Raw genomic sequence first — 56,923 nt, forward strand, 5'->3', positions numbered from 1 at the left:
AAGCGCACGAATTCTTCCTTCGTCTTGCCGCCGCCCACGTGGATGTTGTGCGCCTTTTCCTCGGCCACCGTGGTCTCCCACCGGATATCGCGGCCATTCGGGCCATAGTCGTGGCACATGAAGAGGCGCATGGTGTCGGGCAGCGACAAGACCTTCTGGATGCTGTCATAGAGCGTGGCCGCGTCCCCGCCGGGGAAATCGGCCCGCGCCGAGCCGCCGTCGGGCATGAACAGCGTATCGCCGACAAAGGCGGCATCGCCCATCACATGGGTCATGCAGGCGGGCGTGTGGCCGGGCGTGTGCATCGCGAAACAGGTCATGCCGCCCACGCTGTAGGTGTCACCTTCCCCGAACAGCCGGTCAAACTGGCTGCCGTCGCGCTGAAACTCGGTGCCCTCGTTGAATATCTTGCCGAACGTGTCCTGCACCACGAGGATCTTCTCGCCGATGCCGATCTTGCCGCCGAGTTTCTCCTGGATATAGGGCGCAGCAGACAGGTGGTCGGCATGGACATGGGTCTCGATGATCCATTCGAGGCTTAGCCCCTCGCGCTCGATATGGGCGATCATCGCGTCGGCATGCTCATGGGTGATGCGCCCCGCCGCATAGTCGATATCCATCACCGAATCGACGATCGCGCAGGCGTTGGACCCGGGGTCTTTCACCACGTAGCTGATCGTGTTCGTGTCTTCGTCGAAGAACGCCTCGATCTGCGGCGTCACGTCCGTGTTCACAGGATAGTTTGCCATGATGGCACCCCTTCTCATTTGTCCAGAACTCAGCGCTGGCAGGTGCGGATGCCAAAAATTCGGTACAGCGGACAGAATCGCACCCCCGCTGTCCCAAGCATCACGACACCAACCGCCACCGCGATCCATTTCGGCGCACCCACGGCCAGTGCAGGCACGAACCCGCCGAACGCCATCGCCAGAAGCGCAAGACCGATGAGGGCGCGCAACACCCTGTCAACAGTTCCGATATTCGCAGTCATCAAGTCTCTCCGATTTGATTGAAATCACTAACCGAGTATATCTTTTGGTATTTCTTGTCCGTGACTTGGTCACATAAGCATTCTGTAATATGAATATGTTTGGCAAATATTCAATCTCCCATGAAAAAGATCCTTCTCGCCGCAGCCGCCGCGCGACATGAGTCCGCAGGGCCTGATGCAGAAGATCATGGAGGCCGGAGCTAACGTCGAGGTCTGCGCAATCTACCTGCCGGGCGCGAACGCAGGCCCCGAGGCGCTGATCAGCCTTTATCGCACGGCCCTTGATGGCGGCAAAAGCCTGTGCCTTTGCGTATCCTTTTCGACCAGCAAGGAAAGCCTGCCTGCGGATGCTATCACACGGATCAGCCGGTTTCGCGCCATGATGATCAACTGGCTTGCCGGGGTCTTCGAACTGGGCAAGACGGACGGATCGATCAAGGCCGTGCTTGGCACTGACGCGGAGGCGGCTGCCGCGCTACCGCTTCTTGAAGGTGCCCAACTCGCGGCGCGCGCGGAAGAAAATCCCGCCCCTTACGACGCCGCCGTCCGGTTGCTTTTGGACCGTTGCGCTTGATCGAACGCAACAGTGGTGGTCGGCACCGTCTCTCCCGTGCTTTGACGTGACATATCCGGGAGCGCCCGGGGTGTGCCATGCGACCAACACCCATTTGCTCCGTGTTGCGATCCGGGGAGCCATATTTAATCGAGTTGCGCTCCATCACGGAACCCTCTATGCCGCGCCGCAGCGAACCTGGACCCGGGAGGAATCCCGGGTGGCTTTTCCGGCCGCCGATCCGCCGGACAACGACAATCAACTGTGCCCTTGCACTCCGGCTTTGCCCCTCATGCCTTGCCGGTATCGGATACCATGACATGATTTCACTCGACGCCTATCGCAGCCAGTGGCTGGGACACATTCGCGGCGATCTTCTGGCCGGTCTGGTCGTGGCGCTGGCGCTTATTCCCGAGGCTATTGCCTTTTCGATTATCGCCGGTGTCGACCCCAAGGTCGGGCTTTACGCCAGCTTCTCGATCGCCGTGATCGTCGCGATCACCGGCGGCAGGCCCGGCATGATTTCAGCCGCGACCGCGGCAACCGCCGTTCTGATGATCACCCTCGTGAAAGACCACGGCTTGCAATACCTCCTGGCGGCAACGGTCCTGGCGGGCCTGCTGCAGATTGCAGCCGGGGTCTTCAAGCTGGGTTTCATCATGCGGTATGTTTCGAAATCCGTCATGACGGGTTTCGTCAACGCCCTCGCCATCCTGATCTTCATGGCGCAACTGCCCGAACTCGACCCGCGCGACGTGACCTGGCTGACCTATGTGCTGGTCGCAGCCGGTCTCGCGATCCTCTACCTGTTTCCACTTCTGACAACGGCGATCCCGTCGCCGCTGGTCACCATCGTCGTCCTCACCGTGCTGGCATTCGCGCTCGGGCTCGACGTGCGCACGGTGGGCGACATGGGTGAATTGCCCGACACGCTGCCGATCTTTCTCATCCCCCAGATCCCGCTCACCTTCGAGACGCTGATGATCATCCTGCCCTACTCGGTGGCGGTGGCCGTCGTGGGCCTGCTCGAAAGCCTGATGACACAGAACATCGTCGATGACCTGACCGACACGAAATCGAACCGCAGCCAGGAGATGGTCGGGCAGGGCATTGCCAATACCGCGACCGGCTTTATCGGCGGCATGGCGGGCTGCGCCATGATCGGACAGTCGATCATCAACGTCAAATCCGGCGGGCGCGGGCGGCTGTCGACCTTCACGGCGGGCGTCTGCCTGCTGTTCATGGTGGTCGTTCTGGGCGATCTGGTCAGCATCATTCCGATGGCCGCGCTGGTGGCGATCATGATCATGGTCTCGATCGGGACGTTCTCCTGGTCGTCGATCAAGGCACTGCGCACCCATCCGCAGTCGTCCTCTGTCGTGATGATCGCCACGGTCGTGACCGTGGTCTACACGCATAACCTTGCCATTGGCGTTCTGGTGGGGGTGCTGCTGTCCGGGATTTTCTTTGCAGGCAAGATCGCGCAACTGTTTCGTGTTCACTCCGAGATCAGCGATGACGGGCGTGTGCGCACCTACCACGTCGAGGGCCAGCTTTTTTACGGATCGGTCGAGGATTTCATGGATGCCTTCGATTTCAAGGAAGCCCCGGAGCACGTCGTGATCGACGTGAGCCGCGCACATATCTGGGACATCAGCTCTGTTCAGGCGCTTGACCTGGCGATACTCAAGTTCCGTCGTGACGGGGCCGAGGTCGAGGTCGTCGGCATGAATGACGCGACCGAAACCCTCGTCGATCGGCTGGCCATTCACGACAAGCCCGGCGCGATGAAGACGTTGATGGACCATTGAGGGAGGCGACAACCATGAACAACAAGATCATCGCATTGGTGGACGGGTCGATTTATTCGGAAAGCGTCTGTCATCACGCGGCCTGGATCGCGAAGAGAACCGACGCGCCGGTGGAATTGATTCACGTTCTCGGGCGCCGTGGCGGCCCCGAGAAGCAGGATCTCTCGGGCTCGATCCGTCTCGGGGCGCGGACGAAACTGATGGAAGAGCTGGCCGAACTGGACGCGCAGCGCGCTAAATTGATCAGCCACCGCGGCCGCGCGGTCCTGGAGGATGCGCGCGCGATTGTCGATCAGGACGGCGTTACAGAGATCACCACGCGCCTGCGCCACGGTGACATCGTCGAGACGATCACCGAGATCGAAGAGAATGCCCGGGTCATCCTGATCGGCAAACGCGGCGAAGCGGCGGATTTTGCCAAGGGGCACCTGGGCTCGAACCTCGAGCGCATCGTGCGCGCAGCCCATCGACCGGTCTTTGTCGCATCGCGCGCGTTTCAACCCATCCAGTCGGTGCTTGTCGCCTATGACGGCGGCAGCTCGTCGATGAAGGCGGTGGATCACATCGCGCGCAGCCCGCTCTTCGCCGATCTCAAGGTCACCGTCGTCACGGTCGGCAGCGAAACCACCGAGATCAACAAGGGGCTGGAAGATGCCAAGGCGCTGCTCAAGGCGGCAGGCATCGAGGCGGAGACACGCGTCATCGAAGGGCAACCGGAAACCGAGCTTGGCACGCTTGTCGAGGAAGAGAGCTTCGGCATGGTCGTGATGGGCGCCTATGGCCACAGCCGCATCCGCAGCCTGGTGATCGGCTCCACCACGACCGAGATGGTGCGTAGCTGCAAGGTGCCTGTCGTTCTCATGCGGTGATCGCCATGACAGGGCCGTCTTCCTGGCCCCCCACCGGCTTTCCACGGCCCGCACCGATCGACAATTTCGGCCGTGTCAGTCCTGCCGGTGGCCAAGCCACGGCCCCGGTGGAGGCTATTCCGAGATAAACCGGCTTTTCATCTCGACCTCCTGTTGGCGCATCAGGGACCACGCGGTTTCCATGTGGTCGGACATGATGGCGCGGGCCCGATCGGCGTCGCCCTCGCGAAGCGCCACGACAAGCCGTTGCTGGTGGTCGCGCCCCTGTTTCCAAAGCTCGATATTGGGCGGCGAATAGAGGCGCCGATAGACGGTGAGATCCGTCAGCAGGTTGACCATGAAGTCGATGATGAATCCAAGCAGCGGGTTCTTCGCCTGTTCCGCGAGGATGGCATGAAAGCGGAGCGAGGCAACATGCTGTTCGCGTTCCTCGTCGAGCGTCGTGGCCGGCTCGGAATATTCGGCAATGTTCTCTTCGAGAAGCTGCAGCACCTCCTCTGGCAATTGGCCCGCGAGCGTTGCGGCCAGTTCCGGCTCCAGCGTCAGGCGAAGCTGGTAGAGATTGCCAATGGTCAGGTCCTTGAAATAGAAATAATTTCCGAGAAGCGCCTTGGCGCGTTGGCGGCTGACCTCGTGGACAAAACTGCCGCCCCCGGGGCCGGTGCGCGTCTTGATCAGACCTTGCGCCTCGAGAATGCGCATCGCTTCGCGGATCGTGCCCTTGGCCATGCCGAACCGCTCGATCAGCTCTGCCTCGCCGGGCAAGCGGTCACCGGCCTGCAATCCCTGCTCGACCACCCAATCCTTGATCGCCTCGGCAACCTGGACCGGTCTGCTGAGCTTCGGTTCAGTCTTCGATCGGGTGGTGGCAGGCGGCAAGCTGGTCCTCTCCCATTTCTCTGAGCTCCGGCACGTGGGTGCGGCACAGGTCGGTCGCGCGCGGGCACCGCCCGGCAAATGCACAGCCCGGGGGCGGGTTTAGCGGATCGGGCAGTTCAGACCCCTTCTGCTCGGGCGCGGTCAGCGGCCGGCCCACGACCGGTGCACTGTCCGCCAGCAGTTTTGTATAGGGGTGCCGGGGGTTTGCAAAGATGCTCTCGGCCTTGCCGATTTCGACCACTGAGCCAAAGTAGAGCACGACAATCCGGTCGCTGACCGCCTCGACCACCGCCAGGTCGTGGGTGATGAACAGATAGGTCAGGCCGAATTTTTCCTTCAGATCAGCCAGCAGGTTCAGCACTTGCGCCTGCACCGAGACATCCAGCGCTGAAACCGGTTCGTCCAGGATCATGATCCGCGGGTTGGCCGCCAGCGCCCGGGCGATGCCGATCCGCTGCGCCTGTCCGCCCGAAAATTCGTGCGGATAGCGGTCGAGGAATTCCTCGCGCAGGTTGACCGAGGCAAAAATCTCCGAAATCCGCGCATCGCGCTCGGGCCGGGGCATGCGGTGCAGCCGTTTCAGCGGCGCCTCCATCACCTGCCGGATGGTCTTGCGCGGGTTGAGCGAGCTGTTGGGGTCCTGGAACACGTACTGGATCAGCTTGCCGAACGCCGCCGGGTCGGCGGTGTCAAGCGCACGCCCTTCGATCTCGATATGCCCTTCGGTCGGCTCCAGCAGCCCCACCAGCATCCGCGCCAGCGTCGATTTTCCGCAACCGGATTCGCCCACGACACCCAGCGTCTCGCCGGTCTCGACGTCAAAACTCACCGGCCTGACGGCACGCACCCCGGGCGCGGCAGCACCGAAAAGCGGTTTCTTCAGCGGAAAGGTCTTGGCGAGGTTCTCGATCCTGAGCGCGGGCATCTAGACGGCCTCCTCGGGATAGAGGCAGCGCACGGCACGCGGGTGCGTACCCGCCAGCGGAATGTCACCGGCCCGGCAGCTTTCCCGCGCCTTGTCGCAACGCGGCGCAAAGGCACATCCCGACGGCAGATCGTCCACTGCCGGTGGCAGGCCGGGGATAGCGGCCAGTGCGCGCCGCCCACCCCCCAGTTCCGGCACGCAGGCGATCAGCCGCCGGGTATAGGGATGGGCGGGGGCATCCAGCACAGCCCGGGTCGGCCCCTCTTCGACGATCCGGCCGGCATACATCACCGCCACCCGGTCACAGAGCTGCGCCACCACGCCGAAATCATGGGTGATGAAGATGATCGCCAACCCGCGCTCGCGTCGCAGATCATCGAGCAGCGACAATATCTGTGCCTGGACGGTCACATCCAGCGCCGTTGTCGGCTCGTCGGCGATGATCACGTCCGGCTCATTGGCCAGCGCCATGGCGATACCGACCCGCTGCCGCATCCCGCCAGACATCTCGTGCGGATAGTCATCGATGCGGCTTTCGGCATTGGGAATCCGCACGTCCTTGAGCAGTTGAACGGCACGCGCACGCCCCTCGGCCTTGCCGAGCTTGTGATGCGACCGGATCGCCTCGGCCAGTTGCTCGCCTACGCGATAGAGCGGATGCAGCGTCGAGAGCGGATCCTGAAAGATATACGCCACCCTGTCGCCGCGCTTCCGGCGCAGGCTTTCATAAGGGGCACCGATCAGGTCCTCGCCCTGGAACCGCACCGCCCCGCCGGTGATCACGCCCGGCGGCGAGGCGACGAGGCCCATGACACTGAGCGCGGTGACGGATTTGCCCGAGCCGGATTCGCCAATCACGCCGAGGCATTCGCCGGGCTTCACGGCCAGCGACACGCCCCCCACGGCGCGGTAGATGCGTTTGCCAACATGGAACTGGGTCTCCAGGTTCTGGATGGCAAGCAGGTCGTCGGTGGCAGCGGGGATATCGCCGGCACGTTCGACCAGCGTGGTGGCGCGCGGCCGGCTGAGCGCACCGGACCGCAGCCGCGGGTCAAGCGCATCACGCACCCCGTCGCCCAGCAGGTTGATCGACATCACGATCAGGAAGATCATGATCCCCGGCACGATCGAGGTGTGCGGGTGCGAAATGAGCGCCGAGCGCGCCTCGCCCAGCATCGAGCCGAGATCGGCCTGCGGCGGCTGGCTGCCGAGCCCTAGGAAGCTGAGCCCGGCGGTTTCGAGGATCATCCAGCCTACCGTGGTGGACATCGCGATGATGATCACCGGCAGCACATTGGGCAGCAACTCGGTCAGGATGATACGGGTATGGCCCATCCCCGCCAGCCGCGCCGCGTCGATGAACTCGCGGCCCGCGAGGCCGACGGTGATGCCGCGGATATTCCGGGCAAAGAACGGCACGTTCACCGCCGCCACGGCAATGAGCGCGTTCATCAGCCCGGGGCCGAGGGCGGCGACGATGGCCAGCGCCAGCAGGATGTAGGGGAACGCCATCAACATATCGACGCCGCGCATGATGATGTTGTCGGTGCGCCCCCCGAAATAGCCAGCAACAATCCCGATGGCAGAGCCGATCGTCGCGGCAATCAGCGCCGCGACGACACCGACGGCCAGCGACAGTCTCGTGCCGTGCAGCAGGCGGCTGGCCAGGTCGCGGCCGAGGTGATCGGTGCCCAACAGGTAGCCCTCGGTAAAGGGCCGCTTGAAACGATCGGCGGTGGCGGTGGCGTCGGGGTTTTGCAGCGGCAGGAGCGGCGTGATCAGCACCAGGATCAGGATAGCGGTCAGCACCACCGCACCCATCGCCGCCAGCCGGTTGCGAAAGAGAAGTTTCAGGAACGCGGTCATGTCTTGATCCGTGGATCAAGCAGGCCTTGCGCCACATCCACGGCGATATTGAACATCACGTAGCAGGCCGCAACGAAAACGACGCCCCCCTGCACCAGCAACAGGTCGCGCGTCAGGATCGCGTCGACCAGCATCCGGCCCACGCCCGGCCATTGAAAGACAATCTCGATATAGACGGCACCCGACAGAACGAACCCGGCCTGAATCCCGAGCACCGGAATGATCGAAACCATCGCCGCGCGCAGGGCATGGTCCATGATCACGCGGCGCTCATGCACGCCCTTGGCGCGCGCGGTTCGGATGTAATCCTGCCTCAGAACTTCGAGCATGGCCGACCGCGACAGCCGCGCGATGACCCCGGTGGCCACGGCTGCCAGCGCCAGCGACGGCATGATCAGGTGGCGGATCAGGTCGGGCAGGTCACCGCCACCATAGATAGCAAACATTCCGCTGACCGGAAGCCACCGCAGGTTCACCGCGAAGAGCAGGATCATCATCATGCCGAGAAAGAAGGACGGCACCGAAATGCCAATGAGCACCACGAAGGTGATCGCCTTGTCCGCGAAGCCATACTGGCGGGCAGCGGAAACCACCCCGGCAAGAATGCCGAGCACCGAGCACAGGACAAACGCCGTGCCCGCCAGGATCAGCGTGGCGTTGAACCGTTCCAGCACCTCGTCGATGACCGGGCGGTTCAATGAGTAGGAGCGCCCGAAATCACCGGTCAGCATGTTGGAAAGCCAGATGAAATATCGCTGCACCAGCGGCTTGTCGAGACCCAGGTCGCGGTTGATCTTCGCCACGTTCTCTGGCGTGGCGTAGGACCCCAGGATCGCCGTCGCCGGATCGCCGGGAATGAGCGACATGATCAGGAAAACGATGATGGTGATCCCCAAAAGCACGGGGATGGCCGAGATCAGCCGTTTGAGGATATAGCCGCCCATGATCGCCCCTCCGCGCGCCATACCGTTTTCTTCACAAGAAAACGCGCCGGGATCCTTTCAGGATTCCGGCTGCGCCCCGGGCACGCGTGGCGCCCGGGGCCGAAGGCATCAGTTTTTCACCACGTCTTGCAGATACAACAGGAACGAAGGCTCCAGGCCGAAGTTTTCCACCCGGTCGCTGGTCACCGCGTTCTGTTTCCAGTTGGCGACAAAGACCCACGGCGCGTCTTCCTGCACGATGGCCTGCATCTCGCGGTAGAGCCGCGCGCGCTCGTCCTGATCGGTGGCCGTGCGGGCGGCGTCCAGCAACTCGTCCACCTTCTCATTGGCGTAGTAGCCCGAGTTGAACCCGCCCTTGTCGGGCCACGCCTCGGACCGCAGCGCCAGGTAAGGCAGCGTGTCAGGATCGTTGGTCATCCACGCCATCTCGGCCATGTCGGCCTTGCCTTCCAGCCCCGGGTTCACCTCGCCCAGAAACGTGTTCCACTCGTAGGTCTCGATCGTCACGTCGAAACCCACGGCCTCCAGATCGGCCTGGATCGCGGTGCCCATCGGCACCGGATCGAGCATGCCCGAGCCGCCTTCGGTCACGTAGAAGGTAAGCTCCGCGCCCTCTGCCCCGGCCTCGGCGATCAGCGCCTTGGCTTTTTCCGGGTCATGCGGGTACGGGTCCAGCGCGTCGTTATAGGCCCAGGCAAAGGCGGGCGGCGTGGGGCCCGCGGCCACGGTAGCGGTACCCTCCAGCACGTCATTCACGATCGCCTCCTTGTCGATCGCGTAATTGGCGGCCTGGCGCACCCTCTTGTCGGCAAACGGGCCTTCCTTGGCGTTCAGGATCAGGAACCAGACATGCGGTCCCGCCTGCTCTGAGACCTCGAACCCGTCGCCTTCGAACTGACCCAGCGATGTCGGCGGCACCTCGACCATCAGGTCGATACCGCCGGCCAGCATCTCGGCCACGCGGGTGTTGGCATCGGTGATCGGGCGAAACACAACCGCCTCGGTCCCGGCGGCGTCGCCCCAGTAGTCATCGTTACGCTCGACGACCACGGCTTCGTTCGAGCGCCATTCGACGAACCTGAACGGGCCGGTGCCCACGGGGTTGCGGCCAAACTCTTCTTCATGCGCCTCGACAGCGGCGGGCGAGACGATCAGACCGGTCGGATAAGCCAGGTTCGACAGGAACGGGGCATAAGGCTCGCTGAGGGTGAATTTCACCGTCATGTCATCGACTACCTCGGTCGATTCCACCGATCCAAAGAAGAACGACAGCGGAAACGGGCCGGTATCGTGATAGGGATGGGTCTCATCCAGCATCCGGTCAAAGTTGAACTTCACCGCATCGGCATTGAACGGGGTGCCATCGTGAAAGGTTACGCCCTCGCGCAACGAAAAGGTATATTCCGTGCCGTCCTCGCTGATCGACCAGTCCGTGGCAAGCGACGGCTCGACCTCAAGCGCCCCGGATTTGTAACGGGTCAACCCCTCGTAAACATTCACCAGTATCCGGAAATCATTCACCGCGGTCACGGCCGCGGGATCGAGCGATTTCGGTTCGGCGATCTGGCCGACGATCAGCACGCCGGGCGGGGTTTGGGCGGTTGCAGAGGACGTGACGGCGCCGATGGCCAGCACCGCTCCCGTGGCGGCCGCCATCAGTCCCCGGCGGGTCCAGGTCATGAATGTCATCGTTGATCTCCCTGTTGGCATGATCCGCTTAATTTATCATGATAAATTGCTTCGGTCAATTTTTCATGATAAATTCCGGATTCTGTTGATAGTGGACCGATATGACCTTTTCGATTCTCGCCCGCGACCCAGAAACCGGCGCCATCGGCGGCGCCGCCGCAACGGGCTCTCTGTGTGTCGGCGGCTGGGTCCTGCGCGGCGATCTGGCGGCCGGGATGTCGGCCAGCCAGGGCGCCGCCCCATCGACCCTGTGGGGGGAAGACGTGCTGCACATGATGCGCAACGGCGCCGGAGCCGAACAAGCCGTGGACCGGGTCACGAGCGATGACAAAGGCCGCGATTACCGCCAGTTGGCAGCGCTGGACCTGTCCGGGCAGACCGGCGCCTTTACCGGCGCCTCGAACGAACCGGAAAAGGGCAGCCTGGGCTTCGCGGACGGGATCGTTTCCGGCAACATGCTGACCAGCACAGGTGTTCTTGACGCGATGGCGGATCGCTTCCTGCACACCCGAGGCGGGTTCGATCATCGCCTGTTGTCGGCGCTTCATGCGGCCGCACAGGAAGGTGGCGATTACCGCGGGCTTCTATCCGCCGCGCTACTGGTGCTGCATCCTGGCAAACCGCCTTTGACCTTGCGGATCGACTATCACCCGGACGACCCGATAGGCGCGCTCCGGGACCTGCATGTCAGGGCAACGACGGGGTCGTATGCGAAATGGACAGACCAGGTTCCGACCGCCAGGGACAGGCAGCGCACCCTCGACTGACCGGGGCGTGCGGGCCGCGTTGCGGCATAACTGGGGGAAAATCCGCGCCGGTCAAAGGCAGAAGGAATCGGCGCACGGATACCAGCCGTCAAAGCTCCACCAACCGCTCCTCGATCGGTGAGGATTGCACGACAGAAGAGTTCGTCGCGCCGAAGGGGACGATCCTGTCAATGACCGCCTCCATTTCCGCGACATCGCGCACATGCGCCCGCGCGACGAAACAATCGTCGCCCGACACCCGGTCACAGGCCACGATCTGCGGTGTCCCGCGGATCGCCTCGATCATGTTGTGCATCTCTCCCGGCAGCGGCCGCGCCCGGATCAGGATCGTCAGACCATAGCCGAGGCGTGCCGGGCCGATACGCGCACCGTATCCGGTGATGATCCCGACATCCTCAAGCCGCCGCACCCGGTCCGCCACACTCGGTGCCGACAGGCCGACGCGCCGCGAAAGCTCGGCCCGCGGGATGCGCGCGTCAGCGGCCAACTCGCGAAGAATCGCTGCGTCGATGGCATCGAACCCGGCTTCTTTCAAACGAAGGCATGCACGCGAATTTACCTCCTTATTATTCACATATTCCGTGTTTGACATGCTTGATTTCCATATATTTGGCCAAATTTACCTTGCATCATGTCAGGATGAAAGATCAAGCACCGAACGCTCCCGGCGCGATGTCGCGCCTGTCGGACGCTGTCCCTCCGCACGCATGGTTCGGCGTCTCCGCGGTCTTCCACTATCTTGGACCGTCTTTCGCCGTGCTGCTGTTCCCGGTCGCCGGGGTTCTTGGCATCGCGTGGTTCCGCATCGCCTCGGCGGCGTTGATATTCGCCCCGGTCACAAGGCCCTGGCAAACATTCCGGCGGTCAACGCACCGCGAGCGCGTTCTCCTGCTGGCCCTCGGCGCCTGCCTCGCCGTGATGAACAGCGCGTTCTACCTTGCCCTCGACCGGCTGCCGATCGCCCTTGTCGCGGCTATAGAGTTCCTCGGGACGATCGGCATCGCGCTGTGGGGGTTACGGACCGGGCGCAACACGCTGGCCCTCGTTCTGGCAGTCGCGGGGGTCGCGCTCTTGATCGACATTCCCGCGCTTCTGGCGGCCGACGGCGCGGCAATGACATCCGATCTTCTGGGCCTGTTCTGGGCGATCCTGAACGGCGCCCTGTTCGTTCTCTACATCGTTCTCGGGCACAGGATTTCCGAAAGTGGCGCCTCGGGCGGGGTAGAGCGGCTCGGGGCAGCCATGGCGGCGGCGTTTCTCTTCGTCATGCCGATCGGGTTCATGCAAGCGCTCGCCGCCTTTGGTGCGCCCTTGCTGGTGCTGGCGGGGATCGGTGTCGGCATCTGCTCCTCGGTCATCCCCTATGTCTGCGATCAGCTCGCCATGGCGCGCCTGCCACGCGCCAGCTTTGCCTTGCTGCTGGCGCTGCTGCCGGCATCGGCGACGATCATCGGGGCCATCGTGCTGCGCCAGGTTCCCGGCGCGGTGGATATCCTCGGCGTCGTTCTGGTCATGATCGGGGTGGCGGTGCACCGGCCGGCGCCGCCGACCGTCCCCGGGCAGACCACCGCCTGAGTCCATGCCGCCGGTCACTGCACAAAAACGGACCGGCGCGCGTGGCGCCGGTCCGTTGGGGCAGGCTCACATCGCGGCGATCATCTCGGATTGCTTCACGATCACCTCGGCCTGCTTGATCGAGGCAATATCCACGAGACGGCCCTTGTAGGTCGTGGCGCCTTCGCCGCGGGCCTTGGCCTCTTCCATCGCCTTCAGTATCTCGCGCGCCTCCTGCACCGATTCCTCGGTGGGCGTGAAGATTTCGTTGGCCAGCGCCACCTGCTTGGGGTGGATCGCCCATTTGCCGACCATCCCCAGCGTGGCCGAGCGCCGCGCCTGCGCGCGGAATCCCTCGTCATCCGAGAAGTCGCCGAACGGCCCGTCCACGGGCAAGAGGCCATGCGTGCGGCAGGCGGCGACGATATTGGCCTGCGCCCAGTGCCACGGGTCGGACCAGTATTTCTCGCCCTCGCGCAGCATGTAGTAATTCTCCTGCGTGCCGCCGATGCCGGTCGTGGACATGCCCATCGACGCCGCGAAATCCGCCGCCCCGAGGCTCAGCGCCTGCATCCGGGGAGAGGCCGCCGCGATCTCCTCGACATGGGAAATCCCCGCCGCCGTCTCGATGATCGCCTCGAAGCCGAGGCGCTTCTCGCGGCCTTTCGCCGCCTCGATCGAGGTCACCAGCGCATCGACCGCGTAAATATCGGACGCACAACCCGCCTTGGGGATCATGATCTGGTCAAGCCGGTCGCCGCCCTGTTCCAGCAGGTCCACTACGTCGCGATACCAAAAGGGCGAGTCGAGCCCGTTGATCCGCACCGAGAGCGTCTTGTTGCCCCAGTCCACCTCGTTGATGGCACGCACGGTATTGGCGCGCGCGGCGTCCTTGTCGGTGGGCGCGACCGAATCCTCCAGGTCGATATTGATGACATCCGCGGCGCTCGTAGCCATCTTCTCGAACAGCTTGTCGTTCGAGCCGGGGCCGAAAAGCTGACAGCGGTTGGGCCGTGCGGGCGGTTGGGGTTGCAGGCGAAAGCTCATCTCGGATCGCTCCCTTGGTTCGGAAATTGCGTGGATACTCCGGGTCGGAGGTATGAAATTGCGCGCACCTGCGCAAGCCGGTTTCGTACACCACGGGATGCAAACCACACCAGCACCCATGCGCAGAACCTTCGCGAAATCGTGCCGAAGGCCGAAGAATCCCCCGAAATTTCCGGCATCCCCATTGATTCCGGCAGAAAATGGCGCAGCATCCGGTGCAGTCTGCGCGCGAACGCGCACCGCGCCAAGGAGACCGCCATGATCGAGACACCGTACCTGCTGTTCCTGGGCGACGCGCCCGACATGCTTGCCGCCAAGGTCGCCATCGGCATCCGCGACTGGCGGCCCGAGAACGCGCTGGGGCAGATCCGCCTGCCCGGCTGCGGCGCCGACCTCGGACTGCCCGACATGACGCTGGCCGAGGCACGCGCGGCGGGCGCCAAGACCCTCGTCATCGGCGTGGCCAATCGCGGCGGCGTCATCAGCCCGGAATGGAAGAAGGTGCTGATCGAGGCGCTGGAGATGGATTACGACCTCGCCTCCGGGCTGCACAACCTGCTTCGCGACGAGGGCGATCTCGTGGCCGCGGCGCAGACGCATGGCGGCACGCTGCACGACGTGCGGGTGCCGACCGTGGGCTATCCCATCGCCAACGGTGTCAAGCGCACCGGCAAGCGCTGCCTTGCCGTCGGCACCGATTGCTCGGTCGGCAAGATGTATACCGCGATGGCAATGGAAGCCGAGATGGTGGCGCGTGGCATGAAGGCCACGTTCCGCGCCACCGGGCAGACCGGCATCCTCATCACCGGCCACGGCGTGCCGCTCGACGCGGTGATCGCCGATTTCATGGCCGGGTCGGTGGAATACCTCAGCCCCGACAACGACCCCGACCACTGGGACATGATCGAGGGACAGGGCAGCCTGTTTCACGTCTCCTATTCGGGGGTGACGCTGGCGCTCATCCACGGCGGGCAGCCCGACGCGCTGATCCTGTGCCACGAACCGACGCGGCCCCACATGCGCGGGCTTCCGGGTTATACGCTGCCGTCGCTCGAGACGCTGCGCGACACCGCCCTGCCGCTGGCGCGGGTGTCGAACCCGGCCTGCGTGGTGGCGGGCGTGTCGGTCAACACGCAACACATGGACGAGGCCGCGGCGCGCGCCTACCTTGAAAAGGTCGAGGCCGAGATGGGCCTGCCGGCCACCGATCCCTACCGTTTCGGCCCGGGCACGCTGGTGGACGCACTGGCCGCGATCTGATCGGGCGGGGCCTCCGGCGGGAGTATTTTTGGAAAGATGAAAGGGGGCCGCGTGGAGATTTCGGTAACGCGCGACATTTTCCGGCTGGCGCAGGTCTTTACCATCAGCCGGGGCTCACGGACCGAGGCACAGGTGCTGACGGTCCGGGTGCAGGACGGCGGCGCGACCGGTTGGGGCGAATGCGTGCCTTACGCCCGCTATGGTGAGACGCTGGACAGCGTGGCGGCGCAGATCGCGGGCCTGCCCGGGGCGGTGACGCGCGAGACGCTTCCCGATCTGCTGCCCGCCGGCGCGGCGCGCAACGCGGTGGATTGCGCGCTGTGGGATCTCGAGGCCAAGCGTCGCGGTTGCCGCGTGTGGGAACTCGCCGGGCTACCCGCGCCGGGGCCCGAGATCACCGCCTACACGCTCTCGCTCGACAGCCCCGACGCGATGCAGGCGCAGGCGGCGAAACATGCGCACCGGCCCCTGCTCAAGATCAAGCTGGGCACGCCCGACGACATGCCCCGGCTAGAGGCGGTGCGGCGCGGCGCGCCCGATTCGCGCATCATCGTCGATGCCAACGAGGGGTGGAGCGCCGATATCTACGCCGATCTCGCGCCGCACCTCGCGCGGCTCGGCGTCGCGCTGGTGGAACAGCCGCTGCCAGCGGGGGATGACGACGCGCTCATCGGGATGGATCGCCCCGTGCCGGTCTGCGCCGACGAATCCTGCCACGACCGTGCGAGCCTGCCCGCGCTCGCCGGGAAATACGACATGGTCAACATCAAGCTCGACAAGACCGGCGGGCTCACCGAGGCGCTCAGCTTGCGCGACGCCGCGCGTGCCGGGGGCTACGGCATCATGGTGGGCTGCATGGTGGGAAGCTCGCTCGCGATGGCGCCCGCGACGCTGGTGGCGCAGGGGGCGGCGGTGACGGACCTTGACGGCCCGCTGCTTCTGGCCGAAGACCGGGAAAACGCCTTGATATTCGACGCCGCCGGGGTTCACCCGCCCGAGGCGGCCCTGTGGGGATGACGATATGCGCACTGTCTACGTGAACGGAGAGTACCTGCCCGAGACCGAGGCCACCGTCTCGATCTTCGACCGCGGCTTCCTGATGGCCGACGGGGTCTACGAGGTGACGAGCGTCCTGGGCGGCAAGCTCATCGACTTCGACGGCCACCTCGCGCGGCTGGAGCGCTCGCTGTCGGAACTGGACATGAAAAAGCCCGCCGCTTTCGACGACCTGCTCGACATCCACCGCGAGCTGGTCCGCGTCAACGGCATCACCGACGGGCTGGTCTATCTTCAGGTCACGCGCGGCAGCGACGGCGACCGCGATTTCGTCTTTCCCGACCCCGAGACGACCGAACCGACCCTGGTGCTCTTCACCCAATCCAAGCCCGGCCTCGCCGACAGCCCAGCGGCGAAGACCGGCATCAAGGTGATCGGCATAGAGGATATCCGCTGGGGCCGCCGCGACATCAAGACGGTGCAGTTGCTCTACCCCTCGATGGGCAAGATGATGGCAAAGAAGGCCGGCGCGGACGATGCCTGGATGATCGAGGACGGGCATGTGACCGAAGGCACGTCGAACAACGCCTATATCGTCAAGGGCAACACCATCGTCACCCGGCACCTGTCGACCGACATCCTCCACGGCATCACCCGCGCCGCCGTGCTGCGCTTTGCCCGCGAGGCACAGATGCAGGTGGAAGAGCGCGCCTTCACCATGGACGAGGCCAAGGCCGCCGACGAGGCCTTCGTCACCTCCGCCTCGGCCTTCGTCATGCCAGTGGTCGAGATCGACGGCACGGCACTCGGCGACGGCACACCCGGCCCGGTGGCCAAACGCCTGCGCGAGATCTACCTCGAAGAAAGCCTGAAATCGGCGGTTTGAGGGGGGCGTTCAAGACACGCACGCGACCCGGACCAGCAATCGGTCAAGATTGACGATGGCAGTCGGGGCGCGTGGTCTCTCGGCACGCACGCGGTTTCCTCCGGGCTTTCGAGTAACACCGCACACCGTCAGGGGACGTCAGATCAGCGTGCGCCCCACGTATCGGACAGCCGGTAGCCCTCCGGCCAGGGGTCCGAAGGATCCAGCATGTGCTGGTGCATCCCGGTGATCCAGCCGCGACCGGAAATCTCGGGATGGATGGCCGGGCTGCCGCCTACCATGGTTTCGCCGGTGATCCGGCCCGAGAAGGTCGAGCCGATCACCGAGCGGGCGGTCAGCCGGTCGCCCTCCTTCATCGCGCCGCGGGCGTGCAGCACCGCCATGCGCGCCGACAGCGCGGTGCCGGTGGGCGAGCGATCCACCTTGCCGGGCCGGATGGCGACGGCGGCGCCGGTCTCCATCCCCTCCAGCCCCTCGCGCAGCGGCCCGGCGAACAGGCAGAACGAGATGTGCCGCCAGTCCGGGTTATCGGGGTGGGTGAATCCCAACTGCGCGTTGGCGGCATCGGTGATCCTGACGCCGAGCGTGGCAATGTCGTGCGCCTCGTCTTCCGTCAGGGAAAACCCCAGCGTTTCCGCGTCCACGATCACGAAACTGTCGCCGCCATAGGCGGTGTCCACGGTCAGCGTCTCCACCCCTTCCACCTCCAGGCGTGCGCCCAGCTTCTGCGCGAAGGAGGGGACGTTGCGCACGAAGATGCGTTCGGCCTTGCCATCGCGGCATTCCGCCCGCACCCGGACGAGCCCGCCCGGCGCTTCGAGCACCAGGTGCGTCTCGGGCTCCTGCATCGGCACAAGGCCCCCGTCTAGCAGCACGGTCGCGACGCAGATCGAGTTCGACCCGGACATCGGCGGCGTGTCCTCCGGCTCCATGATGATCCAGGCCGCCTGCGCCTCGGGGTGCTTGGGCGGCACCAGTAGGTTGACATGGCGAAACACGCCCCCGCGCGGCTCGTTCAGGACGAAATTGCGCAGGCTCTGGTCGCGGGCGATCCAGCGGCTCTGCTCCCAGATCGTCTCGCCCGGCGGCGGCAGGACGCCGCCGACGATGACATCGCCCACCTCGCCCTCGGCATGGGCAGAGATGACATGGATTGTCCTGGATGATCGCATGTCAGAGCACCTTGCAAAGCCGCAGCGCATCGTAGATCGCCGCGTGTGTGTTACGCGCGGCGACCACGTCGCCGATGCGAAAGAGCTGGTAGGCGCCGCGTTCATTGCGGGCCACCTCCTGTGGACGCCCCTCGACCAGCGCCTCGTAATCCACCTCGCCAAGATTGATCGAGCCGGGACGGAGATCGAAGTATATATCGTCCAGCGGCCGCGTACCGTGGTTGACGACCACCTGATCGACATGGCGTTGGCGGCTGACCCCACCATAATCGCTGCCAATCGTGGCGCGCAGCGCGTTGCCCTCGCGCCGCACCGCGTCGAGCTTCCACGTCACCGTGAAGGTCACGTCATGCTTTTGCAACTCGCGCATGGACGGTGTCAGCGACATGGCCATGACTTCCGGGGCAAAGCTGCGGTCGCGGGTCATGATCTCGACCCTGGCGCCGGTCGCCGCGATCTTCTCGGCGGCTTGCAGCGCGGCATAGTCTCCGGCGTCGTCATAGATCAGCACGTTCCCGCCCGGCAGGGCATCGCCGGACAGAATGTCCCAGGCCGAGACGACAAGCGCATCGCCCTCATCGAGAACCTCGGTATGGGGCAGCCCGCCGGTGGCCACGATCGCCACGTCGGGATCATGGGCCAGCACGGTCGCCTCGTCAGCGAAGGAGTTGAAGTGGAAGGTCGCACCCATCCGTTCGCACTCCTCGAAACGCCACTGGATGAGCTGGATCATCTCCTTGCGTCGATCGGTTTGCGCCGTCAGCCGGACCTGCCCGCCGGGATCGTTTGCCGCCTCGTGGACGATCACCTCGTGGCCCCGCTCCGCAGCGACGCGCGCGGCCTCCAGCCCGGCAGGGCCAGCCCCGACGATCACCACGCGCCGCCTGGTTTCGGCCTCGGCGATCTCGTGCGGCTGCTCGATCTCCCGCCCCGTGGCCGGGTTGTGCAGGCACAGCGCCATCCCCCCCTGGTAGATGCGGTCGAGGCAGTAATTCGCACCCACGCAGGGGCGGATGCGCTCTTCCTCGCCGCGCATGATCTTGGCCACGATATGCGGGTCGGCCATGTGCGCGCGGGTCATCCCGACCATGTCAAGCTTGCCCGACGCCACCGCGTGCCGCGCGGTCGCCACGTCCTGGATCTTGGCGGCGTGGAAGGTCGGAAATTGCGTTGCGGCGCGAATCTCGCCGGCGAAATCCAGGTGCGGCGCGCTGCGCATACCCTGAACCGGGATCACGTCGGTCAAACCTGCATCGGTGTCGATATGCCCTTTGACGACATTGAGGAAATCGACCATCCCGCAATCCTTTAGCCGGTGCGAGATTTGCAGCCCATCCTCCTTGGTGAGCCCGCCGGGCAGGTCTTCATCGCCGGTGTAGCGCACGCCGACGATGAAATCGGGGCCGACGCGCTCGCGAATGGCCGTCAGCGTCTCGAAGGTAAAGCGCAGGCGGTTGTCCAGGCTGCCGCCATAGTCACCGTCGAGATCGTTGGTCAGCGGTGACCAGAACTGGTCCATCAGGTGGCCGTAAGCCTGCAACTCGATCCCGTCGAGCCCCGCCGCCTTCATCCGCTCGGCGGCATCGGCGTAATCCTCGATGATGCGGGAAATGTCCCAGTCCTCGGCCTTTTTCGGGAACGCCCGGTGCGACGGCTCGCGCTCGTGGCTCGACGACACCACCGGCAGCCAGTCCGCCTTGTCCCAGCGGGTGCGGCGGCCGAGATGGGTCAGTTGGATCATCACCGCGCAATCGTGTTCGTGGCATTCGTCGGCAAGCTGCTTCATCCAGCCGACGACCTCGTCCTTCCACGCGAGGATATTGTTGAAGACCGGCGGGCTGTCGCGCGCGACCGAGGCCGAACCGGCGGTCATGGTGAGCGCCACACCGGCCCGCGCCCGCTCGGCATGGTAGGCGCGATAGCGGTCCTTCGGCATTCCGTCCTCGGGATAGGCCGGCTCGTGGCTGGTGATCATCAGCCGGTTCTTCAGCGTCAGGTGCTTGAGCTGATAGGGCTGGAGAAGGGGATCGCTGGTCATGGGAACCTCCGTGAGTTCCGCGGACGATTCCACAAAATGTTCACATATGTCAATCTTGAGTTCATCGATGTATATTCCTCTTGAACTGCGGGGATTTCAGCCGTAATCTCGGGCGCATGAGCAGGAAGCCCTCCACCACGGATGATCCCGACAAGATCTCGGGTTGGCGCGGCTCACGCGAGATCTGGCTTGCGGCGGCCAAGCAGGCCTTTCTCGAAACCGGCCTCGATGCCGTGAAAATCCAGCCCTTGGCGACCCGGCTGAACATCTCCCGCACGAGCTTCTACTGGTTCTTCAAGGACCGGAACGCGCTGCTGGATGCCCTGCTCGAAGAATGGGACGCAAAGAATACCGGGGCCTTCGTCGATGCGACCGGCGCCTATGCCGAAACGATCGCCGAGGCGGTTCTCAATCTCATCGTGGTCTTCCACGACGAAGACCTGTTCGAGCCGCAACTCGATTTCGCGGTTCGGGGCTGGGCACACCAGTCCAACGACGTCATGGCCCGCGTCAATGCGGCGGACGAGCGGCGCCTGGATGCCATTCGTGCGATGTTCGAGCGCTTCGGCTTCCCGCCCGAAGACGCCGATGTCCGGGCACGCACCGTCTACCTGGTCCAGATCGGCTACATCTCGATGCAGGTGCGGGAAAGCCAGGCCGTGCGTATGGCCCGGGTGCCGGGTTACGTGGAAACCTTTTGCGGCGAAGCCCCGACGCAGAGCGAACTTGCCCGGTTCCACGCGCGGCTCGGGTTCCGAACACCCGGCCCCAACACCGCCGAAACAAAGGAGCCGACGTGATGCGACCACACATCAACGAGCTGGACGAAACGGCATTCGACGTCGTCGTGATCGGGGCCGGCGCGGTCGGATGCGCGACGGCGCGCGAACTGGCAGGGCGCGGCTTCACGACATTGCTGGTCGAGCGTGGAGACATCGGCTCAGGCACCTCGTCCCGGTCCAGCCGGATGCTCTATTCCGGGCTTGGCTACCTCGCCGTGCGGTATCCGCTCTGGCAGATGATCTTCCGGCCGGTCGACATGATCCAGCGCCTGCTTTACACGCGCTCCGTCATGCAGTGCCGCGCCGAACTGGTGCGCCAGATGCCGGGCCACCTCCACAAGCACAGGTTTCACTACCCGTTCCGTCAGGGCGACCGTTACCCGCCCTGGCTCGTCGATACCGGCTTCCGGCTGGTAGAGGCGCTCGGCGGCTGGAAGGTGCCGCTGGACTACCGCCGCATCTCGCATGAACAGGCCGCGACAGAGAGCGCACTGGCAGCCGACCTCGGCGGCCCCCTGCGCGGCGTCGGCGTGTTCGAGGAATACATGTATTCGTGGCCCGAGCGTATCTGCGTCGATACCGCGCTCGATGCCGAGCGCCGCGGCGCCACCCTGCGCACCTACACGGCGGTGACCGGGCTGACGAGGCAGGGCAACGCCTGGACCGTCGCGCTCGAAGAGCGCGCACCAGAAGCCGAGGGCCGCGCGTCGGTCACCGCGCAAATGGTCGTGAACGCGACCGGCCCATGGGTCGACCGGCTGCCCGGGTGCGGCGGCACCGGTCCGAACCGCGTCGTCGGCCTCAAAGGCGTCAACGTGATGGTCCGCCTGCCCGAGCGTTACCGTGGCGAGGGCCTGGAAGCCTTTTCAAGCAAGGGCGAGCCCTTCTATGTCTTTCCCTGGCGCGACCATCACCTGATCGGACCGACCGAGACGGTCGTCAGCGACGACCCCGACGATGTCCGCGTGCAGGACCATGAAATCGACTACATCCTCGACGAGGCAAACCGGCTCTTTCCCGACCTCAAGCTGACCCGCGAGCATATTCTGCATTCGTGGTGCGGCGTTCGGCCGATGTCGACACTCGACGGCACCACGACCCGCAACGCCGTTCGGATCGTCGAGGACCCAACGCAGCCGGGTCTCGCGACGGTGACCGGATCGACCATCATGCTGCATCGCCATGCCGGGCGAAAGGCGGCGCGCGCCGTCGAACGGAGGCTCGGCAAGAGGGGCGAGGCGCCTACCGGACCGATCGACGCCCCGCACCACCTGCGTCCTGACGAGGAGATCGGTCAGGTGGCCGCGACCGAGCATGTCGTGCGCCTGACCGACCTGATCAGGCGGCGCCTGCCCGACGGGCTCGACACGGCACTCGGACGGAACCGCGCCGAGGACCTGTCGCGCATCGCCGCCGCAACCCTCGGCTGGACCGAAGCGCGGCGGCAGGACGAACTGGCGCATTTCGAGCGAGAGACGGCTTCGATTTATCAAGCCCCCTGACCGCGCCCCGGCGGCGTCCAACCGAAGGGCCCGAACGTATCGATCCCGGATGATCACGTATGAACAAGGCGTTTTCCGCACCGCCCGGCAGACGCCCGCAGACGCGTTGCGCGCGATTCACCTCGATGGAGAGTTTGACGCCAGCGGTTTGAGGAGGGCAGCACCGTCCGCCCGCTCCGCACAGCTTCTGCGCCCCCACGCGGAATTGCGCCCGGGGCGCACAGGACGCACCTTTTCCCCAGGCCCAAGGAAAGGAGCCCCGCCATGACAAATCCCGTTCATCCCGCCGCCCGCATCGGCCATGTCCATCTCAAGGTCGCCGATCTCGACCGCGCCGTCGGCTTCTATTCCGGCGTGCTCGGGTTCGACATCATGCAATACTATTCTGGCGGGCGGGCGGCGTTTCTCTCCGCCGGGGGTTATCACCACCATATCGGCCTCAACACATGGCAATCGCTGGGCGGCACGCCGCCGCCCCCGGGCCATACCGGGCTGTTCCACACCGCCTTTCTCTACCCCGACCGCGCGGCGCTGGGTGATGCGGTGCGGCGCGTTCTTGACGCGGGCATCGCGCTCGACGGCGCCGCCGACCACGGGGTGAGCGAGGCGGTCTATCTGCGCGACCCCGACGACAACGGGGTGGAACTCTACCGCGACAAGCCCGAATCCGACTGGCCCCGCGACGCCGAGGGCAACCTCGCGATGGTCAACGACCCGCTCGACGTCGAGGCGCTGCTGGCCGAGGCCCGCCCCGCGCGCTGATCCCTCTGGACGCCCCGGCGCGGGGGCCCTAACCTGCGCGGCGACAGGAGGGCAGCACATGGCGACAGGCACCAATATCCGCACCTATTTCGAGGGCCGCTGGCACGACGGCGACATCCCGGTGATGAAGGCCGCCGATCACGGCACGTGGCTCGGCTCCTCGGTCTTCGACGGGGCGCGCTACGTGGATGGCATCATCCCCGATCTCGACCGCCATTGCGCCCGGGTCAACGCCTCGGCCGAGGCGCTGATGGTCACGCCCACCGTTTCCGTCGATGATATGCAGGCGATCGTCTGGGAGGGGCTCAAGGCATACCCAAAGGACGCGGCCATCTATATCAGGCCGATGTATTGGGCTCTCGACGGCGGCCACCTCGCCGTGCTGCCCAAGCCGGACGCCACCGGCTTTGCCATCTGCCTCGAGGAGGTGCCGATGCCGCCGCCGGGCACCACCACCACGCTCTGCCGCACCCGCTTTCGCCGCCCGGTGCTCGAGGATGCGGTGGTCAACGCCAAGGCCGGCTGCCTCTACCCCAACAACGCGCGCATGCTCAAGGAGGCGCGCGACCGCGGCTTCGGCAACGCGCTGGTGGCCGACGCGCTCGGCAACGTGGCGGAAACGGCCACCGCCAACGTCTTTGCGGTCAAGGATGGCGAGGTGTTCACCCCCATCGCCAACGGCACCTTCCTCGCCGGAATCACCCGCGCACGCCATATCGACAACATGCGCCGCAACGGCATGACCGTGCACGAGACGGTGATGAGCTTCGAGGATTTCAAGACGGCGGACGAGGTGTTCCTCTCGGGTAACCTGACGAAGGTGACGCCGGTCTCGGCCTTCGAGGACACCCCCTATCAGCCCGGCCCCGTCGCCGAGCGGGTGCGCGAGATGTACTGGGACTGGGCCTTTTCCGACGCGCGGTGATCCGCGCGGCGCACCGTGGCGTATCAAGTGGTGACACACAGGAGATTGCCATGCGCCTGATCGCCGCCCTATTCGCCACGCTTCTTGCCCTGCCCGCCGCCGCGCTCGACCGCACGACCCCCTTCGACAGCATCGACGGCGGCGAATTGCGCCTCGGCGACTGGGCCGGACAGCCCGTGCTCGTGGTCAACACCGCCTCGCGCTGCGGCTTCACGCCCCAGTATGACGGGCTCCAGGCGCTCTACGACCGTTACCGCGACCGTGGCCTCGTGGTGCTCGCCGTGCCCTCGGACGATTTCCGGCAGGAGTTGTCCAGCGAGGCAGAGGTCAAGGAATTCTGCGAGGTGAATTTCGGCCTCGATATCCCGATGACCACCATCACCCATGTGCGCGGGCCCGAGGCGCACCCGTTCTACGCCTCGCTGGCCGCCGAAACGGGCTTCACGCCCGCGTGGAACTTCAACAAGGTGCTCGTCGCCCCCGACGGCCGCGTGGCGGGCACATGGGGGTCGATGACACGGCCCCTCTCCGGCGCGATCACCCGGCAAATCGAGACGCTTCTGGCCGAGTGAGCCGGAACGCGGAAGACAGGTTTGGCCTGGAGCGGTCGTTGGATGTCGGTGTCGGGCTGGACCGTCACGGCAAGGTAAGATCAAGAAAGTTTAGAACTTTCTTGTACGGAATCTTTTCAAGACTCCGTACATCAACGGCAGCTTCCGGCCAGACCCTCCCCTCACCAATCCATCACCACCTTGCCCGAATTGCCCGAGATCATCGCGGCGAACCCCGCCTCGAAATCGTCGATCCCGATGCGGTGGGTAATCAGCCCGCTCACGTCCAGCCCCGATTGCACCAGCGCGATCATCTTGTACCAGGTCTCGAACATCTCGCGGCCATAGATGCCCTTGATATGCAGCATCTTGAAGATCACCGCGTTCCAGTCCACCGCGAACTCGGTCGGCGCGATCCCCAGCAACGCAACCTTGCCGCCATTGTTCATCCGCGCGATCATCTGCTGCATCGCTGCCGAGGCCCCCGACATCTCCAGCCCCACGTCGAATCCCTCGGTCATGCCGATCCCGTCCATCACCTCGCGCAATTGCTCGGCGGACACATCGACCACATGCTGCACCCCCATGCGGCGCGCGAGGTCAAGGCGGTATGGGTTGATATCGGTGATCACCACCTTGCGCGCGCCCACCTTCTGCGCCACCAGCGCGCCCATGATCCCGATCGGCCCCGCGCCCGTCACCAGCACGTCCTCGCCCACCAGGTCAAAGCTCAGCGCGGTATGCACCGCGTTGCCGAACGGATCGAAGATCGCGGCGATTTCGTCGGGGATGTCCTCGGGGATCGGCACCACGTTCATCTCGGGGATACAGACATACTCGGCGAACGACCCGGGCCGGTTCACCCCCACCCCCTTGGTGTTGCGGCACAAATGCCCCCGCCCCGCGCGACAGTTGCGGCACGCCCCGCAGACGATATGCCCCTCGCCCGAGACCCGCTGCCCGATCCGGTATTTCACCGCCGCCGCACCGCAATCCACGATCTCGCCGACGAATTCGTGCCCCACCACCATCGGCACCGGCACCGTCTTGGCGCTGAACTCGTCCCATTTCCAGATATGCACATCGGTGCCGCAAATCGCGGATTTCTTCACCTTGATCAGCACATCCGCCGGCCCCGGCTCCGGCACCGGCACATATTCCATCCACAGCCCCGGTTCGGGCTTCGACTTCACCAGCGCCTTCATTTCATTCTGCATTGCCCTGCCCCCACAAATCGGTGCTCAGATATTTCAGCCCGCTGTCGCAAACCACGAACGCGACGCAGCCGCCCCGCTCCGGCCCCTGCAACAGCCGGATCGCCGCCGCCAGGTTGGCCCCGGCGGAATAGCCCCCGAAAATGCCCTCGCACCGCGCCAGCATCCGCGCATGCTCCGCCGCCTCGGCCCCCGTGACCGTCACATCGCCCGCCAGGTCGGCGCCGTGCAGATGCACCAGGTCGGGCATCGAATAGCCTCCACCCTGGATCGGATGGTCCGCGCGGTCAGGATGCACCGCGTAGCACCGCACCCCCACGGGCGCAAAAAACCGCGCCGCGCCACCCACCGTGCCGCCCGAGCCGACGAAATCGCAAAACGCGGTCACCGCATGGCCCGACTGCTCCCAGATTTCGGGCGCGGTGCCGGTCGCGTGGGCCTCGGGGTTGCCCGCACGCGCGAACTGATCGGCCCGGAACGCGGCGCGGTCCTTCGTGATCCGCCGCGCCTCTTCCTCGACCAGCGCCAGGTCCGCCCCCGACACCTCGCCCGGCCGCGCGCCCTCGGCTTGGCGCACCAGCACCACCTCCGCGCCCAGCGCGCGCATCATCCGCGCACGTTCCTCGGAATTGCCCGTGCTCATCACCGCGACGAACGGATGCCCCAGCACCGCGCAGACAATCGCCAGCCCCGTGCCCATGTTGCCCGAGGTCAGTTCCACCACCGTCTGCCCGTCGCGCAACTCGCCGCTCGCGCGCGCCACCTCGATGATCGCCCGCGCGGCGCGGTCCTTCTTGGACAATCCGGGGTTGAGATAATCCAGCTTGGCCAGCAACCGCCCCTCGAGTCCCAGGGCCTCCACGACCCGGTGCAATTCGACCAACGGCGTCCCGCCGATCGCGTCGACGACCGAGGGCAGCGGCATCATCGGATCACCCCCAACTCGCGCCCCACGGCCCCGAACGCGTCCACCGCCCGATCCAGCATCTCGCGGCTCAGCCCCGCACTCATCTGCGTGCGGATACGGTCCTGCCCCTTGGGCACCACCGGAAAGGAAAACGCCGCCACGAACACGCCGCGCTCCCCCAGCCGCGCCGCCATCTCCTGCGCCAGCTTCGGGTCGCGCAGCATCACCGGGATGATGGCATGTTCGCCGGGCAAGAGCTCAAACCCCAGCGCCCCCATCCGCTCGCGGAAATACGCCGCGTTCTCCCACAGCCGCGCGCGCCGCTCCGCGCCGTCCTCCAGCATGTCAAAGACCTTGAGCGACGCCCCCGCGATCACCGGCGCCAGCGTGTTGGAAAAGAGATAAGGCCGCGAGCGCTGCCGCAACCAGTCCACCACCTTGGCCGACGCCGCCGTATAGCCGCCCGACGCGCCCCCCAGCGCCTTGCCCAGCGTGCCGGTCAGGATATCCACCCGATCCATCACCCCGAAATGCTCCGGCGTGCCGCGCCCGGTCTCGCCCACAAACCCCGTGGCATGACAATCATCCACCATCACCAGCGCGTCATACCGCGCCGCCAGGTCGCAAATCTCATCGAGCGGCGCGTAATACCCGTCCATTGAAAACACGCCATCGGTGGCGATCATCCGGTGGCGCGCCCCCGCCGCTTCGCGCAGGCACCGCTCCAGGTCGGCCATGTCGCGATTGGCATAGCGATACCGCTGCGCCTTGCACAGCCGCACCCCGTCGATGATGCTCGCATGGTTCAGGCTGTCGGAAATGATCGCATCCTCCGGGCCCAGCAGCGTCTCGAACAGCCCCGCATTGGCGTCGAACGCGGCGGCATAGAGGATCGCGTCCTCGGTCCCCAGAAACCCGGCGATCCGCGCCTCCAGCTGTTTATGCTCCTCCTGCGTGCCACAGATGAACCGGACGCTCGCCATGCCGAACCCGTAGCGGTCGAGCGCCGCATGCGCCGCCGCGATCACTTGCCGGTGATCGGCCAGCCCGAGATAGTTGTTGGCGCAGAGGTTGATCACCTCGCGCCCATCCGCCAGCCGCACCTCCCCCGCCTGCATCGAGGCGATCACCCGCTCGGACTTGTAAAGCCCCTCGCCGCGCAGCCCCTCCAGCCGCGCCGCCAGATCCGCGTCGAACCGATCCGTTGCCGCCATGTTCTCCTCCTTCATCTTGCCCCAAATATTCCGGGGGAGTCGCCCGGCACGGGCGACGGGGGCAGCGCCCCCTTCTCAGGCGGCCACCCTCGGCCGCCCCCCCGCCTCTACCACGATCTCCGCCTCCAGAAACACCCGCCGCCCCTCGGCCTCGGCCTCGCGCACCTCCCGCCGCGCGCTCACCTGCACGTCCACGGCCCCCGCGGCCACCGCCGCCGCCCGTGCCTCACCGCCCAGCGCCGCCTCCAGCGCCGCCATCGCCGCCTCCGCGTCCGCGAAATCCTCCGGCCCGCTTTCCAGGTGCGCGCGGTATCTCCCCTCGGCGGGCGCGGTCACCACGCCCGCGCGCCGGATCACCACCCGTCCCACCACCGCGCCGATGGCATTGGCGACGCCGGCATGCTCCGGCACGATCACCTCGGCATGGAGCCGCTCGCCCACCGCGCCATAATAGCTCGCCGCCGAGGCCCCCAACCCGATCACCGGCACGTTCAATCCGGTCTCGATCCGCACCAGCCCCCGGTGCGGCCCAAGGCCCCGCTGCATCAGCACATGGCTCGCCAGCGCCGCGGGCGGCAGGCCAAAACCCGCCTCCTCCTCGGCGAACCCCACCTCCAGCAGCGCCAGCGCCGTCTGATGCGTCAGCCGGTCCACGATCATCTGCGCCAGCGCCTCCGCCCCCGCGGCCAGCCGATCACCAGAGCCCACCCGCTTGCGCGCCACCAGCCCCAGCGCCAGCCGCGCCGCCTCCCCGTCCCAGGCCGAAAGCCGGCCCAGCACATGCGCGGCATCCGAGGGCGTCACCCCGCCCAGCTGCACCAGTCCGCGCCGCACCAGCCGGCTCAGCGCGGCGTGATCCATCCGGTTGCGCAGCACCGCCCCCAGCGGCCGCACCGCCCCCTCGATCCGCGCCAGCAGCCCCGCCTCGCGCTCCGACAGCCCCCCGGCCTCGACGCCGGGCACCGCGCGTACGAACCGCGCATCCATCTCGCCCGGTGCCGCGGCGCGGCCCTGCGCCTCCAGCGCGGCATGCACCGCCTCGGGCGCCTCTTCCGCCATCAGGCTCACCGGCACCACCCGCCGGGGCCCGAGGCTCACACCCGCGCCCAGCCCCTCGGCCACGTGCACCTCGCTGTCGCCGCCCAGTCCGAAGGTGCGCATCGCCACCGCCTCTACCATGGTGCGCCACGGGCCCACCCGCGCGCCCTCCGGGTCAATGGCGGGCCGCCCGCCGCGCAGCACCGCCACGTCCGTCGTCGTCCCGCCGATATCCGACACCAGCGCATGATCCGCCCCGGTCAGCCACCTCGCCCCTATGAGGCTCGCCGCCGGACCGCTCAGGATCGTCTCGATGGGCCGCTCCCGCGCCTGTGCGGCAGAAATCAGCGCGCCATCGCCGCGCACCACCATCAAGGGCGCGGTGATCCCCTGCCCCCGCAGCACCCCCTCCGCCCGCTCGATCAGCCGCGCGATCATGCCGATCAGCCGCGCATTGAGCAGCGCGGTCAGCGCACGCTTCGGCCCGTTCAGCTTGGCCGACAGGTGATGCGACAGGCTCACCGGCTTGCCCGTCACCTCGCGGATCACCTCCGCCGCGCGCAACTCGTGCCCCGGGTTGCGCGTCGCGAACAGCCCGGCCACCGCATACGCTCCGGCCCCCTGCCCCGCTTCCAGCCAGCGCCGCAGCGCCCCCTCGTCCAGCGGCGCCGCCTCGGCCCCGCCCGCCCCGTGCCCGCCCGCGATCACCAGCGCCGGATCGCCCCCCAGCGCCTCGGCCAGCCCATGCGCCGCCAGGTCCACCTCGCGAAATCCGATATAGATCAGCCCCGCACGCCCGCCCTGCCCTTCGACCAGCGCATTGGTCGCCAGCGTGGTCGACAGCGACGCCAGCCCGATCTCGCCCGCCTGCGCGCCGCTTGCGCGCAGCACCTCCGCCACCGCGCGGCCGATCCCGATGGCCAAGTCATGGCGCGTGGTCAGCGCCTTGGCGCTCGCCACCACCTCGCGCTCGTCGCGCAACAGCACGGCATCGGTATAGGTGCCGCCCGTATCCACCCCCAATAGCAATGCCATGCGCCCGCTCTCCCGCCTCGCGTCCTTCCGAAGGGGGTGTAACGGCTCTGCCGGGCTATTCCAGCCCGTTTGCGTCATCACACAGTCGCATCACCGCCCAGCGCGCCGCATCCGCCACCGCCGCGTCCGCATCCTCGCACAATCCCTGCGCCACCTCCCGCAGGCCGGGATCACCCGAATTACCTATGGCATAGAGCACGTTGCGCACGAACCGGTCGCGCCCGATCCGCTTGATGGGCGAGCCCGAGAACCGTGCCCGAAACCCGGCATCGTCCAGCACCGCCAATTCCGCCAGCTTCGGCGCAACCAGGTCGTCGCGCGCGGCGTATTTCACCTCCCGCGCCTCGACGGCAAACTTGTTCCACGGGCACACCGCCAGGCAATCGTCGCAGCCATAGATGCGGTTGCCCATCCGCGCGCGCAATTCCTCGTCCACCGGCCCCTTGTGCTCGATCGTCAGGTAGGAAATGCAGCGCCGCGCATCCAGTTGATACGGCGCCGGAAACGCATCCGTCGGGCACACGTCCAGACACGCCCGGCACGACCCGCAATGATCCACCTCCGCCGGATCGGCCTCCAGGTCCAGCGTGGTAAACACCGACCCGATAAAGAACCAGCTCCCCAGATCGCGGCTCACCAGGTTGGTGTGCTTGCCCTGCCAGCCCAGCCCCGCCGCCTGTCCCAGCGGCTTTTCCGGCACGGGTGCTGTATCGACGAACACCTTCACCTCGCCCCCACCTTCGGCAATCAGCCACCGCGCCAGCCGCTTCAGCCGCTTCTTGACCGTGTCGTGATAATCCCGCCCCCGCGCATAGACCGAGACATTGCCGCACTCCCGCCGCTCCAGCCCCGCCAGCGGATCGCCCTCGGGCGTATAGCTCTCGCCCAGAACGATCACGCTGCGCGCCTCGGGCCAGAGCACATCCGGCGCCCCCCGCCAATGCGCGCGCTCGGCCAGCCAGCCCATCTGCCCATGATGGCCACGCTCCAGAAATGCTGCCAGCCGCCCCGGCACATGCCCCACATCCCACGGGCGGCACACCCGGCAGGCGTCGAACCCCTCGGTCACCGCCTGTGCAACCAGTCTCTCTTTCAGCCCCGCCTTCATCTTGCCCCCCAATATCCCGGGGTGAATTGGCCGCAGGCCAAGAGGGGCAGCGCCCCTCCGGCCGCTCTAGAAATCCAGGTCGGCATAATGCGCCGGCGGCGGAAATCCCGGTACCTGGTCCGCGAGAATCCCCCGGAACGCGGGGCGCGACTTGATCTTGGCATACCAGTCCTTGACCGCCTCCGAGCGGTGCCAGTCCACGTCCGAGATATAGTCCAGCGACGATAGATGCGCGGCGGCCGCGAAATCCGCCAGCGTCATCACGTCCCCGGCCAGCCACCGCCGATGATCCAGCAGCCACGCCATGTAATCGAGGTGAAACTTGACCGCCCGCGCCCCGTCCTTGACGTTGCGGCTGTCGGGAAAGCCCAGCTTCATGATCTTCTTGTTGACCCGCTCGTATAGCAGCTTGGCCGTCACCTCGTGATGGAACTTGTCGTCAAACCACCCCACCAGCCGCCGCACCTCGTAGCGCGCCTCGGCCCCCTTGGGCATCAGCGGCGGCTCGGGGTGGCACTCCTCGATATATTCGCAGATCGCGGCACTCTCGGCCAGGGTGCGCCCGTCCATGCGCAGCACCGGCACCTTGCCGGCCGGGTTGCGGCGCAGGAAATCGGCGTCCTGCTCCCAGTACCGCTCCTCGACCAGCTCGCACTCGATCCGCTTCTCGGCAAGACACAGCCGCACCTTGCGGCAAAAGGGCGAGAGCGGAACGTGATAGAGCCGGGCCATGTCGGATGCGTGCCTCTGCTATTGGAAACAGCCCCTTCCATGCCCGCTTCCGGCGCGGGTTTCAATCCTCGAAACAGGCGGCGCGGCCGTCGCGGGCGATGGTCGCCGCCCCGTCCACGATCGCCGCCGCGCGTTGCCGCAGCGCCGCCGACGGACGGCTGGCAGAGCGCCCCTTGGGATCGGGCAGCACCGCGGCGAGCCGCGCCGCCTGCACCGCGCTCAGGTCCGCCGCTGCCACGCCGAAATAATGCCGCGCCGCGGCCTCCACCCCGAACACGCCCTCGTCGAACTCGGCGATGTTGAGATAGACCTCCAGCACCCGCCGCTTGGACCATGCCGCCTCCATCAGCGGCGTGATCGCGGCCTCCAGCGCCTTGCGCGCCCAGTTGCGCCCGTGCCACAGCCACACGTTCTTGACCACCTGCTGGCTGACGGTCGAGGCCCCGCGCACAGAGCCATCGGCGATGGCGTCGCGGATGGCCGCCATGTCGAACCCCCAGTGCAGGCAGAAATTGGCGTCCTCGGCGGCCACCGCCGACCGCGCCATCACCGGCGCGATCCGCGCCATCGGCACCGGCTCGCGCGAAATCGCGCCCAGCCGCCGTTCCTCCTGCCAGGTATAGATCGTCGCCGGCGGATCCACCCAGCGATAGGCCAGCAGGCTCAACGCGAACACCGCCACCAGCGCGAGCGCGGACCACAACAGCCAGCGCCGCAGCCTGCGCCACACCCCCACCGGGGCCGCCCGCCGCCGCCTGCCCTTCGCCGTTTTCTTCCTGCGTCCCGCCATGGCCCAGCTATAGCGCCCCGCCGCGCCCGGCAAAACCGCTTTGGCGCGGACGGCGGGGCCTGACCGGCAAAAATGCCCGGATCGGCGCGGCGGGGCACGCGCCCCACCGCCTCTTCCTGGTGCAAATACTCCTTACCCGGGCGGTGCACGCGCCCCGCGCGGTGCCTCGCCTCACTCCGCCGGGATCGCCTCCGGCTCCACGCCCAGCGGATGCGCGATCTTGTCGAGCATCTCCCTCGGGCAAAGCTGCACGAAACGCGGCAATTCGCGGTCCCAGTATTGCAGGATATCCGCCGCCCGGCGCGATCCGGTCTCGGCCAGGTGCCGCTCGATCAGCCCCTTGAGTTCGTCCTGCCAGTGCGGCTCAGTCACCGGGCAGGCGACCAGCGTCTCGCCGTTGACCAATGCGGGCGCGCGATCCTCGGGATCATAGATATAGGCCATGCCGCCGGTCATGCCGGCGCCAAAATTGGCCCCGATCTCCCCGAGGATCACCGCCACGCCGCCGGTCATGTACTCGCAGCCATTGCTGCCGCAGCCCTCGACCACCACGTGCGCGCCCGAGTTGCGCACGGCAAACCGCTCGCCCGCGCGCCCCGCCGCAAACAGGTATCCGGCGGTCGCGCCATAGAGCACCGTGTTGCCGATGATGGTGTTCTCGTGCGCGACCAGCGGGCTCGCCATCGGTGGGCGCACCACGATGGTGCCCCCCGACAGGCCCTTACCCACGTAATCGTTGGCGTCGCCGCTGACCTCGATCTTCAGCCCCGGCGCGGCAAACGCGCCCAGGCTCTGCCCCGCGCTGCCCGACAGCTTCACGGTCAGGTGGTCGGGTTGCAGGCTGTTGCGCATCCCGAAGCGACGCACGATGTGGGATGAGACCCGCGTGCCCACCGTCCGGTGCGTGTTCTGCACCGTGTAGTGAAGCTGCATCTTCTCGCCATCCTCCAGGAACCGCGCCGCATCGCGCACGATCTCGGCATCCAGCGTGTCGGGCACCTCGTTGCGCGCGCGCGTGCGGTCATAGCGGACGTCCTTGGCCCCATCCACGGTGATAAGCATCGGGTTGAGGTCCAGGTCGTCCAGATGCGCCGAACCGCGGCTCACCTGTGTGAGCAGGTCCGCCCGCCCGATCACCTCGTCAAGCGACCGCGCGCCGATGCTCGCCAGGATTTCCCGCACCTCCTGCGCGTAAAAGGTGATGAGGTTCACCACCTTGTCCGCCGTGCCGGTGAACTTGGCGCGCAAATCCTCGTCCTGCGTGCAGACACCCACAGGGCAGGTATTCGACTGGCACTGACGCACCATGATACAGCCCATCGCGATCAGCGCGGCGGTGCCGATGCCGTATTCCTCGGCCCCCATCATCGCCGCCATGACGATGTCGCGCCCGGTGCGCAGGCCACCATCGGTCCTGAGCGTCACCCGCCCCCGCAGGTTGTTCATGCTCAGCACCTGATGCGCCTCGGTCAGGCCCATCTCCCACGGCAGCCCGGCATACTTGATCGAGGTGGCAGGGCTCGCGCCCGTGCCGCCATTATGCCCCGAAATCAGGATCACGTCGGCCTTGGCCTTGGCCACCCCGGCGGCAATCGTGCCCACGCCCGACTGCGCCACCAGCTTCACGGTGACCTTCACATTCGGATTGATCTGCTTCAGGTCATAGATGAGCTGCGCCAGGTCCTCGATGGAATAGATATCGTGATGCGGCGGCGGCGAGATCAGCGTCACCCCCGGCGTCGAATGCCGCAGCCTCGCTATCAGCTTGGTCACCTTCATCCCAGGTAGCTGCCCGCCCTCGCCGGGCTTGGCCCCCTGCGCGATCTTGATCTCCAGCTCCTCGCAATGGTTGAGGTACTCCGCCGTCACGCCGAACCGCCCGCTCGCCACCTGCTTGATCTTGGCGGAGGGGTTGTCGCCATTGGCATCCGGCGTGAAATGCGCCGGGTCCTCGCCACCCTCGCCACTGTCGCTGCGCGCGCCGATCCGGTTCATCGCGATGTTGAGCGTCTTGTGCGCCTCGGGGCTCAGCGCCCCCAACGACATCCCCGGCGTGACAAACCGCTTGCGGATCGCGGTGACACTCTCGACCTCCTCGATCGGCACCGCCTCGCCAATCGGCTTGATCGCCATCAGGTCGCGCAGATGGATCGGCGGATTGGCCTGAAGCGCAGCCGAATACCGCTTCCACAGCTCATAGCTCGCCTTGTTGCAGGCCATCTGCATCATGTGCATGGTCTGCGCGCCCCAGGCATGGGTCTCGCCCGACTTGCGCGCCTTGTAGAACCCGCCGATCGGCAGGATATCCTGCCCGCCTCCGAAGGCGCGGCCATGCACCTCCTCCAGCTTGGCCTGGATACCGCTCACGCCGATGCCGCTGATCCGGCTCACCAACCCCGGGAAATACTCCGCGCACATCGCGCGCCCCAGCCCCACGGCCTCGAAATTCAGCCCGCCGCGATAGGACGAGATCACCGAAATCCCCATCTTCGACATGATCTTGAGAATGCCCAGGTCAATCGCCGCGCGATAGCGCGCCACCGCCTCGGTCAGGCTGCCCTCGATCAGGCCCCGGCGGTTGCGGTCGGCGATGGTGTCCTCGGCAAGATAGGGGTTCACCGTGGTCGCCCCCGCGCCGATCAACACGGCGAAATAATGCGGGTCGATGCACTCCGCCGACCGCACGTTGAGGCTGCAAAACGTCCGCAGCCCCTTGCGCGTCAGGTGAGAATGCACCGCGGATGTCGCGAGGATCATCGGCATCCCGATGCGCGCCTCGCCCAGCCCGTGATCGCTCAGCACGATATGCCCGATCCCCGACCGCACGGCATCCTCGGCCTCGGCGCGGATACGCTCCAGCCCGGCCTGCAACGCCCCCGCGCCGGGCGCAAAGGTACAGTCGATCTCGGCCACGTCCGCATCGAACGCGCGGATCATCTCCTGCCACTGCGCATTGGCCACGAACGGGCTTTCCAGCACGATGATCTCGGTCTGCGCGCTCGACTCGTCCAGCACGTTCTTGAGATTGCCGAACCGCGTCTTGAGGCTCATCACCCTGAATTCGCGCAGGGAATCAATCGCCGGGTTGGTCACCTGGCTGAAATTCTGGCGGAAGTAATGGCTCAGCGGACGGTATTGCCGCGAGAGAACAGCGGCGGGCGTGTCATCGCCCATCGAGGCAATCGCCTCCTTGCCGTCCTCGGCCATCGGCGCGAGGATCGATTCGATCTCCTCGATGCTGTAGCCCGCCGCAATCTGCCGACGCCGCAGGTCGCCCCCCTCAAAGAGCGGCGCCTCGGTCACGCGGGCAAGCACCCCGTCAAGCTCGTTGATCTTGCCCACCCACTCGCCGAACGGCTGTGCTTCGGCCAGCCGGTTCTTCATCTCGGCATCGTGGAACAGGCGGCCCTCGGTCATGTCCACCGCGATCATCTGCCCGGGGCCAAGCGCACCCTTCTCCCGCACGCTCGATTCGTCCACCGGCACCATGCCCGCCTCGCTCCCGGCGATCAGCAGCCCGTCACCGGTCACGACATAGCGCATCGGCCGCAGCCCGTTGCGGTCAAGCCCGGCACAGACCCAGCGACCGTCGGTCATGGCAAGCGCGGCAGGGCCGTCCCACGGCTCCATCACGCTGTTGCAATAGGAATACATGTCGCGCCACGCCGCGGGCAGGTCCTCGGCCTGCTTGGACCAGGATTCCGGCACCAGCATGGTCTTGGCCATCGGCGCCTTGCGGCCCGCGCGCACCAGCACCTCGAACACGGCATCGAGCGCGGCACTGTCGCTTGATCCCTGCGCCACGATCGGCTTGATATCCTCGGCCAGCTCGCCAAAGGCCGACGACGCCATGCGGATCTCGTGGCTCTTCATCCAGTTGAGATTGCCCTTCAGCGTGTTGATCTCGCCGTTATGCGCCAGCATCCGGAACGGCTGTGCCAGCCACCATTGCGGGAACGTGTTGGTGGAATAGCGCTGGTGATAGATCGCAAAGGCGCTCCTGAACCGCTCGTCCATCAGGTCGGGGTAGAACACCGCCACCTGCTCGGCCAGCATCATGCCCTTGTAGATGATGCTGCGGCACGACAGGCTCGCAATATAGAGCGCGCCGACGCCCGCCGCCTGCGCCGCCTTCTCGATCCGGCGGCGAATGACATACAGTTCCCGCTCAAAGCTCTCCTCGTCCAGTCCCTTGGCGTCCGAGATCAGGATCTGCTCGATCTCGGGCCGCGTCGCGTTGGCCTTCTCACCCAGGCAGGAGACATCGACCGGCACGTGCCGCCAGCCATAGATCGTGTGCCCCATCCGCAGCACCTCGGTCTCCACGATGGTCCGGCAGCGCTCCTGCGCGCCGAAATCCGTGCGCGGCAGGAACACCTGCCCCACCGCTACCAGCCGGTTTTCGTTCGGCTCGTGCCCGGTGCGCCGGATCTGGTCATAAAAGAACGGCACCGGGATCTGCACATGGATACCCGCGCCGTCGCCGGTCTTGCCGTCTGCATCCACCGCGCCGCGGTGCCAGATCGCCTTCAGCGCGTCGATCCCCGCCTGCACCACCTTGCGCGAGGGTTTGCCGTCGATGCTCACGACAAGGCCCACGCCGCAGGACGAATGCTCCTCCTCATGGGCATACATGCCATGCTCGGCCAGCCAGTCGCGCTTGGCCGTCTCAACGGCCGCCCAGTCTGCATCATATGTCGTCATCGGTCTTTACCCTTCCTTAACCCCGGACTTGGGTCCATTAGGTCAGTGATGTTGTCCTTCTTGACGGTTCCGCCCGTCCGATTACCGCTTGATTACCGCACCGTCACGCACCCGACCCGAACCTTGCGGTTCGCGGCGTGAACCTACAGGTTCATTCCGCCGCGATGGCCTGCGCAAGGCTCAGATCGTCGAGGATCGCGGCCGCCGCATCGCGCCCGTCGCGGATCGCCCAGACCACGAGGCTCGCGCCGCGCACGATGTCGCCCACCGCGTAAACGCCGTCCAGAGCGGTGCGCCCGGTGGTGAACTCGGCCTTGACCGTGCCCCAGCGCGTGACCTCAAATTCCTTTTGATTCCAAATGGTTGGCAGGTCTTCGGGTTCGAACCCCAGCGCCTTGATGACCAGGTCGGCAGGCGCATCCTCGACCGCGCCCTCGATCGGCTCGGGGCTCTGGCGGCCCGTCGCGTCCGGCGCGCCAAGGCGCATCTTCTGCACCCGCACCGCGTTCACCGGGTCGCCCGCAAAGCCCACCGGCGCGCTAAGCCATTCAAAAACCACGCCTTCTTCCTCGGCATTGGCCACTTCACGTTGACTTCCGGGCATGTTGTCATGGTCGCGACGGTAGAGGCAGATAACCGATTTCGCGCCCTGCCGCACGGCGGTGCGCACACAATCCATTGCGGTATCGCCGCCTCCAACCACAACCACTTGTTTTCCCTCGGCATTCAGCTCGCCGCTGTCGAATTCCGGCACGCTGTCGCCAAAGCCCACCCGATTGCTCGCCGTCAGGTAGTCTATGGCCCGCACGATGCCCTGCGCCCCCGCGCCCGGACCATCCAGATCGCGGCTCTTGTAGACCCCGGTGGCGATCAGTACCGCGTTGTGTTTATTACGAATTTCGTCAAAGCTGATGTCGGTTCCGACTTCGCAGTTCAGCACGAATTCCGCGCCACCCTGCTCAAGCTGTTCGACCCGGCGCATCACCACGTCCTTCTCCAGCTTGAAGCCGGGGATGCCATAGGTCATCAGCCCGCCCGCGCGGTCGCAACGCTCGTAGACCGTGACCTGCACACCCGCCCGCCGAAGCACGTCGGCCGCCGCGAGCCCACCAGGGCCAGAGCCGATTATCCCAACAGATTCAACACGTTCCGCCTTGGGCGCGATGGGCTCGACCCAGCCTTCCTCCCACGCCGTGTCGGTGATGTATTTCTCCACCGCGCCGATGGTGACGGTGCCGTGGCCCGCCTGCTCGATCACGCAATTGCCTTCGCACAGCCGGTCCTGCGGGCAGATGCGTCCGCAAATCTCGGGGAAGGTGTTGGTCAACTGGCTGAGTTCATACGCTTCTTTCAACCGCCCCTCGGCGGTAAGGCGCAGCCAGTCGGGGATGTTGTTGTGCAGCGGGCAATGCGTCTGGCAATAGGGCACGCCGCACTGGCTGCACCGCCCGGCCTGCTCCTTCGCCTTCGCATCGGCGAATTCGGCATAGATCTCATGGAAATCCTGCCTGCGCGCCTCTGCCGTCCGCTTCTCAGGCATATCCCGCCCGATCGACACGAATTTCAGCATGGGTTGCTTCGCCACGTCTTCACCTCCCGGAATTCTGAGAGCGCCCTTTTATACCATATGCCGAAGCATGAAAAGGCAGTATTGCTGACATATATTAAGAAATATAACGCCACCGCTCGGTTCTGGAGGAAATTCTTAACGATTTTAGGTCCGATTCGGATACATTATTCGGGTTGTCATTGAAACTCAGGCGCTTATACGGGCCACAGGCTGGCCCAGGACCCGTTAGATGACGCTGTTTTCGCTCTTTCTGCTCGCGATCATCCAGGGCGTCACCGAATTTCTGCCTATTTCGTCCTCGGCGCATCTCGCGCTTCTGCACCAGGTCAACGGCAGCGGCGAAGAGGATGTCGCTCTCGACGTGGCGGTGCATCTGGGCTCGATTCTCGCCGTGATCGTCTATTTCCACGCCGAATCCTCCGCCGCCGGGCGTGGTCTCGCCGACCTCCTGCGCGGCAGACGTCAAAGCACCGACGCACGACTAGCCCGCAACCTTCTGCTCGGCACGGTACCGCTGGTGATCACGGGGGCCGTTATCGTGATCATGGGTTGGGAAGACGCACTGCGCGACATCCGCGTGATCGGCTGGACGATGATCGTCTTCGGCATCCTCCTGTGGTGGATCGACCGGTTCGCCCCGCAAACCCTGCACGCACCTGACTGGACCCTGCGCCGCGCGCTGATCATGGGGCTGTGGCAAGCGCTGGCGCTCATCCCCGGCGTGTCTCGCTCTGGCATCACCATCACCGGCGCGCGCGCCATCGGGCTCGAACGGCGCGACGCCACGCGGCTGTCGATGCTCATGTCGATTCCGGCAACGCTCGCCACCGGAGCAGTGCTGGCCATCGACCTCGCACAGGCCGATGCCGGGCTCGATCTGCTCGGTCGCGCAGCGTTCGCCGCGCTGTTCGCTTTCGCCGCGGCGTGGTGCGCGCTGTGCGTGATGATGCGCTTTCTCGACCGGGTGAGCTTCACGCCATACGTGATCTACCGGGTCGCGCTCGGCGTGGTACTGCTTGCCCTCACTTATGGTTGAGGAGCGTTATGCCTTGAGATTGCTGGCGGATTCGTGGATTGCCTCGTATTGACCAGAGGGCCGGAACCGCCACAGGTAATCGGGCAGAACGGCCTCGGGCGCCACCGGCTCGATCCCGAAATCGGCGAAGGTCCGCGCGCCCACGCTCACTACGTTGTCCACCCGCAGGCTGCGCACCTGGTCGCGCGTGATCTGCGGCGGCACGAGGCCGAGCGTGATGGTTTCCACGAATTCCATCACCGCCGCCATCACCGACGCGATCCCGAACGGGATTCCGACGATCAGCCGACGCCGGCGTATAACCCCGAGCATCATCTTCATCAGCTCGCGGAACGTGGCCACCTCCGGCCCGCCCAGCTCGTAAATGCCCGGCTCCACCGCGCCCATGGCCGCCTTGGCCGCCGCGTGCGCAACGTCATCCACATTGACAGGCTGAAACCGCGTGTCGCTTCCGACGACCGGGATCACCGGCGACAACCGCGCCATCCCCGCGAACCGGTTAAAGAACTGGTCCTCCGCCCCGAAGATGACCGAGGGCCGCAGGATCACCGCCTGCGGAAAATGTGCGGCGATACCGGCCTCTCCGGCGGCCTTGGTGCGTGCATAGATGCTCGCCGAATTGGCGCTCGCGCCGATAGCCGAGAGATGGACGAGCTGTGCCACGCCCTGCTCGGCGGCGATGCGCGCGATCCGCGTCGCGCCCTCGTCCTGTACCGCGTGGAAATTGTTGCGCCCGCCACGGTCGAAGGTGCCCACGCAATTGACCACCGCATCCGCGCCCAGCATCACTGCGCGCACACTGGCATCGTCGCGGATGTTGCAGAACACCGGCTCCACCTGCCCGGGCACGCCGTAGGGCTTGACATGCATCGCCTCGTTGGGACGGCGCACGGCAACCCGTACCCGCCAACCCGCAGACGCCATGCGCCGCGCAATATAGCGTCCTACGAAACCTGATCCGCCATAGATGGTGACGAGCTTGGACATAGGGGCCTCCGGGCTGCGCATGATCCCCTCTTTCCTAACGTCGCCGCGCCCGCCCGACAAGACGATAACGCCTGCGTGCCAAATCGCGCGAAATCGCCGTTGACACCCGGTCGGGCTGCGTCTAAATGCCGGCGGCACGACACCTGCCCAGGTGGCGGAATTGGTAGACGCGCTGGCTTCAGGTGCCAGTGGCCGCAAGGCCGTGGAGGTTCGAGTCCTCTCCTGGGCACCATTTCTCCCGAACATAGCTACTCATAACTGCAGGAAAGCATGGACTTTTTGCCTGCTTCCGGAGTAGCATTCTTCTCATAGCTGAACATGCTACCCCACCCAAAAACCCACCAAACCGGGGTATCGATCTGGGGTATCTGCCAGCATATGCGGAGAAGATACCCCAGTGGCGCTCACGGACCTCAAGATCAAGAAAGCAAAGGCAAAGGAGAAGCCATACAAGATGTATGACTCGCTCGGCCTCTTTGTGTTGGTCAACCCAAACGGCTCGAAGCTCTGGCGGCAGAAATATCAGCTCGACGGGAAAGAGCGCACGATCGCGCACGGATCATATCCGGCGGTGACATTGCGTGAGGCGCGAAGCAAGCGCGACGCGATCCGCGACCAGCTTGCCGCCGGCGCCGATCCGGCGGTGCAGAAACGTCTCGATCAGATCGAAGCCGAGACGCAGGCGCGGATGACATTCCTGCTCGTTGCCGAAGAGTACCTGCAGATGGCTTATGATCGCGAGCTCGCTGATGCGACGATACGCAAGAAGATCTGGCACATACACACGCTCGCTGAGCCGCTGCATCACCGACCGATCAATGACATCACCGCCGCTGAGATCTTGCACCTCTTGAAGAAGGTCGAGCATAGCGGACGGCGTGAGACGGCCAAGAAGCTCCGGGGCACACTCTCTGGTGTGTTCCGGCTCGCCGTAGTGACCACGCGAGCCGAAAATGATCCGACTCAAGCGGTCAAAGGCGCCCTCTTGCCGGTCAAAGTGACCAACCGGGCGGCGATCACCGATGAGACCGCCTTTGGGCAATTCCTAGGCGATCTCGATGCCTACACGGGCGCCGGAGTGATCAAGGACGCGATCAAATTCCAGATCCTCACCATGGCCCGTCCCGGTGAGGTTCGGGGCGCGGTGAAGTCTGAAATCGACCGTGAGAACCGAACGTGGACCATCCCGGCCGAGCGCACCAAGATGCGCCGAGCGCACGTGGTGCCGCTATCGAGGCAGGCAATGGAACTCGTCGAGGCGAACTGGTCGCACATTGATGGTGTCGAGCTCCTGTTTCCGTCGCTCAATTCAAACCGCAAGTGGCTCTCCGAGAATGCGTTCAACTCTGCCATCCGCCGCATGGGCTACTCAAAAGAGGAAGTGACAGCGCATGGGTTCCGCGCGACCGCGAGCAGTATCCTCAACAATCGCGGCTATGATCCTGACGTGATCGAGGCAGCTCTTGCGCACCAAGACCGGAACGCCATCCGCCGGACGTACAACCGGGCGACGTACTGGGAGCAGCGGGTGGCGTTGATGCAGGAGTGGGCGAGCATACTCCAAGCGCTTTGACATGCTCTGTTTTTCCTACTGGAGATCGACACCCTATTGGTGTAGAATTTGACTAAACAAAACTTAAACGAGCTGAAATGAAGATAGATCGAATTGATATAAAAAATTTTCGTCGCCTTGAGAAAGCGTCGACTGGAATTGAAGAAAAAGAGACCGTTTTTGTTGGAGCCAATAACAGCGGAAAGACGTCTGCGACTTCGGTTTTCCGGTGCTTCCTGGGACAAAGGAGATTCAGCATATATGACTTTTCTGTTGGTCGGATTGCTGACTTCGATAGCTTTGGTGCAGGCGGTGAAACGGACACTTTACCCGCGATAGAATTGGACATCTGGTTCAGAGTAGACCCTGAGTCCATAGAGTTTGGGAGAGCCTTCACACTCCTTCCCAATCTGTCCGAAGACTTTGAACGGTTAGGTGTGCGACTACGTTACGCTGCAATTGATCCTTCAAAGGTGCGCGAAGTATACTTAGCGGCTTACCCTCAAGATGGGGACGAGCCTCCAGAAACACCACTATCAGCTTTTCTAACTAACAACAGCGAACTCAATCGGCATTTCGGAATTACCTACGCATCGCTTGAAGACGACGGTGCTGGTGCCGTGGCAACACCGCTAGACAAGGACGAGGGACGGAATCTTCTTCAAAATTTGGTCCGAATTGATTTTGTGGATGCACAACGAAACATCGACGATGAAGAAGGGCATAGAAGCAACAAGCTCTCGAGTGCATTTTCCGGCTTCTACCAGAAGAACCTTGAGCGACCGGAAGTTGCGGAAGAGGCATATCGGGTAATTGATGAAAACAATCAGCAGCTCACTGCGCACTACGCCGTCCAATTTTCTGGCATCATGGGTGTAATCAAAGGGATTGGCGTCCCATCGGTGAATGATCGAGAACTAAAGATCGTCTCCACTCTAAATCCTGAAACCGCCCTTCGTGGGAATACTGACCTTCTCTATGTTGATGCTGATAGTGGGCATGAGCTGCCTGAACTGTATAACGGACTTGGGTTCAAGAACCTTATCTACATGGCAATCCAAGCCAAACACTACCATTCTCAGTGGGTTCGTACCGCCCAAAACCGACCACTGTGTCAGATCATATTTGTAGAGGAGCCCGAGGTCCACTTACACGCTCAGGTGCAGCAGACCTTCATTAATAACATCTGGGATGTCATCCAACAGTCAGCTGAAGCAGAAGGCGCTAGTGACTGGATTCCGCAGCTAATTGTGACCACCCATTCATCGCACATCCTTGATGCAACCGAGTTCAGCAAGGTTCGATACTTCAGGAGATGTCAACTTGAAGGCGAAGCACCAGACCCTGGGCGGATTCTAAATGCTACAAAAATCCACAGCCTAAGAGATTTTCAGCCAACTGCGGTCGATGTGGAGGGGCAGCAAGCAACCCCGGAAGAAGCATTGGCATTTCTAAAACGTTATCTTCGATTGACACACTGCGACCTGTTTTTTGCAGACGCGGCAGTACTGGTAGAAGGGTCGGTGGAAAAACTACTGATGCCAACGATGATTGAGCGAGCAGCCGATCGGCTACAGATATCATATCTCACCATACTGGAAGTCGGTGGCGCCTACGCGCACCGATTTGATGAGTTGCTGACCTTCCTGAGTATCCCATATCTCGTCATAACCGACCTGGATTCCGCCCATCCTGAAGGCCGACATCCAGCGTGCCGTGCCGATCTCGATGGCGCACTCACCGCCAACTCTTCTCTCAAGAAATTTTTTGATGTGAATTCCGTCAATGATCTTATTGCTCTCACTCCTGATCAACGGCACGACGAAGAACGAGATAGGTACGTCACTTTCCAGCAAGATGTTCCAGTTGCCGATGGCGATGCTGCCATGACAATGCGCCCTCGCACCTTGGAGGAAGCCTTTGTCTATCAGAATTTTGAGCTTTTTAAGGACAATACCCTTAGTATTGGCTCGGAGATTCCAGCTGCGCTAGATGAAGCTTACGAAGCTGTATACGAACGCATCAAGTCAAGCAACTTCAAAAAGACTGACTTCGCTTTGGATATGCTTGCGAGTGACGCAGACTGGCAAGTACCAGCTTATATCGCCGAAGGACTTAGGTGGTTGGAGAACCGACTGCACCCGCCGGTGAAAGCCGAGCAAACCTGATTATGATTAATCGTGTCCAAACTAATGCTGATGAAGCCGTGCGTGAATGCATTGCCGAACACAGTAGCTTTGCACTTACTGCTGGCGCGGGATCCGGTAAAACCACTTCACTAGTGGATGCGCTCGCAGAAATTCGAGCAACCCATGGCGCTACACTACGCCAAGATGGTCAGCGTATCGCTTGTATCACGTTCACAAATAGAGCCGTCGACGTAATTCAACGACGACTAAGGTTCGATGAACTATACCGAGTTTCAACGATGCACGGCTTTCTCTGGGCCGAGATTAGTCGTTTCCAGCGCGACATTCGTGAGGCACTTCAAAATGATCGCTTACCTACTTTGATCGAAAAGGCGACCGAGGACGATGATGGAAAAGAAACAAAGAAAGCACGTAAAGCGAGAAAAAAAATCGCCAAACTAGAAACCGAATTGATGGGTCTTTCTGATGTGGTCAATTTTACGTATGATGACGTTGCTTTTAGCGATTACTTAAACGGTAAACTTAGTCACGACGATGTCATAGAGATTGCCGGTTACCTATTCAAAGAGCGTCATAACTTTCGTCGACTCATTGGAATGCGTTATCCGTTCATCTTTGTCGATGAAGCTCAGGATACCTTTGTCTCGATTGTTGAAGGGCTTAATCTGACTTGTTCAGAGCCAGGTTTGCCGCTGGTCGGATACTTCGGTGATCCATGGCAACAGATCTATGAGGGGAGGGCTGGGGATTTCGCTCCACCAGAAGGGGGGATGTCAATCACTAAGATCGAGAACTTTCGTTGCTCACCGCAAGTGATTGATTTTTTGAACGCTTTTCGGAGTGATGTAAAGCAGATCGCTGCTGGCTCCAACGCCGAAGTCAACGGTAGCGTTGAAATACATTTGATCGAAGCGGAAACACCTGAAGGTCCCCGCAAGCGGTACACTGAAGAACAACTTGATCGAGCGCTCGCGAAAATGGATAAAACAGTTGAATCGTGGGGTTGGAACGATAGGACCGATGTCATTCGTCTCTTTCTTGTACGTCAGATGATTGCGAGAAGATTAGCGTTTTCTGAGCTGCAACAACTCTTCACTGGTCCCTACGCATCGCAGCGCGCCCAGGATGACTACGAATCTGGCCAGCACTATCTTCTAAAACCGTTTCTCAAAGTCATCTGTCCACTTATAGAAGCCTCGGGCAAAGGCGAAAGTCGACAAGTCATCGATATCCTAAGAACCAACAGCCATACCTACGATCCACAAGGGCCGAACGCTGGCCGAAAGCTTAAGGATATGGTTGACCAGTCAAAGCTCCAGCTGGAGGAATTGACTGAGATTTGGTCAGACGGAACCACAAAAGACGTGCTAGTCTATTGCGACGAAAACGGGTTGATTAATTCCTCAGACAGACTGAAGGAGCAGCTCGCGAGATGTCCGCGCGCGGAAGAATACGACAACGAAACGCACAGTGAAGAGAAAGGCGATTGGTTGGCAGACAGTTTCTTTGCCATGCCTACCAATGAACTTTTCGCTTACCGCGATTTCATTTTGAAAAGCACACCGTATAGCACCCAGCATGGTGTAAAGGGCGAAGAGTATCCCAATGTTCTTGTCGTTTTTGATGATATCGAAGCGAATTGGAATCAATATAGCTTTTCCAAATTGCTCAGTCCAGGTGTCGCTGGCGAACCAACCGAAGGGCAATTCGAACGCGGACGAAAGCTTGCCTATGTATGCTTTTCAAGAGCCGAAGAGAATTTGAAAATTCTCTTTTTCACGCCCACTCCAGAGGCAACGAAAGACGAACTACTAGAAAGTGGTTTATTTTCCGAGGATCAAATTAGCCTTGCCTAGCAACTTTTGTGGTTGCCGCCGATAATGTACAGAGTTTTTCGCACATTTGATTTGGACGGCGGTTCCTTTCAGACTGGTTGAGAGGAGCTGAGAATGGACAAGAACGGTTGGGCAGACTCTACATCAGACTGAGGGGCTTCGCGGGGGGAAGGTCAGAATACCTGAACAGACACTGGTTCATCAGCCTTGAAGATGCGGTCGAAAAGTTGGAGGCTGGGCGTAGAGCTACAACGAGGAACGACCGCACGGCGCCATCGGGCAAAATGTCCCGGCGGCACTGATGAAAGAGGCACACGCATCCAGCCCGTGTGTTTGATCGAAGTTCGGGAGCTCTTACAACGGCCGAGGGCAAACTGAACAGTTAACGCCAAATGGAGAAGGATTTTGAATTGGGGTACGGGTAGGGAGCGATGTAGGACGGGTATACACACGCAGTGACCTTCTCGACGCACGAAGGAAACTCGTAGAGCATTGGTATATCTACCTTATTGAGACGCACTCGAGTGCTATGCGGTGCTTCCGTCCCAGCAGTGAAGCTATTGGGTAACAATGCATTGAGGTTATTGTTTCTGATTCAACAACTAAAACGATACACGATGTACCAACATGAGATCTTTCAGAACATGGTAAGATGAAACGATGGAAGAACAAAAGACAGACAGCGCCCTCACTTTCCAGCGGTTTAGCAGAGCTAATCGAGAGCGATGTGAGGCCGATGATGGGTTTGGCCACCTTGTATCCGACTGGACGCCAGCTGAATGGTTGGCAGCGTGCGTTGGGGAGTTGGGTGAAGCTGCGCATGTCATAAAAAGGATTAGCCGGCAGCGAGACAGTTTGGTGGAGTCAAGATTTAGTGATGATCAGATAAAGAAGATGCTGGCCGAAGAAATCGCCGACACAGTAATTTATTTGGATATGTTGGCACACAGCCAAAACATTGACTTGGGCGCCGCGATTGTTGATAAATTCAATCGAAAATCAGAGGAGATTGGTTCAAGTATTGTGCTCTAAGCGCTCAAGGCGGTAGTGCCCCACCGGGTGGTGTAAGAGGCCGCACGCGGAGCCTTTTGGCGTAGCGTAGCGTGCGGCCGGGCTGGCGGCCACCGCGCTTCTTCGTAGTCTGAGGTTGTTCAAAGACCGATGACAACGAAGAAGAGCACGATGACCGAGACCATGATTGACCTTCCGAGCGTGATCGCCAAGAGCGATGATGCCGATTTTCTGCGCGAGCGGTTCCGCGATGTCGCTGAGCTCATGGACGAGGCCGAGCACGACGTGCTGGCCTATACGGCCTTCGACGAGAGCCTGCGCTCGAAGCTGCACAGCACCAACCCGCTGGAGCGCGTCAACAAGGAGATCAAGCGACGGACCAACGTCGTCGGGATCTTTCCGAACCGTGAATCCGTGATCCGGCTCGTCGGCGCGCTGATGCTGGAGCAGAACGACGAATGGGCCGTCTCCCGCCGCTACATGCCGGTGGAAAAGCTGACCGCCATGTGCCACGATGAAAGTGAGACGGCGATGATCGCCGCTCAGTGCAGAAGCAGGTGGACGCCAGTTCCTACACCACTCCTCGGGGCACTACCCTCAAGGCTATTCAGTTAGCTCATAATCCCGCCAAGGAACAAACTCTCCATTTACCCAGAACCCCCAATCCCTGCGCACTTTGTTTGCTATCACCAGAGTTATTGTCGGATCGGAGACTTTGACAATACGATGACGGTCTTCTGCGTGCACGATGTTGAAGAACCGTACTCTGCGGACATTTCGGCTATCAATTTGATCGCTTGCGGGAACTTCTTCACAATAGTTACCCCAGAGCAGCAGTGATAAGAAGTCATTTGGATGATCATGAAGGTCGGGTTGCGGATCTGGCAACCTGAGCCAGTGGAGCATCATGCTGAACCAAGGTGTTTGAAAAATATGAAGTCTTGTCAAATAGATTTCACCTTTCCCAACTGGGTCTACGTCGGTCCAACGCAGGAAACACCATCGCCATCCGCTCCTATACCGCCTGCCTGGAAGCAATCGCATTATTCAACTCTCCTGAAGACATGCTCACTTAATGTGCTAGCATACACGCATGGAAGCGCCAAAGCACGTCATACTCGTTGACATCGACAACACACTGTACGATTGGCCAAAGTTCTTCGCGCCTAGTTTTCGTGCAATGTGTCATGCACTTAGACGTGTTCTCAATGTGCCGTTGGATGAACTGATTCGGGACTTCAAGTCGGTCTATGCTCAACACGATACGCTAGAGTACGCGTTCTCTATACAAGAGCTCAGTGTCGTCAAGGACATGGATCGCGCCGAGGTCGCCGAGTTGATTCGGATTGGACGGGGGGCGTTCAGCAAAGTCAAGAGGTATCATCTGGAACCATACCCAGGGGTCATTCAAGGTCTTGAGTATCTTCGCAAACATGGACATGTTGCAATAAGCGTTACAAACTCCCCATTGTACCTCGCGCAAAAACGCCTCTACGAGCTTGGCTTGGATAAATATATTTCAGGAATAGTTGCTTGGGAAGGCATAGATCCTCCAGATGAGGTCGATACCAACTTCGTGAAACGGACAAAGCGTAAGAGAACAAGAATTGATAGAATAGAGACCTTTAAAAAGCCCGATGCCAAGCCAAGCACCAAGCCCTACCAAATCGCACTCAGCATGCTCAAAAATGAAGAAATAGGCGAAATTTGGGCCATCGGAGATAGCTTAAACAAAGATTTGTTTCCGGCTTCAACACTTGGAATTCGTACAATTTGGGCAAAGTATGGTGCGGAGTTCGACCCGGATTCAAGAGACAACCAGACTTTACTGAAAATTACTAATTGGAGTGATGCTGAAGTAGCGCACACTTATGATGCGAACTCGTTCAAACCAGATTACCGGGTAGAAAGCTTTTCTGAGATTTGTCAACTATTCCCACAACGAAACTTGACACTTTTGGACCTAATGGAGAACTCTGATGAATGAGACTGAAATCGCTCTCGCGAGAGAAGCAATTGAGAGCGGTAACTTCTCAGTCCTAATGCAAGAACAGGAGCGTTTGGCCGACTCCAGCACGATCGGCTTGATTGCGCAAAGTGAAATCTGCGATCTGATATCGGAAGGCCTTGAGCCCGGTGGACCTACTTCTTGGATAACGAGTGAAACGACCTGGAATTCGGCCACTTTTGGGCCAGACCGCGAGCTTTCATTGCAACAGCGCTTCTTGCACTCCTTATGGCAAGTGTTTTCTCTCCGGATTGCACGCAAGTTGGAACACCTCCAGTCAAAAGTGAGGATCAGCAGCAAGGGCGCCGTGATATGTTTTCCTGGAGGATACGATCTCAGTGTTCTCGTGTCCTTTTCGGCAGCGAATTCGTTAGGCTCAGCATATCTCCGTCCTTTAGTGTCCATAAGAGAGCCAACCGGAATGTTGGATTTGGAGAGGTTTTTGGAAAACTCAACTCCAAAGGAAAAGAATGCAATTAAAGCAGCCGTAACATCTGTTGACAAGTTGGTTTATCATAGAGGAGCATTAATTCATGTCGATAGACAAAGGGAGAATGTATTCGGACCCACTGTCGACACAGTCGTTCTATCTGAGATACTGAACTCAGATCTCCGGAAGAATAACGACAAGTCGACCTCCGTGTTAGAGATTGGGCCCGGCAGCGGTCTCATCACCGTTACAGCTGCTTTGAGTCCAGCTACCGCCAGGGTGGTTTCAGTTGAGATAAACGAAGACGCGGCGAACTGCACACTGAAAAACCTCCAAGTGAATGGCCTAAAACCATCGTCGAACCATGTCTCTGTCAGCGTAAGGGCCGAAAAATTTGAACCTAAATTGATCGGTGAAACTTTCGACTATGTTGTTTGTAATCCTCCTTACGTGCCCGAGGCCGATAGCTTGGAGAAACTAGGGGCAACAGGATACGGAAAAGCTATAAGCGGACTTGAATTGTACGATGACATACTGTCGAATTTCGGTTACCTTCTTAACTCCGGTGGAAAGGTGCTTCTGATGATGAGCAGTGTGTCGTCAGACTACGCTTTGAGCCGGATTCCAAAGGGGCATGAACGAGAATTCCCCCTGGGACTAAACGGATACAGAGTCCCCTTTGACCTTGACTTGCTCTGGGACCGCCCGGAGTGGAAGGAGAGCCTCCTTCAAAAAGGAGCCATTGAGCAAGACGCAACTGGGAACTTGTTCCATCGAATCATTCCTGTTTGGGTACGTCACGATGCCAACTGAAAAGTTTCTATTTGGTAGCGATGTTTGTATCATGCTTCGATTCAGAGACATGGTTACAGAACCCCGCGGAAACATTGCAGAGCACGCACGTTTGATCGACGAGTTCGGTTATGCTTGGTGGGGCTGGTGGGCACGAAATCAAGAAAAGGCACCCCGCGACCAACTCGCTGGATTGTTTGACGACACTGGACGCGAAGTTCGAATTATCCTCTTCGACACAGGATTAATGGAATGCTATCAAACTCTCTGTTCGAGTGTAGTACTGGCCCCGGGCGGTGAAGGTATAGGCTCACCGGATTTCCGCGCAACTCCTCACTATTACGTACGAGGTCGATATCCCGCATGGTTTCGATTGCATGGGCCCATTGAAACTCTCGATCAGTCAGCTTTCAAGGTTATAGAAAGGCCGACGTTCGGCGGGGTTCATACGACCTCGCCAAATGAGCAAGTTCTTGGGCTCGAAGCGTTACGGGACGAGCGTCCAACCTTGTGGTTGATCCAAAATGAGGTAAGCAATGGTCGATCTTCATGATCTCAAGCATTGGTTTAAAAAACGCAATTTTAAGGCGATCCATGATTTTTTGATATGGTCTATTTCAACAAGCGACTATGAATACATTCATCATCCGTTGGGCTTTCTGCTAACCGAAATATTTAGACAGGACGAGTCTGTCATAAGACTGCACTATTGGAAGCACGATCTTGCAACTAGTGGCTCAGCAGTAACGCCGTATCACGATCATATATGGCGCTTATCAAGCTGCGTCTTGTTCGGTGAGATTGAAAATTGTATCCTTGAGGTTCAGATTGATCCAGAAGGCGAGTACCTATTAACGGAGGTTGAACAGTCGGGCAGAGTAGACAACGTCCCCGCGCACGGAGACAGAGCATCGTTCAAGATCAAGAAACGTGAACGCCTCCGGCGCGGCGACTTTTACTATTTGCCGCCAAGAGTCTTCCATTTTTCCGGTATGGTTGAAGGTACGGACGCTCTAACACTTGTTCTGTCAGAAACGGAGATCGATGGCAGCCCGAGAACCCTAATGCCACTTGGAGTCCCTGGGCATGCACCAGTGCGCAAGAAAATCGCGAATAGCTCGGAAGTGAGCTCGGAGATTCTTTCGAATTTGGGAGTGTAATTTGTCCGTAAAAAAAAACGATCGGGACTGGTCAAATACGCAACCATTCGCACTGGGAATTTCAGGAAAAATTGGGAGCGGCAAAACTACGCTGGTCACAAATCTCCTAAAGGAATATAGGTTCTCAGTTGCAAGCTACGGTGCGTTTTTTCGAAATCTTGCCGCCAGCCGGAATCTTCCCTATAGTAGAGAAACATTTCAGAGCTTGACCAATGAATATCTTGGCCAATTGAACCACGACGGCCTAGCTTTAGAAGTACTCAAATTGAGCGATTGGGATGGGCGGCAAAGCCTTCTAATCGACGGCATTAGGCACATTGAAAGTATTTCTGCGATTTGGCCTCTTGTCAGGCCCTTACCTTTCTTTTTAGTTTTTCTTGAGGTACCTGAAGAAACGCGGTTACTGCGAATTAGCAAACGCGACGGGCTGCCTCTCAATGCCGTGAAGTTGCACGATTTACATGAAAGCGAGCAATCAGTTGAGAATGAGATCAGGTCCATCGCGGATGTAATTATCGCGGAAAATGAACGGGATGCGGCTATTGAAAAACTTTTCGATTTCGTAAGGGGAAAACTGATGGGTGGCGAGATATGAGAATATACTGAAAAGCCACATGTGGTTGTCTGCCGAATCCGGGTGCCTAAAATGTCACGTAATTGTACAAAATTTGAAAAATGTTAACATGTTGCTGTTTGGGCGAGTCACATGAGATTTCATTTAGCGGTATTCCAACAACCCTTTCTGGATTTGCTTTTAGACGGCCAGAAAACGGTCGAGAGCAGGTTTTCACGGATTCGATGCCTTCCATTTGATATGGTTTCTGAAGGGGATCGCGTATTCTGCAAGGAAAGTGCCGGAAAAGTCTGTGGCGAATTTTTTGCCGGAACGGTCTTGACGTTCTCAAACCTCAATATCTTATTGTTGAAAGAAATCGAGAGGAAGTACGGTAGGCAGATGTGCACCCATATTGATCCAAACTTTTGGAGAGATCGAGCCTTCACTCGATATGCGACTCTGGTCTTTGTTGCGACCGCAGTTAGATATAAGACTCCTATCGATATTAATAAGCGTGATAGGCGAAGTTGGGTCCTGATAAAGAATGAGCCATTTGTTCAAATTTAGAGTTTTCTTTTTTCTATTGGCTTGGAAGTGTCGTGTTGCCCTCCGCGGACGGTTGCGAACCTCCTATTCGATCCTTCACCAGCGCGAACAGTTAATAGGGAGATGAAATATTGTCCTGAGCAATGGAAGTTCGGCCTTTATCTCGCTCTTGTGCACCTCACAGGAGGGGCGGCCGTATAATTGTCATGATAGAAGTTCGAAAAGTGACTCGGGTATGCCCGCCTTGTGGGACGGGTAGTCCCAAAATGGCGACTATACGGCTCTGCTGAGCCATATTCTACGTTTCGAAATCGTTTTTTTTGCCGTTGGCTCAAAAGTGCGAAAATTTTGAGAATATGGCTTTGTTGAGCTGTATTGACGAGTTCGAATTTGTGCTCTGCCTTGTCCGGCAAATACGTCGATTTCGACCCAAAGCCACCGTCCGTGCGGGTCACGTCCTACGACCGCTCCCAGCCCCTTCATGGACAAGGCCATCCTTGCCATATGTAGGCGCAGCGCCTTAAAGATGGGAGGACTCCGGACCTTCGCTACCTCTGCGAGATGGATCAAGCACATCCAACGGAAGCAGACATCCGGCAATGGCTGCTTCTCAACTTACCCCCCCAGGTGACGAAGGTCCGCGCCGAGCCCATTCGAGATGAATATCCCGAAAACATCAGCGTCCAATTCGACGCAGTTTCCAGACGCGCATGATCCCTATGCCCGGCCCATGGACAATTCAAACCACGGGCACCATTTGGGCAAATTGACATATGCAAATATTTTCCAATTAATTAACAGGATGCTGAAAAGAATGGGAGCTGGCCCTGCCGTCTGAGATCGGCGCCGAGGTGAGGCGCCAGATCATGCGCGAATTCGCGGAGCAGTTCGTCAACCGCTACGGGGTGGCCGTCGATGTGGCGATCCACGCGCCGCACCGCGAGGGCGATCAGCGCAACCACCATGCCCATGTTCTGGCCACGACCCGGCGGCTGGAAGCGGAGGGCTTCACCGACAAGACCCGCGTCCTCGATGCCGCGAAGACCGGCGGCGTCGAGATCGAGCAGATGCGCGGCGTCTGGGCCGAGTTGCAGAACCGGGCGCTGGAGCGGGCAGGGGAGACCGAACGTGTCGATCACCGGTCGCTTGAGGCGCAGCGCGCCGAGGCGTTGTCACGTGGTGACGAGCTGACGGCCGAAGAACTGGACCGCTCGCCGGAGGTCAAGTTGGGGCCGGCTGCCAGTGCGATGGAGCGGCGCGAGATGCGGGCGGCCGAGGCCGAGGGGCGGGAGTATGAACCCGTCACCGAGCGCGGCCGCGCCGTTCACGCCGCCCGCCAGGCCCGCGCCATGTTCCGCGATATGCGCGAGCGGCTGGACATGGCGCGGAAGACCTACGGTGTCGCCCGCGAAGAAGGGCAGGGGCGTGTGTCGGCCGGTCTGGCGGCGCTTCGGGCGGCCGCCGCCAGGGATGGGCATGAGCGGTCTCCAGATGAAATCCGCGACCGACTGGCGAAGATTGTCGAGCGGGACCAGGGCCGGGACGAACCGGAGGGCGAGGATTCAGTCGAAAAGCGCGAGAGCGTGAAAGATCGGCTCAGCTCGCTCCTGGACCCGTCTAGGCCGGTGGAGATCGAGCACGGCGGCGAAGAGCGAGAGCTGGATGACGAGCGCCAGGTGGAGAAGGAGCGGGGACACGACCTCGACAGCGGGGGCGGTTGGGGGTTGTAAAATGCCCTCTTTTGCAGCTGAAACAAAAAATGGCGTGGCCTTGAGCGAGCCACGCCTAGAGTGAGAATAGGTTTGGGCTCATTTCCCGAGCCGTTTGTGGAAACGCTCCATATGCTTGGCGTCACCTTCGATTTCGATGCCTTTGTGTGTCTTGCGTACACGGACACCCGATACGGCCGCAGCTTGACGCACACTGCGCTCGATCTGTTGGTTCATGTCACGGGTCATCGCATTGGCCAAGGAGTGCCCGTTGGTGAAGGTCTTGCCCTTGTATTTCATCTTGATCATGGATCAGCCTTTCGGAGGATAGGGGTCGTTGCCGTAGCTCCAAGCCTCACGAAACTGGCCGTTTTCGCCTTGAATACGCAGTTCAGAGCCTTGGTTGCGGGCGATATCGCGCCCGTAGTTGATTGCTTCGCGCTGAGTGTCGAAGCTTCTGGTGAGACGTTCGTTGCCTTCGCCACGGACGCCCCAGCTTTCGCCGTTCCTGACGACATACTGGTTCTTGCCTGCCATTTTAGGTCTCCTTTTCTAAGCAGCCATTTTGTTGGTGCGGGAATTGATCCAGTCCCACGCTTTCTGAGGGAGCCAGCCACTGTAATCGCGGCTGACGCCAATGATCAGGAAGCTGTCGTTCGTGTCCGCGTGAGGGGAGAGCTTGTCCCAGATACCTTTCGCAGTCAGGTTGGTATCGACCAGCCAATGAGAGTCGAGATAGTACCACCAGGCACCGCAACTCTTGATTGCTTCGTGCAGCTCCCCATAGTTTTGACCGGGGCTGTTCAGGTCGTAGTTGATTGAGTAGATCATTGGATTCCTCGATGGTGTTTTTTCAGCCGATTTCCTGGCCTCACTTACCTATGCGGAAGATTTCCGGGGGCTCGGACACGGATTTGTCCGAATGGGTGATTTTTTCCAGCATAGGATTTCGAGAAGAGGTTTTGAGCACATGAAGAATATCGACACAGCCGGAGTGCTGACGCGGGAGGAACTGGAGGAAGCCATCGGCGAGCTTTCAACTGCCGATTGGATGCGCCTCAGAAGCGCCGCCCAGCTCTACGCAGTCTACCCGGTGGAGCCCGATGAGTTGGTGCAGGAAGCACTATGCCGAGCGATTGCAGGGTCACGGAAGTGCCCCAGAGAAGTCAGCGTCGTTCGGTTCGTTGCGGAGGCAATCCGCAGCATTGCTCATGACGAGCTTCAGAAAGTTGAGCACCAGCGCGATGAGGTGTCGGTTCACGATGACGCGATTGAAGACCCGGATTCCATTACCCCCAGAGAGCCCGGGCCAACTGCCGAGGAAAGGATGATTTCAAATGAACAAGCCCGAGGAATGGAAAACCGCCTGCTGGAACTTTTCGACGGCGATGATGAAGCACAGCTCATCGTTCTGGGCATGTTGACCGGAACGGAAGGAGCAGAACTGAAGGAGGTGACTGGACTCGATCAAACCGGTTTCAACAGCAAGCGGCGCTATGTAAGGCGCAAAATCAACAACGCCATCGAGAATGGATTCACACTATGACAAACAAGAGAAGCGACGAACGGAGAAAGTTGGTCTCACTGGCCGACGCGCTCTTCGACGACCTCCTTGCGACGTCCGATGAAGATATTCTCAAGGAAGTTGCCGATGCTGGTGGCGATCCGGAGGCAATTAGCGGTCAGATGCGTGCCAGGTTCGAAGATACCCTCATGCAGGCGCGCAAAGAACGAATGAAAGCTGCACGGGCAGGGCGCAAAGCAGCCCAGGCCGGAGAAGAGACCGAAAAAGTGGTCGATGTTTCCCTGGCCCGACAGGCTTTGCGGCGAGCGCTCCAACAAGATGGCCTGTCGATGGCTGCCCGGAACGAAACCGAGAGCGATCTGACCGACGAGGAGGTTCTGCGCAAGTACAATGATCTCGTTCGCCTTGGTGTGATTGACCCCGAAGAAGGGGAAGATTCATGAAGGGGATCGATCCTGCCGAGCGGCTCTTGAAGTCGCTCGGCGTCACTGAACCGCACGAAATCGAACTGGAAGACATAGCCTTCGACCAGGGAGCCGAAATCA

The 56,923-nt window shown here is 62.0% G+C and carries 52 protein-coding genes, 1 tRNA gene, 2 pseudogenes and 1 other annotated feature (1 of these 56 cut by a window edge); of the genes and pseudogenes, 30 read left to right on the forward strand and 25 right to left on the reverse strand.

Annotation, left to right across the window (positions count from 1 at the left end; all coding sequences use genetic code 11):
- On the reverse strand, positions 1–749 hold a 749-nt coding region (locus CRJ03_RS04820), incomplete at its 3' end, for an MBL fold metallo-hydrolase (protein WP_104017782.1).
- Between the two features lie 29 nt (positions 750–778).
- A complete protein-coding gene (locus CRJ03_RS04825; RefSeq protein ID WP_104017783.1) occupies positions 779–991 on the reverse strand; it encodes a YgaP family membrane protein in 213 nt (70 codons plus the stop codon).
- Positions 992–1,148: 157 nt separating this feature from the next.
- Between CRJ03_RS04825 and CRJ03_RS04830 the strand changes: the two genes are divergently transcribed.
- The 3 genes from CRJ03_RS04830 (at position 1,149) to CRJ03_RS04840 (ending at position 4,224) form a co-directional block, all read left to right on the forward strand.
- Entirely contained in the window at positions 1,149–1,565 is a 417-nt protein-coding gene (locus tag CRJ03_RS04830) for a hypothetical protein (protein WP_104017784.1), read from the forward strand.
- 176 nt (positions 1,566–1,741) lie between these two features.
- Positions 1,742–1,798, forward strand: a sequence feature (sul1 is cis-regulatory element that is thought to sense ions involved in sulfur or methionine metabolism; They are found in Alphaproteobacteria).
- A gap of 66 nt (positions 1,799–1,864) precedes the next feature.
- A complete protein-coding gene (locus CRJ03_RS04835) occupies positions 1,865–3,355 on the forward strand; it encodes a SulP family inorganic anion transporter (protein WP_104017785.1) in 1,491 nt (496 codons plus the stop codon).
- 14 nt (positions 3,356–3,369) lie between these two features.
- Entirely contained in the window at positions 3,370–4,224 is an 855-nt protein-coding gene (locus tag CRJ03_RS04840; RefSeq protein ID WP_104017786.1) for a universal stress protein, read from the forward strand.
- A 114-nt stretch (positions 4,225–4,338) separates the two neighbouring features.
- On the opposite strand, the gene CRJ03_RS04845 is transcribed toward CRJ03_RS04840, so the two are convergent.
- The 5 genes from CRJ03_RS04845 to CRJ03_RS04865 form a co-directional block, all read right to left on the reverse strand.
- Positions 4,339–5,103 (reverse strand): FadR/GntR family transcriptional regulator, encoded by a 765-nt coding sequence (locus tag CRJ03_RS04845; RefSeq protein WP_104017787.1) that lies wholly within the window; start codon positions 5,101–5,103, stop codon positions 4,339–4,341.
- A complete protein-coding gene (locus CRJ03_RS04850) occupies positions 5,072–6,028 on the reverse strand; it encodes an ABC transporter ATP-binding protein (RefSeq protein WP_104017788.1) in 957 nt (318 codons plus the stop codon). Before CRJ03_RS04850 ends, CRJ03_RS04845 begins: the two co-directional genes overlap by 32 nt.
- A complete protein-coding gene (locus CRJ03_RS04855; protein ID WP_104017789.1) occupies positions 6,029–7,894 on the reverse strand; it encodes a dipeptide/oligopeptide/nickel ABC transporter permease/ATP-binding protein in 1,866 nt (621 codons plus the stop codon).
- Complete coding sequence (locus CRJ03_RS04860) at positions 7,891–8,838, reverse strand: ABC transporter permease (RefSeq protein ID WP_104017932.1); 948 nt, start codon at positions 8,836–8,838, stop codon at positions 7,891–7,893. The genes CRJ03_RS04855 and CRJ03_RS04860 overlap by 4 nt, the downstream gene beginning before the upstream one ends.
- Positions 8,839–8,946: 108 nt before the next feature.
- Positions 8,947–10,527: an ABC transporter substrate-binding protein gene (locus tag CRJ03_RS04865; protein ID WP_104017790.1), complete on the reverse strand. Its 1,581-nt coding sequence runs from the start codon at positions 10,525–10,527 to the stop codon at positions 8,947–8,949.
- A gap of 101 nt (positions 10,528–10,628) precedes the next feature.
- On the opposite strand from CRJ03_RS04865, the gene CRJ03_RS04870 reads away from it, so the two are divergent.
- The gene (locus tag CRJ03_RS04870; protein ID WP_104017791.1) at positions 10,629–11,294 is read left to right on the forward strand and encodes a DUF1028 domain-containing protein; all 666 of its coding nucleotides are present in this window, start codon (positions 10,629–10,631) and stop codon (positions 11,292–11,294) included.
- Positions 11,295–11,382: 88 nt separating this feature from the next.
- Here the strand turns inward: CRJ03_RS04870 and CRJ03_RS04875 are convergent, their stop codons facing one another.
- Positions 11,383–11,829: an Lrp/AsnC family transcriptional regulator gene (locus CRJ03_RS04875; RefSeq protein ID WP_240611557.1), complete on the reverse strand. Its 447-nt coding sequence runs from the start codon at positions 11,827–11,829 to the stop codon at positions 11,383–11,385.
- Between the two features lie 104 nt (positions 11,830–11,933).
- Between CRJ03_RS04875 and CRJ03_RS04880 the strand changes: the two genes are divergently transcribed.
- Positions 11,934–12,869, forward strand: coding sequence for an EamA family transporter (locus tag CRJ03_RS04880; protein WP_104017933.1), 936 nt, complete (start codon positions 11,934–11,936; stop codon positions 12,867–12,869).
- 66 nt (positions 12,870–12,935) lie between these two features.
- On the opposite strand, the gene CRJ03_RS04885 is transcribed toward CRJ03_RS04880, so the two are convergent.
- A complete protein-coding gene (locus CRJ03_RS04885) occupies positions 12,936–13,895 on the reverse strand; it encodes an L-malyl-CoA/beta-methylmalyl-CoA lyase (protein WP_104017793.1) in 960 nt (319 codons plus the stop codon).
- Between the two features lie 258 nt (positions 13,896–14,153).
- On the opposite strand from CRJ03_RS04885, the gene dgcN reads away from it, so the two are divergent.
- The 3 genes from dgcN to CRJ03_RS04900 are packed head-to-tail and all read left to right on the forward strand — an operon-like array spanning position 14,154 to position 17,037.
- Positions 14,154–15,155: an N-acetyltransferase DgcN gene (gene dgcN, locus CRJ03_RS04890; protein ID WP_104017794.1), complete on the forward strand. Its 1,002-nt coding sequence runs from the start codon at positions 14,154–14,156 to the stop codon at positions 15,153–15,155.
- 51 nt (positions 15,156–15,206) lie between these two features.
- Entirely contained in the window at positions 15,207–16,172 is a 966-nt protein-coding gene (dgcA, locus tag CRJ03_RS04895) for an N-acetyl-D-Glu racemase DgcA (protein WP_104017795.1), read from the forward strand.
- Positions 16,173–16,176: 4 nt separating this feature from the next.
- Positions 16,177–17,037 (forward strand): D-amino-acid transaminase, encoded by an 861-nt coding sequence (locus CRJ03_RS04900; protein WP_104017796.1) that lies wholly within the window; start codon positions 16,177–16,179, stop codon positions 17,035–17,037.
- Positions 17,038–17,180: 143 nt separating this feature from the next.
- On the opposite strand, the gene CRJ03_RS04905 is transcribed toward CRJ03_RS04900, so the two are convergent.
- Both CRJ03_RS04905 and CRJ03_RS04910 read right to left on the reverse strand, forming a co-directional pair.
- Entirely contained in the window at positions 17,181–18,209 is a 1,029-nt protein-coding gene (locus CRJ03_RS04905) for a trans-3-hydroxy-L-proline dehydratase (RefSeq protein WP_104017797.1), read from the reverse strand.
- Between the two features lies 1 nt (position 18,210).
- Positions 18,211–20,247, reverse strand: a complete 2,037-nt coding sequence (locus CRJ03_RS04910) for an NADH:flavin oxidoreductase (protein ID WP_104017798.1) — start codon at positions 20,245–20,247, stop codon at positions 18,211–18,213.
- A gap of 116 nt (positions 20,248–20,363) precedes the next feature.
- Here CRJ03_RS04910 and CRJ03_RS04915 point away from each other — a divergent pair, with 116 nt between their 5' ends.
- The 5 genes from CRJ03_RS04915 (at position 20,364) to CRJ03_RS04935 (ending at position 24,790) form a co-directional block, all read left to right on the forward strand.
- On the forward strand, positions 20,364–21,047 hold the full coding sequence (locus CRJ03_RS04915) for a TetR/AcrR family transcriptional regulator (RefSeq protein WP_104017799.1): 684 nt from the start codon (positions 20,364–20,366) through the stop codon (positions 21,045–21,047).
- The gene (locus tag CRJ03_RS04920; RefSeq protein WP_104017800.1) at positions 21,047–22,531 is read left to right on the forward strand and encodes an FAD-dependent oxidoreductase; all 1,485 of its coding nucleotides are present in this window, start codon (positions 21,047–21,049) and stop codon (positions 22,529–22,531) included. The genes CRJ03_RS04915 and CRJ03_RS04920 overlap by 1 nt, the downstream gene beginning before the upstream one ends.
- A gap of 264 nt (positions 22,532–22,795) precedes the next feature.
- Positions 22,796–23,293: a VOC family protein gene (locus CRJ03_RS04925; RefSeq protein ID WP_104017801.1), complete on the forward strand. Its 498-nt coding sequence runs from the start codon at positions 22,796–22,798 to the stop codon at positions 23,291–23,293.
- A 58-nt stretch (positions 23,294–23,351) separates the two neighbouring features.
- Positions 23,352–24,218, forward strand: a complete 867-nt coding sequence (locus tag CRJ03_RS04930) for a branched-chain amino acid aminotransferase (protein WP_104017802.1) — start codon at positions 23,352–23,354, stop codon at positions 24,216–24,218.
- Between the two features lie 50 nt (positions 24,219–24,268).
- Entirely contained in the window at positions 24,269–24,790 is a 522-nt protein-coding gene (locus CRJ03_RS04935; protein ID WP_104017803.1) for a glutathione peroxidase, read from the forward strand.
- Between the two features lie 161 nt (positions 24,791–24,951).
- Here the strand turns inward: CRJ03_RS04935 and tdh are convergent, their stop codons facing one another.
- From tdh to CRJ03_RS04980, 9 genes are all read right to left on the reverse strand, one after another.
- Entirely contained in the window at positions 24,952–25,974 is a 1,023-nt protein-coding gene (tdh, locus tag CRJ03_RS04940; protein WP_206018311.1) for an L-threonine 3-dehydrogenase, read from the reverse strand.
- Between the two features lies 1 nt (position 25,975).
- On the reverse strand, positions 25,976–26,908 hold the full coding sequence (locus tag CRJ03_RS04945; RefSeq protein WP_104017805.1) for a PLP-dependent cysteine synthase family protein: 933 nt from the start codon (positions 26,906–26,908) through the stop codon (positions 25,976–25,978).
- Positions 26,908–28,104, reverse strand: coding sequence for a glycine C-acetyltransferase (locus CRJ03_RS04950; protein WP_104017806.1), 1,197 nt, complete (start codon positions 28,102–28,104; stop codon positions 26,908–26,910). The genes CRJ03_RS04945 and CRJ03_RS04950 overlap by 1 nt, the downstream gene beginning before the upstream one ends.
- Before the next feature lie 75 nt (positions 28,105–28,179).
- Positions 28,180–30,177 carry a hydantoinase/oxoprolinase N-terminal domain-containing protein gene (locus tag CRJ03_RS04955; RefSeq protein ID WP_104017807.1) on the reverse strand — a complete coding sequence of 666 codons (1,998 nt, stop codon included), beginning with the start codon at positions 30,175–30,177 and terminating at the stop codon, positions 28,180–28,182.
- A gap of 55 nt (positions 30,178–30,232) precedes the next feature.
- Positions 30,233–31,285: a tRNA epoxyqueuosine(34) reductase QueG gene (gene queG, locus CRJ03_RS04960; RefSeq protein ID WP_104017808.1), complete on the reverse strand. Its 1,053-nt coding sequence runs from the start codon at positions 31,283–31,285 to the stop codon at positions 30,233–30,235.
- A gap of 66 nt (positions 31,286–31,351) precedes the next feature.
- Complete coding sequence (fzlA, locus tag CRJ03_RS04965; protein WP_104017809.1) at positions 31,352–32,017, reverse strand: FtsZ-binding protein FzlA; 666 nt, start codon at positions 32,015–32,017, stop codon at positions 31,352–31,354.
- Positions 32,018–32,078: 61 nt separating this feature from the next.
- The gene (gene mtgA / locus CRJ03_RS04970; RefSeq protein WP_104017934.1) at positions 32,079–32,807 is read right to left on the reverse strand and encodes a monofunctional biosynthetic peptidoglycan transglycosylase; all 729 of its coding nucleotides are present in this window, start codon (positions 32,805–32,807) and stop codon (positions 32,079–32,081) included.
- 171 nt (positions 32,808–32,978) lie between these two features.
- The gene (gltB, locus tag CRJ03_RS04975) at positions 32,979–37,511 is read right to left on the reverse strand and encodes a glutamate synthase large subunit (RefSeq protein ID WP_104017810.1); all 4,533 of its coding nucleotides are present in this window, start codon (positions 37,509–37,511) and stop codon (positions 32,979–32,981) included.
- Between the two features lie 151 nt (positions 37,512–37,662).
- Positions 37,663–39,096, reverse strand: coding sequence for an NAD(P)-dependent oxidoreductase (locus tag CRJ03_RS04980; RefSeq protein ID WP_206018301.1), 1,434 nt, complete (start codon positions 39,094–39,096; stop codon positions 37,663–37,665).
- Between the two features lie 214 nt (positions 39,097–39,310).
- Here CRJ03_RS04980 and CRJ03_RS04985 point away from each other — a divergent pair, with 214 nt between their 5' ends.
- Entirely contained in the window at positions 39,311–40,117 is an 807-nt protein-coding gene (locus CRJ03_RS04985) for an undecaprenyl-diphosphate phosphatase (RefSeq protein WP_104017811.1), read from the forward strand.
- Between the two features lie 6 nt (positions 40,118–40,123).
- Here CRJ03_RS04985 and CRJ03_RS04990 read toward each other — a convergent pair whose 3' ends face one another.
- On the reverse strand, positions 40,124–41,104 hold the full coding sequence (locus CRJ03_RS04990; RefSeq protein WP_104017936.1) for a complex I NDUFA9 subunit family protein: 981 nt from the start codon (positions 41,102–41,104) through the stop codon (positions 40,124–40,126).
- Between the two features lie 145 nt (positions 41,105–41,249).
- On the opposite strand from CRJ03_RS04990, the gene CRJ03_RS04995 reads away from it, so the two are divergent.
- The 7 genes and pseudogenes from CRJ03_RS04995 to CRJ03_RS05025 form a co-directional block, all read left to right on the forward strand.
- A tRNA-Leu gene (locus CRJ03_RS04995) sits at positions 41,250–41,336 on the forward strand.
- A gap of 165 nt (positions 41,337–41,501) precedes the next feature.
- A complete protein-coding gene (locus tag CRJ03_RS05000) occupies positions 41,502–42,677 on the forward strand; it encodes a tyrosine-type recombinase/integrase (protein ID WP_104017812.1) in 1,176 nt (391 codons plus the stop codon).
- A 77-nt stretch (positions 42,678–42,754) separates the two neighbouring features.
- Positions 42,755–44,824 (forward strand): ATP-dependent nuclease, encoded by a 2,070-nt coding sequence (locus CRJ03_RS05005; RefSeq protein ID WP_104017813.1) that lies wholly within the window; start codon positions 42,755–42,757, stop codon positions 44,822–44,824.
- Entirely contained in the window at positions 44,776–46,662 is a 1,887-nt protein-coding gene (locus CRJ03_RS05010; protein WP_240611558.1) for a UvrD-helicase domain-containing protein, read from the forward strand. Before CRJ03_RS05005 ends, CRJ03_RS05010 begins: the two co-directional genes overlap by 49 nt.
- Positions 46,663–46,811: 149 nt before the next feature.
- Positions 46,812–46,978 (forward strand): annotated as a pseudogene (locus CRJ03_RS05015) (integrase core domain-containing protein); the annotation flags it as partial.
- A 323-nt stretch (positions 46,979–47,301) separates the two neighbouring features.
- Entirely contained in the window at positions 47,302–47,673 is a 372-nt protein-coding gene (locus tag CRJ03_RS05020; RefSeq protein ID WP_104017815.1) for a MazG nucleotide pyrophosphohydrolase domain-containing protein, read from the forward strand.
- A 201-nt stretch (positions 47,674–47,874) separates the two neighbouring features.
- Positions 47,875–48,168, forward strand: a pseudogene (locus CRJ03_RS05025) (transposase); the annotation flags it as partial.
- Between the two features lie 87 nt (positions 48,169–48,255).
- On the opposite strand, the gene CRJ03_RS20080 reads toward CRJ03_RS05025, so the two are convergent.
- Positions 48,256–48,561 (reverse strand): hypothetical protein, encoded by a 306-nt coding sequence (locus CRJ03_RS20080; RefSeq protein WP_206018302.1) that lies wholly within the window; start codon positions 48,559–48,561, stop codon positions 48,256–48,258.
- Positions 48,562–48,745: 184 nt separating this feature from the next.
- Between CRJ03_RS20080 and CRJ03_RS05030 the strand changes: the two genes are divergently transcribed.
- From CRJ03_RS05030 to CRJ03_RS05045, 6 genes are all read left to right on the forward strand, one after another.
- Positions 48,746–49,639, forward strand: a complete 894-nt coding sequence (locus CRJ03_RS05030; RefSeq protein WP_104017817.1) for an HAD family hydrolase — start codon at positions 48,746–48,748, stop codon at positions 49,637–49,639.
- Complete coding sequence (locus tag CRJ03_RS05035; protein WP_104017818.1) at positions 49,632–50,903, forward strand: methyltransferase; 1,272 nt, start codon at positions 49,632–49,634, stop codon at positions 50,901–50,903. Before CRJ03_RS05030 ends, CRJ03_RS05035 begins: the two co-directional genes overlap by 8 nt.
- A gap of 49 nt (positions 50,904–50,952) precedes the next feature.
- Entirely contained in the window at positions 50,953–51,435 is a 483-nt protein-coding gene (locus CRJ03_RS20085; RefSeq protein ID WP_500690881.1) for a hypothetical protein, read from the forward strand.
- A complete protein-coding gene (locus CRJ03_RS19625) occupies positions 51,419–52,042 on the forward strand; it encodes a hypothetical protein (RefSeq protein WP_129590243.1) in 624 nt (207 codons plus the stop codon). Before CRJ03_RS20085 ends, CRJ03_RS19625 begins: the two co-directional genes overlap by 17 nt.
- Before the next feature lies 1 nt (position 52,043).
- A complete protein-coding gene (locus CRJ03_RS05040) occupies positions 52,044–52,637 on the forward strand; it encodes an AAA family ATPase (protein ID WP_165375245.1) in 594 nt (197 codons plus the stop codon).
- A gap of 1,328 nt (positions 52,638–53,965) precedes the next feature.
- Positions 53,966–54,874: a MobA/MobL family protein gene (locus CRJ03_RS05045; protein WP_104017820.1), complete on the forward strand. Its 909-nt coding sequence runs from the start codon at positions 53,966–53,968 to the stop codon at positions 54,872–54,874.
- Positions 54,875–54,952: 78 nt separating this feature from the next.
- Here CRJ03_RS05045 and CRJ03_RS05050 read toward each other — a convergent pair whose 3' ends face one another.
- Genes CRJ03_RS05050 through CRJ03_RS05060 form a run of 3 tightly spaced genes read right to left on the reverse strand, consistent with a single transcriptional unit; the run spans position 54,953 to position 55,684 of the window.
- A complete protein-coding gene (locus CRJ03_RS05050) occupies positions 54,953–55,162 on the reverse strand; it encodes a hypothetical protein (protein WP_104017821.1) in 210 nt (69 codons plus the stop codon).
- 3 nt (positions 55,163–55,165) lie between these two features.
- A complete protein-coding gene (locus CRJ03_RS05055; protein ID WP_104017822.1) occupies positions 55,166–55,390 on the reverse strand; it encodes a DUF2188 domain-containing protein in 225 nt (74 codons plus the stop codon).
- Positions 55,391–55,405: 15 nt separating this feature from the next.
- Complete coding sequence (locus CRJ03_RS05060; protein ID WP_104017823.1) at positions 55,406–55,684, reverse strand: hypothetical protein; 279 nt, start codon at positions 55,682–55,684, stop codon at positions 55,406–55,408.
- A 139-nt stretch (positions 55,685–55,823) separates the two neighbouring features.
- Here CRJ03_RS05060 and CRJ03_RS05065 point away from each other — a divergent pair, with 139 nt between their 5' ends.
- The 3 genes in view from CRJ03_RS05065 to CRJ03_RS05075 are tightly spaced (each overlapping or abutting the next) and all read left to right on the forward strand, a layout consistent with a single transcriptional unit that may run on beyond the window.
- Entirely contained in the window at positions 55,824–56,399 is a 576-nt protein-coding gene (locus CRJ03_RS05065) for a sigma-70 RNA polymerase sigma factor region 4 domain-containing protein (protein ID WP_129590244.1), read from the forward strand.
- Positions 56,396–56,821 (forward strand): hypothetical protein, encoded by a 426-nt coding sequence (locus CRJ03_RS05070; RefSeq protein ID WP_165375241.1) that lies wholly within the window; start codon positions 56,396–56,398, stop codon positions 56,819–56,821. The genes CRJ03_RS05065 and CRJ03_RS05070 overlap by 4 nt, the downstream gene beginning before the upstream one ends.
- A protein-coding gene (locus CRJ03_RS05075; protein WP_104017825.1) for an ImmA/IrrE family metallo-endopeptidase crosses the window boundary here: on the forward strand, positions 56,818–56,923 show its 5' portion. The gene runs 686 nt beyond the window's last position; only the first 106 of its 792 coding nucleotides appear in the window; the start codon lies at positions 56,818–56,820; its stop codon lies off the right edge, out of view. Before CRJ03_RS05070 ends, CRJ03_RS05075 begins: the two co-directional genes overlap by 4 nt.

The organism is Roseovarius nitratireducens (assembly GCF_002925845.1).
In the GTDB taxonomy this organism is placed as follows: domain Bacteria; phylum Pseudomonadota; class Alphaproteobacteria; order Rhodobacterales; family Rhodobacteraceae; genus Roseovarius; species Roseovarius nitratireducens.

Bases quoted from the DNA above. Each gene is read 5' to 3' on its own strand.
- CRJ03_RS04825 (WP_104017783.1), bottom strand. From the start codon at position 991: ATGACTGCGAATATCGGAACTGTTGACAGGGTGTTGCGCGCCCTCATC.
- CRJ03_RS04830 (WP_104017784.1), top strand. From the start codon at position 1,149: ATGAGTCCGCAGGGCCTGATGCAGAAGATCATGGAGGCCGGAGCTAAC.
- CRJ03_RS04835 (WP_104017785.1), top strand. From the start codon at position 1,865: ATGATTTCACTCGACGCCTATCGCAGCCAGTGGCTGGGACACATTCGC.
- CRJ03_RS04840 (WP_104017786.1), top strand. From the start codon at position 3,370: ATGAACAACAAGATCATCGCATTGGTGGACGGGTCGATTTATTCGGAA.
- CRJ03_RS04850 (WP_104017788.1), bottom strand. From the start codon at position 6,028: ATGCCCGCGCTCAGGATCGAGAACCTCGCCAAGACCTTTCCGCTGAAG.
- CRJ03_RS04855 (WP_104017789.1), bottom strand. From the start codon at position 7,894: ATGACCGCGTTCCTGAAACTTCTCTTTCGCAACCGGCTGGCGGCGATG.
- CRJ03_RS04860 (WP_104017932.1), bottom strand. From the start codon at position 8,838: ATGGGCGGCTATATCCTCAAACGGCTGATCTCGGCCATCCCCGTGCTT.
- CRJ03_RS04865 (WP_104017790.1), bottom strand. From the start codon at position 10,527: ATGACATTCATGACCTGGACCCGCCGGGGACTGATGGCGGCCGCCACG.
- CRJ03_RS04870 (WP_104017791.1), top strand. From the start codon at position 10,629: ATGACCTTTTCGATTCTCGCCCGCGACCCAGAAACCGGCGCCATCGGC.
- CRJ03_RS04880 (WP_104017933.1), top strand. From the start codon at position 11,934: ATGAAAGATCAAGCACCGAACGCTCCCGGCGCGATGTCGCGCCTGTCG.
- CRJ03_RS04885 (WP_104017793.1), bottom strand. From the start codon at position 13,895: ATGAGCTTTCGCCTGCAACCCCAACCGCCCGCACGGCCCAACCGCTGT.
- dgcN (WP_104017794.1), top strand. From the start codon at position 14,154: ATGATCGAGACACCGTACCTGCTGTTCCTGGGCGACGCGCCCGACATG.
- CRJ03_RS04900 (WP_104017796.1), top strand. From the start codon at position 16,177: ATGCGCACTGTCTACGTGAACGGAGAGTACCTGCCCGAGACCGAGGCC.
- CRJ03_RS04905 (WP_104017797.1), bottom strand. From the start codon at position 18,209: ATGCGATCATCCAGGACAATCCATGTCATCTCTGCCCATGCCGAGGGC.
- CRJ03_RS04910 (WP_104017798.1), bottom strand. From the start codon at position 20,247: ATGACCAGCGATCCCCTTCTCCAGCCCTATCAGCTCAAGCACCTGACG.
- CRJ03_RS04915 (WP_104017799.1), top strand. From the start codon at position 20,364: ATGAGCAGGAAGCCCTCCACCACGGATGATCCCGACAAGATCTCGGGT.
- CRJ03_RS04920 (WP_104017800.1), top strand. From the start codon at position 21,047: ATGCGACCACACATCAACGAGCTGGACGAAACGGCATTCGACGTCGTC.
- CRJ03_RS04925 (WP_104017801.1), top strand. From the start codon at position 22,796: ATGACAAATCCCGTTCATCCCGCCGCCCGCATCGGCCATGTCCATCTC.
- CRJ03_RS04930 (WP_104017802.1), top strand. From the start codon at position 23,352: ATGGCGACAGGCACCAATATCCGCACCTATTTCGAGGGCCGCTGGCAC.
- CRJ03_RS04935 (WP_104017803.1), top strand. From the start codon at position 24,269: ATGCGCCTGATCGCCGCCCTATTCGCCACGCTTCTTGCCCTGCCCGCC.
- tdh (WP_206018311.1), bottom strand. From the start codon at position 25,974: ATGAAGGCGCTGGTGAAGTCGAAGCCCGAACCGGGGCTGTGGATGGAA.
- CRJ03_RS04945 (WP_104017805.1), bottom strand. From the start codon at position 26,908: ATGCCGCTGCCCTCGGTCGTCGACGCGATCGGCGGGACGCCGTTGGTC.
- CRJ03_RS04950 (WP_104017806.1), bottom strand. From the start codon at position 28,104: ATGGCGGCAACGGATCGGTTCGACGCGGATCTGGCGGCGCGGCTGGAG.
- CRJ03_RS04955 (WP_104017807.1), bottom strand. From the start codon at position 30,177: ATGGCATTGCTATTGGGGGTGGATACGGGCGGCACCTATACCGATGCC.
- queG (WP_104017808.1), bottom strand. From the start codon at position 31,285: ATGAAGGCGGGGCTGAAAGAGAGACTGGTTGCACAGGCGGTGACCGAG.
- fzlA (WP_104017809.1), bottom strand. From the start codon at position 32,017: ATGGCCCGGCTCTATCACGTTCCGCTCTCGCCCTTTTGCCGCAAGGTG.
- mtgA (WP_104017934.1), bottom strand. From the start codon at position 32,807: ATGGCGGGACGCAGGAAGAAAACGGCGAAGGGCAGGCGGCGGCGGGCG.
- gltB (WP_104017810.1), bottom strand. From the start codon at position 37,511: ATGACGACATATGATGCAGACTGGGCGGCCGTTGAGACGGCCAAGCGC.
- CRJ03_RS04985 (WP_104017811.1), top strand. From the start codon at position 39,311: ATGACGCTGTTTTCGCTCTTTCTGCTCGCGATCATCCAGGGCGTCACC.
- CRJ03_RS04990 (WP_104017936.1), bottom strand. From the start codon at position 41,104: ATGTCCAAGCTCGTCACCATCTATGGCGGATCAGGTTTCGTAGGACGC.
- CRJ03_RS05005 (WP_104017813.1), top strand. From the start codon at position 42,755: ATGAAGATAGATCGAATTGATATAAAAAATTTTCGTCGCCTTGAGAAA.
- CRJ03_RS05020 (WP_104017815.1), top strand. From the start codon at position 47,302: ATGGAAGAACAAAAGACAGACAGCGCCCTCACTTTCCAGCGGTTTAGC.
- CRJ03_RS20080 (WP_206018302.1), bottom strand. From the start codon at position 48,561: ATGATGCTCCACTGGCTCAGGTTGCCAGATCCGCAACCCGACCTTCAT.
- CRJ03_RS05030 (WP_104017817.1), top strand. From the start codon at position 48,746: ATGGAAGCGCCAAAGCACGTCATACTCGTTGACATCGACAACACACTG.
- CRJ03_RS05035 (WP_104017818.1), top strand. From the start codon at position 49,632: ATGAATGAGACTGAAATCGCTCTCGCGAGAGAAGCAATTGAGAGCGGT.
- CRJ03_RS20085 (WP_500690881.1), top strand. From the start codon at position 50,953: ATGGTTACAGAACCCCGCGGAAACATTGCAGAGCACGCACGTTTGATC.
- CRJ03_RS19625 (WP_129590243.1), top strand. From the start codon at position 51,419: ATGGTCGATCTTCATGATCTCAAGCATTGGTTTAAAAAACGCAATTTT.
- CRJ03_RS05050 (WP_104017821.1), bottom strand. From the start codon at position 55,162: ATGATCAAGATGAAATACAAGGGCAAGACCTTCACCAACGGGCACTCC.
- CRJ03_RS05055 (WP_104017822.1), bottom strand. From the start codon at position 55,390: ATGGCAGGCAAGAACCAGTATGTCGTCAGGAACGGCGAAAGCTGGGGC.
- CRJ03_RS05060 (WP_104017823.1), bottom strand. From the start codon at position 55,684: ATGATCTACTCAATCAACTACGACCTGAACAGCCCCGGTCAAAACTAT.
- CRJ03_RS05065 (WP_129590244.1), top strand. From the start codon at position 55,824: ATGAAGAATATCGACACAGCCGGAGTGCTGACGCGGGAGGAACTGGAG.
- CRJ03_RS05070 (WP_165375241.1), top strand. From the start codon at position 56,396: ATGACAAACAAGAGAAGCGACGAACGGAGAAAGTTGGTCTCACTGGCC.